This is a genomic window from Paenibacillus sp. J31R120, from assembly GCF_056269225.1.
The window spans coordinates 227,842-285,512 of record NZ_JBWDNN010000003.1 but is presented as its reverse complement, the minus strand read 5'-3'; the positions used below and the strand labels follow the sequence as shown (position 1 = coordinate 285,512).

General features: G+C 49.2%; 56 protein-coding genes (2 of these 56 only partly in view). 52 read left to right on the top strand and 4 right to left on the bottom strand.

Annotated elements, in window-relative coordinates; genetic code table 11:
- The 8 genes from AC0YNW_RS13675 to glnA form a co-directional block, all read left to right on the top strand.
- Window positions 1-1,367: the 3' portion of a transglycosylase domain-containing protein gene (locus AC0YNW_RS13675; protein ID WP_475832466.1), read on the top strand. Its footprint begins 1,120 nt before the window's first position; only the last 1,367 of its 2,487 coding nucleotides appear in the window; its start codon lies beyond the left edge, outside the window; it ends in the stop codon at window positions 1,365-1,367.
- Between the two features lie 27 nt (window positions 1,368-1,394).
- Window positions 1,395-2,048: a peptidylprolyl isomerase gene (locus AC0YNW_RS13670; protein WP_475832465.1), complete on the top strand. Its 654-nt coding sequence runs from the start codon at window positions 1,395-1,397 to the stop codon at window positions 2,046-2,048.
- A gap of 186 nt (window positions 2,049-2,234) precedes the next feature.
- Entirely contained in the window at window positions 2,235-2,792 is a 558-nt protein-coding gene (locus AC0YNW_RS13665) for a ribonuclease FAU-1 family protein (RefSeq protein WP_387473440.1), read from the top strand.
- Window positions 2,789-3,466, top strand: a complete 678-nt coding sequence (locus AC0YNW_RS13660) for a YdcF family protein (RefSeq protein WP_475832464.1) — start codon at window positions 2,789-2,791, stop codon at window positions 3,464-3,466. The genes AC0YNW_RS13665 and AC0YNW_RS13660 overlap by 4 nt, the downstream gene beginning before the upstream one ends.
- A gap of 162 nt (window positions 3,467-3,628) precedes the next feature.
- Complete coding sequence (locus tag AC0YNW_RS13655) at window positions 3,629-4,612, top strand: AAA family ATPase (RefSeq protein WP_387473435.1); 984 nt, start codon at window positions 3,629-3,631, stop codon at window positions 4,610-4,612.
- 81 nt (window positions 4,613-4,693) lie between these two features.
- Window positions 4,694-5,938 (top strand): methionine gamma-lyase family protein, encoded by a 1,245-nt coding sequence (locus AC0YNW_RS13650; RefSeq protein WP_475832697.1) that lies wholly within the window; start codon window positions 4,694-4,696, stop codon window positions 5,936-5,938.
- A 61-nt stretch (window positions 5,939-5,999) separates the two neighbouring features.
- Window positions 6,000-6,410 carry a MerR family transcriptional regulator gene (locus AC0YNW_RS13645; RefSeq protein ID WP_119799669.1) on the top strand — a complete coding sequence of 137 codons (411 nt, stop codon included), beginning with the start codon at window positions 6,000-6,002 and terminating at the stop codon, window positions 6,408-6,410.
- Between the two features lie 26 nt (window positions 6,411-6,436).
- Window positions 6,437-7,765 carry a type I glutamate--ammonia ligase gene (gene glnA / locus AC0YNW_RS13640; protein WP_387473431.1) on the top strand — a complete coding sequence of 443 codons (1,329 nt, stop codon included), beginning with the start codon at window positions 6,437-6,439 and terminating at the stop codon, window positions 7,763-7,765.
- A gap of 123 nt (window positions 7,766-7,888) precedes the next feature.
- Here glnA and AC0YNW_RS13635 read toward each other — a convergent pair whose 3' ends face one another.
- Window positions 7,889-8,689 carry a DUF2935 domain-containing protein gene (locus AC0YNW_RS13635; RefSeq protein WP_475832463.1) on the bottom strand — a complete coding sequence of 267 codons (801 nt, stop codon included), beginning with the start codon at window positions 8,687-8,689 and terminating at the stop codon, window positions 7,889-7,891.
- Between the two features lie 653 nt (window positions 8,690-9,342).
- Between AC0YNW_RS13635 and AC0YNW_RS13630 the strand changes: the two genes are divergently transcribed.
- From AC0YNW_RS13630 to AC0YNW_RS13610, 5 genes are all read left to right on the top strand, one after another.
- The gene (locus tag AC0YNW_RS13630) at window positions 9,343-9,837 is read left to right on the top strand and encodes a TlpA family protein disulfide reductase (RefSeq protein WP_475832462.1); all 495 of its coding nucleotides are present in this window, start codon (window positions 9,343-9,345) and stop codon (window positions 9,835-9,837) included.
- On the top strand, window positions 9,837-10,310 hold the full coding sequence (locus AC0YNW_RS13625) for a hypothetical protein (RefSeq protein WP_475832461.1): 474 nt from the start codon (window positions 9,837-9,839) through the stop codon (window positions 10,308-10,310). Before AC0YNW_RS13630 ends, AC0YNW_RS13625 begins: the two co-directional genes overlap by 1 nt.
- A gap of 47 nt (window positions 10,311-10,357) precedes the next feature.
- On the top strand, window positions 10,358-10,759 hold the full coding sequence (locus AC0YNW_RS13620) for a hypothetical protein (protein WP_387473421.1): 402 nt from the start codon (window positions 10,358-10,360) through the stop codon (window positions 10,757-10,759).
- Window positions 10,756-12,579 (top strand): ABC transporter ATP-binding protein, encoded by a 1,824-nt coding sequence (locus tag AC0YNW_RS13615; RefSeq protein WP_475832460.1) that lies wholly within the window; start codon window positions 10,756-10,758, stop codon window positions 12,577-12,579. The genes AC0YNW_RS13620 and AC0YNW_RS13615 overlap by 4 nt, the downstream gene beginning before the upstream one ends.
- Before the next feature lie 134 nt (window positions 12,580-12,713).
- Window positions 12,714-12,911: a hypothetical protein gene (locus AC0YNW_RS13610; protein ID WP_475832459.1), complete on the top strand. Its 198-nt coding sequence runs from the start codon at window positions 12,714-12,716 to the stop codon at window positions 12,909-12,911.
- Between the two features lie 112 nt (window positions 12,912-13,023).
- On the opposite strand, the gene AC0YNW_RS13605 is transcribed toward AC0YNW_RS13610, so the two are convergent.
- Window positions 13,024-13,200 (bottom strand): YjfB family protein, encoded by a 177-nt coding sequence (locus AC0YNW_RS13605; RefSeq protein ID WP_387473413.1) that lies wholly within the window; start codon window positions 13,198-13,200, stop codon window positions 13,024-13,026.
- A 162-nt stretch (window positions 13,201-13,362) separates the two neighbouring features.
- The gene (gene lexA, locus AC0YNW_RS13600) at window positions 13,363-13,983 is read right to left on the bottom strand and encodes a transcriptional repressor LexA (RefSeq protein ID WP_387474262.1); all 621 of its coding nucleotides are present in this window, start codon (window positions 13,981-13,983) and stop codon (window positions 13,363-13,365) included.
- Window positions 13,984-15,500: 1,517 nt separating this feature from the next.
- Between lexA and AC0YNW_RS13595 the strand changes: the two genes are divergently transcribed.
- From AC0YNW_RS13595 to AC0YNW_RS13495, 21 genes are all read left to right on the top strand, one after another.
- Window positions 15,501-16,109 (top strand): histidine phosphatase family protein, encoded by a 609-nt coding sequence (locus AC0YNW_RS13595; protein ID WP_475832458.1) that lies wholly within the window; start codon window positions 15,501-15,503, stop codon window positions 16,107-16,109.
- 24 nt (window positions 16,110-16,133) lie between these two features.
- The gene (locus tag AC0YNW_RS13590) at window positions 16,134-16,571 is read left to right on the top strand and encodes an NUDIX domain-containing protein (protein ID WP_475832457.1); all 438 of its coding nucleotides are present in this window, start codon (window positions 16,134-16,136) and stop codon (window positions 16,569-16,571) included.
- The gene (locus tag AC0YNW_RS13585) at window positions 16,561-18,063 is read left to right on the top strand and encodes a class I adenylate-forming enzyme family protein (protein ID WP_475832456.1); all 1,503 of its coding nucleotides are present in this window, start codon (window positions 16,561-16,563) and stop codon (window positions 18,061-18,063) included. The genes AC0YNW_RS13590 and AC0YNW_RS13585 overlap by 11 nt, the downstream gene beginning before the upstream one ends.
- 24 nt (window positions 18,064-18,087) lie before the next feature.
- Window positions 18,088-18,738: a nucleoside deaminase gene (locus AC0YNW_RS13580; protein ID WP_475832455.1), complete on the top strand. Its 651-nt coding sequence runs from the start codon at window positions 18,088-18,090 to the stop codon at window positions 18,736-18,738.
- 23 nt (window positions 18,739-18,761) lie between these two features.
- The gene (locus tag AC0YNW_RS13575; RefSeq protein WP_475832454.1) at window positions 18,762-19,016 is read left to right on the top strand and encodes a phosphopantetheine-binding protein; all 255 of its coding nucleotides are present in this window, start codon (window positions 18,762-18,764) and stop codon (window positions 19,014-19,016) included.
- Between the two features lie 36 nt (window positions 19,017-19,052).
- Window positions 19,053-20,375 carry a radical SAM protein gene (locus tag AC0YNW_RS13570; protein WP_475832453.1) on the top strand — a complete coding sequence of 441 codons (1,323 nt, stop codon included), beginning with the start codon at window positions 19,053-19,055 and terminating at the stop codon, window positions 20,373-20,375.
- Complete coding sequence (locus tag AC0YNW_RS13565; RefSeq protein ID WP_475832452.1) at window positions 20,353-21,867, top strand: Gfo/Idh/MocA family oxidoreductase; 1,515 nt, start codon at window positions 20,353-20,355, stop codon at window positions 21,865-21,867. Before AC0YNW_RS13570 ends, AC0YNW_RS13565 begins: the two co-directional genes overlap by 23 nt.
- Before the next feature lie 32 nt (window positions 21,868-21,899).
- Window positions 21,900-23,186: a phenylacetate--CoA ligase family protein gene (locus AC0YNW_RS13560; RefSeq protein ID WP_475832451.1), complete on the top strand. Its 1,287-nt coding sequence runs from the start codon at window positions 21,900-21,902 to the stop codon at window positions 23,184-23,186.
- Between the two features lie 21 nt (window positions 23,187-23,207).
- Entirely contained in the window at window positions 23,208-23,696 is a 489-nt protein-coding gene (locus AC0YNW_RS13555) for a hypothetical protein (protein ID WP_475832450.1), read from the top strand.
- Window positions 23,680-25,437, top strand: a complete 1,758-nt coding sequence (locus AC0YNW_RS13550) for an ABC transporter ATP-binding protein (protein ID WP_475832449.1) — start codon at window positions 23,680-23,682, stop codon at window positions 25,435-25,437. Before AC0YNW_RS13555 ends, AC0YNW_RS13550 begins: the two co-directional genes overlap by 17 nt.
- The gene (locus tag AC0YNW_RS13545) at window positions 25,434-27,194 is read left to right on the top strand and encodes an ABC transporter ATP-binding protein (RefSeq protein WP_475832448.1); all 1,761 of its coding nucleotides are present in this window, start codon (window positions 25,434-25,436) and stop codon (window positions 27,192-27,194) included. The genes AC0YNW_RS13550 and AC0YNW_RS13545 overlap by 4 nt, the downstream gene beginning before the upstream one ends.
- A 3-nt stretch (window positions 27,195-27,197) precedes the next feature.
- Window positions 27,198-28,229 (top strand): Ldh family oxidoreductase, encoded by a 1,032-nt coding sequence (locus tag AC0YNW_RS13540; RefSeq protein ID WP_475832447.1) that lies wholly within the window; start codon window positions 27,198-27,200, stop codon window positions 28,227-28,229.
- A 191-nt stretch (window positions 28,230-28,420) separates the two neighbouring features.
- Entirely contained in the window at window positions 28,421-28,903 is a 483-nt protein-coding gene (locus AC0YNW_RS13535) for a hypothetical protein (RefSeq protein WP_475832446.1), read from the top strand.
- 277 nt (window positions 28,904-29,180) lie between these two features.
- Window positions 29,181-29,315, top strand: coding sequence for a hypothetical protein (locus tag AC0YNW_RS13530; RefSeq protein ID WP_475832696.1), 135 nt, complete (start codon window positions 29,181-29,183; stop codon window positions 29,313-29,315).
- A gap of 12 nt (window positions 29,316-29,327) precedes the next feature.
- Window positions 29,328-29,594, top strand: a complete 267-nt coding sequence (locus AC0YNW_RS13525; RefSeq protein WP_475832445.1) for a glycosyltransferase family 2 protein — start codon at window positions 29,328-29,330, stop codon at window positions 29,592-29,594.
- 16 nt (window positions 29,595-29,610) lie between these two features.
- Window positions 29,611-31,233, top strand: coding sequence for a discoidin domain-containing protein (locus tag AC0YNW_RS13520; RefSeq protein WP_475832444.1), 1,623 nt, complete (start codon window positions 29,611-29,613; stop codon window positions 31,231-31,233).
- 43 nt (window positions 31,234-31,276) lie between these two features.
- The gene (locus AC0YNW_RS13515; protein ID WP_475832443.1) at window positions 31,277-31,999 is read left to right on the top strand and encodes a polysaccharide deacetylase family protein; all 723 of its coding nucleotides are present in this window, start codon (window positions 31,277-31,279) and stop codon (window positions 31,997-31,999) included.
- Window positions 32,000-32,484: 485 nt separating this feature from the next.
- Entirely contained in the window at window positions 32,485-32,859 is a 375-nt protein-coding gene (locus AC0YNW_RS13510) for a LysM peptidoglycan-binding domain-containing protein (protein ID WP_475832442.1), read from the top strand.
- 179 nt (window positions 32,860-33,038) lie between these two features.
- A complete protein-coding gene (locus tag AC0YNW_RS13505; protein WP_119799678.1) occupies window positions 33,039-33,236 on the top strand; it encodes a DUF896 domain-containing protein in 198 nt (65 codons plus the stop codon).
- Window positions 33,237-33,248: 12 nt separating this feature from the next.
- Complete coding sequence (locus AC0YNW_RS13500; protein WP_475832441.1) at window positions 33,249-33,755, top strand: hypothetical protein; 507 nt, start codon at window positions 33,249-33,251, stop codon at window positions 33,753-33,755.
- A 27-nt stretch (window positions 33,756-33,782) separates the two neighbouring features.
- On the top strand, window positions 33,783-34,571 hold the full coding sequence (locus tag AC0YNW_RS13495; RefSeq protein ID WP_475832440.1) for an HAD family hydrolase: 789 nt from the start codon (window positions 33,783-33,785) through the stop codon (window positions 34,569-34,571).
- A 119-nt stretch (window positions 34,572-34,690) separates the two neighbouring features.
- On the opposite strand, the gene AC0YNW_RS13490 is transcribed toward AC0YNW_RS13495, so the two are convergent.
- Window positions 34,691-35,230 carry a 1,2-dihydroxy-3-keto-5-methylthiopentene dioxygenase gene (locus AC0YNW_RS13490; RefSeq protein WP_475832439.1) on the bottom strand — a complete coding sequence of 180 codons (540 nt, stop codon included), beginning with the start codon at window positions 35,228-35,230 and terminating at the stop codon, window positions 34,691-34,693.
- Window positions 35,231-35,431: 201 nt separating this feature from the next.
- Here AC0YNW_RS13490 and metH point away from each other — a divergent pair, with 201 nt between their 5' ends.
- The 18 genes from metH to AC0YNW_RS13400 all read left to right on the top strand — a co-directional run.
- Window positions 35,432-38,812 carry a methionine synthase gene (gene metH, locus AC0YNW_RS13485; RefSeq protein WP_475832695.1) on the top strand — a complete coding sequence of 1,127 codons (3,381 nt, stop codon included), beginning with the start codon at window positions 35,432-35,434 and terminating at the stop codon, window positions 38,810-38,812.
- 109 nt (window positions 38,813-38,921) lie between these two features.
- Complete coding sequence (gene rnz, locus AC0YNW_RS13480) at window positions 38,922-39,860, top strand: ribonuclease Z (RefSeq protein ID WP_475832438.1); 939 nt, start codon at window positions 38,922-38,924, stop codon at window positions 39,858-39,860.
- A 140-nt stretch (window positions 39,861-40,000) separates the two neighbouring features.
- Window positions 40,001-42,283 (top strand): DEAD/DEAH box helicase, encoded by a 2,283-nt coding sequence (locus tag AC0YNW_RS13475; RefSeq protein ID WP_475832437.1) that lies wholly within the window; start codon window positions 40,001-40,003, stop codon window positions 42,281-42,283.
- Window positions 42,280-43,590 (top strand): ribonuclease H-like domain-containing protein, encoded by a 1,311-nt coding sequence (locus AC0YNW_RS13470; protein ID WP_475832436.1) that lies wholly within the window; start codon window positions 42,280-42,282, stop codon window positions 43,588-43,590. Before AC0YNW_RS13475 ends, AC0YNW_RS13470 begins: the two co-directional genes overlap by 4 nt.
- Window positions 43,587-44,429 (top strand): TIGR01457 family HAD-type hydrolase, encoded by an 843-nt coding sequence (locus tag AC0YNW_RS13465; RefSeq protein ID WP_475832435.1) that lies wholly within the window; start codon window positions 43,587-43,589, stop codon window positions 44,427-44,429. The genes AC0YNW_RS13470 and AC0YNW_RS13465 overlap by 4 nt, the downstream gene beginning before the upstream one ends.
- A complete protein-coding gene (locus AC0YNW_RS13460; protein ID WP_475832434.1) occupies window positions 44,430-45,248 on the top strand; it encodes an Fpg/Nei family DNA glycosylase in 819 nt (272 codons plus the stop codon).
- 42 nt (window positions 45,249-45,290) lie between these two features.
- Complete coding sequence (locus AC0YNW_RS13455) at window positions 45,291-45,632, top strand: cyclic-phosphate processing receiver domain-containing protein (protein WP_475832433.1); 342 nt, start codon at window positions 45,291-45,293, stop codon at window positions 45,630-45,632.
- 50 nt (window positions 45,633-45,682) lie between these two features.
- Entirely contained in the window at window positions 45,683-46,702 is a 1,020-nt protein-coding gene (locus AC0YNW_RS13450; protein ID WP_475832432.1) for an SAM-dependent methyltransferase, read from the top strand.
- A 170-nt stretch (window positions 46,703-46,872) separates the two neighbouring features.
- Window positions 46,873-48,219, top strand: coding sequence for a serine/threonine protein kinase (locus AC0YNW_RS13445; protein WP_475832431.1), 1,347 nt, complete (start codon window positions 46,873-46,875; stop codon window positions 48,217-48,219).
- The gene (locus tag AC0YNW_RS13440; RefSeq protein ID WP_475832430.1) at window positions 48,207-48,494 is read left to right on the top strand and encodes a hypothetical protein; all 288 of its coding nucleotides are present in this window, start codon (window positions 48,207-48,209) and stop codon (window positions 48,492-48,494) included. Before AC0YNW_RS13445 ends, AC0YNW_RS13440 begins: the two co-directional genes overlap by 13 nt.
- 77 nt (window positions 48,495-48,571) lie before the next feature.
- On the top strand, window positions 48,572-49,270 hold the full coding sequence (locus AC0YNW_RS13435; RefSeq protein ID WP_387473380.1) for a response regulator transcription factor: 699 nt from the start codon (window positions 48,572-48,574) through the stop codon (window positions 49,268-49,270).
- Window positions 49,267-50,631, top strand: a complete 1,365-nt coding sequence (locus AC0YNW_RS13430; protein WP_387473378.1) for a sensor histidine kinase — start codon at window positions 49,267-49,269, stop codon at window positions 50,629-50,631. Before AC0YNW_RS13435 ends, AC0YNW_RS13430 begins: the two co-directional genes overlap by 4 nt.
- A 22-nt stretch (window positions 50,632-50,653) precedes the next feature.
- A complete protein-coding gene (locus tag AC0YNW_RS13425; protein WP_475832429.1) occupies window positions 50,654-51,514 on the top strand; it encodes a carbon-nitrogen hydrolase family protein in 861 nt (286 codons plus the stop codon).
- A gap of 20 nt (window positions 51,515-51,534) precedes the next feature.
- A complete protein-coding gene (locus AC0YNW_RS13420) occupies window positions 51,535-52,209 on the top strand; it encodes a GNAT family N-acetyltransferase (RefSeq protein ID WP_475832428.1) in 675 nt (224 codons plus the stop codon).
- Between the two features lie 41 nt (window positions 52,210-52,250).
- Window positions 52,251-52,925, top strand: a complete 675-nt coding sequence (locus AC0YNW_RS13415) for a GNAT family N-acetyltransferase (protein WP_475832427.1) — start codon at window positions 52,251-52,253, stop codon at window positions 52,923-52,925.
- Window positions 52,922-53,704 carry an MBL fold metallo-hydrolase gene (locus tag AC0YNW_RS13410; protein ID WP_475832426.1) on the top strand — a complete coding sequence of 261 codons (783 nt, stop codon included), beginning with the start codon at window positions 52,922-52,924 and terminating at the stop codon, window positions 53,702-53,704. Before AC0YNW_RS13415 ends, AC0YNW_RS13410 begins: the two co-directional genes overlap by 4 nt.
- Window positions 53,705-53,796: 92 nt before the next feature.
- Window positions 53,797-55,320 carry a glycine betaine uptake BCCT transporter gene (locus AC0YNW_RS13405; RefSeq protein ID WP_387473367.1) on the top strand — a complete coding sequence of 508 codons (1,524 nt, stop codon included), beginning with the start codon at window positions 53,797-53,799 and terminating at the stop codon, window positions 55,318-55,320.
- A gap of 571 nt (window positions 55,321-55,891) precedes the next feature.
- On the top strand, window positions 55,892-57,671 hold the 5' portion of the coding sequence (locus AC0YNW_RS13400; RefSeq protein WP_475832425.1) for an endonuclease MutS2. 257 nt of this gene lie beyond the right edge of the window; only the first 1,780 of its 2,037 coding nucleotides appear in the window; its start codon is at window positions 55,892-55,894; the stop codon falls past the right edge of the window.

The following is a 57,671-nucleotide window of genomic DNA, read 5'->3' as shown; positions in this document are numbered from 1 at the left end:
CGTCACGCGGCTGGAACCGTGTGGACAAGATGCGCCAGCCGGGTTCGGCGATCAAGCCGATTGTTGCCTACGGCCCTGCGCTGGAGTCGGGCAAGTACTTCCCGTGGTCCACGCTGAAGAATGACCAGAAGTGCTTCTCTAACTATTGCCCGCAAGACAGATGGGGCGCTGCTCCTGTCTCGATGACGCAAGCAATGAAGGATTCGCGCAACTTGGCGGCGGTATGGATGCTGAATGAAGTCGGCGTCAAGCAGGGGGCGGCATTCGCGGAGAAGCTGGGTCTTACGCTGGAGCCGGACGACCGCAACCTGGCGATGGCGCTTGGCGGTCTGACGCGCGGCGCTTCGCCGCTGCAGATGGCAACGGCCTACAGCATTATGGCGAACGGCGGCAAGTCCGTCGATCCGCATGCGATTACGAAGATTACAGGCAAGAAGAACTGGGAATACAAAGCGCCGCCAACCCAGCAGCTGATGTCTCCTGAGACGGCTTGGTACTTGACCGAAATGATGCAAGCGGTCGTCGAGAAGGGCGGCACAGGCGCAAGGGCGGCGATCGATCGTCCAGTAGCGGGCAAAACAGGCACGACACAAGCCGGTATTCCGGGCTACAAAGGCAATGGCATCAAGGATGCCTGGTTCGTCGGCTATACGCCGGAGTGGACAGCCGCTGTCTGGATGGGCTACGATAAGACAGACGTAAATCATTTGCTCACTAAAGGCGGGGGTCAGTCGGCGGCATTGTTCGCCAAGGTGATGCGCCCTGCGCTGAAGGGCGTTGCGAAGGACAGCTTCAAGCGTCCGAACAACGTGAAGGAAGATAAACCGCCGATTACGATCAAGAACTTCAAGGCGGTATTCTCCGAGCCAGATGCCAGAGTAATGCTTAGCTGGGATCCGGTAAGCGAAAAGGATATTACGTATGAAGTGTACCGGAAGGAAAGCGGAGCAAGCGATTATATCCGCTTTGTGGATGCCGTTACGCCGTATACCGAAGATATGAGCGTCTTCCCGGGCGTGACCTACGATTATTATGTTGTGGCTTACGACGCCGCTACCAATCAGCGGAGCGAGCCGTCGAATGTCATCACGATTGCCGTACCGGAGATCGATATTGGCATTCCGGAAATTCCGATGGAGCCTGAGAATCCAACACCTCCTCCGGTGACGCCGCCTGGTGAAGGCGAACAAGGCGGAGAAGATGGCAACGGCGGGGAAAACGGCGGTGAGGGCACCGACCCTGGCACGCCTGAGACGCCTGGCAATACAGGTAATCCTGGCGGAGGAGATGGGGAAGTCGGCATTATCGATCCGACTCCTCCTCCTGCCGGCAATGCCGGAGACGGGGTATCGGTAGGCGGACTCTAAGCATATAGCAGGAATAGGTGGTTGGACATGTCGATTCGAAGCATGGGAACATTCCGTAACGTACTTGTAATCATAGCTTTCATGCTGCTCGTTGCCGGTTGCGGGTCCAAGGGCAACACGGTGCCGGTGTCGGACGGAAAGTCCGTTACCGAGCCGATGAAAGCCGTAAGCTGGGACAGAATGCCGCAAATGTCGATTGACCTGGACAAGCAGTATAAGGCCATAATTGCAACGAGCAAGGGAGAGTTCGTAGTGGAGCTGTACGCGAAAGCGGCACCTGTAACGGTGAACAACTTTGTGTTCCTCTCGAACGAAGGCTTCTACGAAGGTCTGAAGTTTCATTCCATTATTGAATCCTTTATGATCCAGACAGGCGATCCGAAGGGCAACGGCACGGGCAATGCGGGCTACCGGATTCCCGACGAGCTGAATTCGGAATCGGTCTATGAGGAAGGCACGGTAGCGATGTTCAATACCGGTTCGCCGAACTCAGGCAGCAGCCAATTTTTTATTTGCACAGGACCAGAGGCATCCAATCTGAACCGGCAGCCGAACTATACCATCTTCGGCAAGGTTGAAAGCGGTATGGATACCGTCCGTCAGATCGCAGCGAGTCCTGTTCAGAATGGCTCCCCGATCGAGGATATCATCATTGAATCAATCGTGATTGAAGTTGTATAGCATGAAGCGCCCCGCCGCTGGACTGATCAGCCAGCGGGGCGCTTTTTTGTTCATTAGAGGGCATGGCTCACTAACGCCGGTACAAGCTGTGCGTGTTTATTTTCCCCGTCGGGTGGAGATGGACGTTAAGATATGGTAATCTTTCTCTATAGGGGTTACCAATATGAACGGAAAGGTACGTTCCGTATGAAGAGAAAATTTTCTGACCGGGCGAATTGGCGCCGCATCCTGCGGAGAAGCTACTCCTGCCTGGCGCTTGACGGCGACGAGTTCCGAGGTCTGGTTACCTTTTATCGGATTCATGAGTTAAGGGAGCCGCTTTGGAAGGAATATGACGGGCGGAGGCTCTGTCTGGCCGATCGTGGTTATTTGTGGATGCAGCATTTTCCGAAGGGCGAGCATTTTGTCGTTACGACGATGTTCGATGATAAAGGACGCGTCATTCAATGGTATATTGATGTATGCAAGACGCAAGGCTTAACGGATCAGCAGGTGCCGTGGTTTGACGATCTGTATCTGGATGTAGTCGTATTGCCTAGCGGCGAAGTTTATTTGATGGATGAGGATGAGCTGGAGGACGCCTTGCGTGATGGGGATGTAAGCAGCAGGGATGTCGCGCTGGCCCGCAAGACGGCTGGAAGACTGTTGTCCAGCATCCGCAACGGCAGGTTCCGTTATTTTACGCTAAGCCTTAAGCATCGCAAGACGCTGGCGGAGAGAACGGGGGAACTTAGCGAATCATGAAAGCAGCAGTACAAAAGAAGAGCAGACCGCGGAGACGGAAGCGTGTTTTTCGCCCGTGGCTGCTCTTATTTCGTTTCATTATGTGGGGAATTGCGGTAGGTGTATTATGGAGCGGCTATATGCTCTGGCTCATTAATGGTTATAGCCCAAAAGAGGCTTATCCGGCGGCTGACGCCGGAATCGTACTGGGTGCGGCGTTATGGAATGACCGACCCAGCCCGGCACTTCGAGAGAGGCTGGAGTATGCCCGCACGCTGTTGGAGAACGGAACAGTGAAGACGCTGGTCCTCTCCGGCGGACACGGGGGGCGAGCCTCCACGTTGTCGGAGGCCGAGGGGATGAGGAACTATCTGGTGGAGAAAGGCGTGCCGGAAGACAAGCTGTTGCTAGAGACGCACTCCACGAGCACGTATCAAAATCTGGTGTTCAGCAGTATGCTTGCCGAAGAGAGGGGACATGCCACTTATCTGGTCATTACGCATGATTACCATGCGGCCCGCGCCGGAGAGATAGCCGCATATGCAGGGCTTAATCTTGCTGGCGTTGCAGGCGTCAAGTCGGCTGTCCTTAATGAGTTCTATAACGATTCCAGAGAAGTGCTGGCGTTCACCAAGTGGAAGCTGGACTGGCTGCTGCTTACCGCCGGTCTCCGCTCGCCTGAGTCCATGCTTTGAATCTGCTAATATGACGCTGCAAGATAGAATACAATTGTAGTGCGTGTTCAAAAAGTTCGGTTTTCAGCACCGTGAAGATTTCTGCTTCGTGATCAAAAGTGGACTTTTTGAACAACCTTTTGTAGTGCGAGCAGCTTCTGAAAAGGAAAGGTGATGCGCCAGATGAGCGGACACGTCATATCGGGACCAGGCAACGGAACGAGTAGACCTTCCCGCCAGATTAATGTTGTATTGCGCAGCCATGAGACATTCGGCAGCAGCGCCTCGGCCCATGCGCTTGAAGCGGAGCCGCTGCCATCCGTAAAGCCGTTGCCTGCGGTGGACCATTTTGCCGATATCCAGAAGGAACTGGAGCCGATGGTCGGTATGGATAACGTCAAGGCATTGGTCTATGAAATTTATGCGCTGCTCTACATTAGCCGAATGCGGACAGAGGCAGGCTTGTATGGCGGCTCTCAAGTTTATCATATGATCTTCAAGGGCAATCCCGGTACGGGGAAGACAACCATTGCAAGAATTGTAGCGAAGCTGTTCCAGAAGATGGGTGTGTTGACGAAAGGTCATCTCATTGAGGTAGAGCGGGCTGACCTGGTTGGCGAATATATCGGCCATACGGCGCAGAAGACACGTGACCTGGTACGCAAGGCGATGGGCGGCGTATTATTTGTAGATGAGGCGTATAGCCTTGCCAGAGGCGGCGAGAAGGACTTCGGCAAGGAAGCGATTGATACACTGGTGAAGGCGATGGAGGATCATCGCAATGGCTTTGTGCTGATTTTGGCGGGATATCCGCTGGAGATTGAACAATTCCTGATGACGAATCCGGGGCTGCCGTCACGCTTCCCGATCCAAATCGATTTTCCCGACTATTCGGTAGACCAGCTGATTCAAATCGGGGAGCTGATGGTGAAGGAGCGGGATTATGTGATGATGCCGCAGACGGTATTCAAGCTGAGGCAGCATCTGATGCAGGAGAAACAAAGCGATATGTTTTCGTTCAGCAACGCAAGGTTTGTGCGCAATACGATCGAGAAGGCGATTCGCCATCAAGCGGTGCGCCTGATTGGACAGTATTCCAATTCCGTGCCCGGCAAAGGCGAACTGATGTCAATCCGGCCGGAGGACTTGAAATTAGAACGAAGCTAGCTGCAATTTGAATAAGGGAGAAGCAGAAGCATGAGCAAGATTCAACAAGAGAACGGGGAACTATGGGAAAGCCTGCTCCAAATGGCAGAAGAAGAGGAAGAGCGGGTTGTCGAAGCGTTCCGCAGAATCGATCGAACTGCGGAACGCAATCAATGGAAGGTCATTGAGGCGTTCAAGCGCCATCGAGTCAGTGATTATCACTTTGCCGGATCGACAGGCTACGGCTACAACGACCGCGGGCGTGAAGTTCTGGATTTGGTATATGCAGATGTATTCGGCGCGGAAGCGGCGCTGGTGAGGCCGCATTTTGCATCCGGTACACATACGATCAGCTGCGCTCTTTTCGGGCTGCTTCGACCCGGTGACGAGCTGCTCTATATAACGGGCAAGCCCTATGACACGCTTCATAAGGTCATTGGCAAGCCGGGTGACGGCAAGGGCTCTTTGCAGGATTGGGGGGTAGCCTATAACGAGGTTGCGCTGCTTCCTGACGGAGATTTGGATTGGGGCGGAATCGAATCGGCGTTGACGGAAAAAACCAAAGTGATCGGCATTCAACGATCGCGCGGGTATGACTGGCGGTCGAGCTTTACCGTGCAGCAAATCGGTGATATGATCCAGCGTGTCAAAGCGCTGAAGCCGGACGTACTGGTCTTTGTAGACAATTGTTACGGCGAATTCACAGAGCTCACGGAGCCGACACAGGTGGGAGCAGATCTGATTGCCGGTTCACTGATCAAAAATCCGGGCGGCGGACTTGCGGAGACCGGCGGGTATGTGGCAGGGACCCAGAAGGCAGTGGAGGCTGCTTCCTACCGGCTGACCGCCCCGGGCATTGGCGGCGAGGTCGGCGCTATGTTGGGGACGATGCGTTCGATGTACCAGGGGCTTTTCCTGTCCCCTCATCTGGTGGGACAAGCCTTGAAGGGCAGCGTCTTTGCGGCTGCGATGTTCGAGCGCCTCGGCTTCGAGAGCAAGCCGCATTGGCGAGAGCCTAGAACGGATCTGATCCAAGCGGTTCGCTTCGGACAAGCCGATCATCTCATTGCATTCGTGCAGGGCATTCAAGAAGCAGCGGCTGTGGATGCTCATGTCGTCCCAGAGCCGTGGGATATGCCGGGTTATGAGAATCCTGTCATTATGGCAGCCGGCACCTTTATCCAGGGGGGCAGTCTGGAGCTGTCGGCGGATGCGCCGATCCGTGATCCGTACATCGCCTATATGCAAGGCGGTCTGACGTATGCCCATGCCAAATATGGTGTATTGATCGCGTTAGCTAAGCTCGTCCAAAAAGGTTTGGTTGTGATTAAACCTTACACAACTTGACACATTTATAGCTCAACGATACAATGAACCTATAAATGAGCGACTGGAAGGTTGATGCGACATGGCTGATGAAATTCGCAGGAATATGGCCTTATTTCCAATAGGCATCGTTATGAAGCTGACGGATCTAACGGCCAGACAAATCCGTTATTATGAGCAGCATGAGCTGATCGTGCCGGCACGCACGGCCGGTAATCAGCGGTTATTCTCGTTCAACGACGTAGAACGGCTGCTCGAAATCAAGTCTCTAATCGAGAAGGGCGTTAATATCGCGGGCATTAAGCAGGTCATGAATCCGGTATCCAAGGAATCGGATGATGCGACGATCGTCAGCGAGCAGTCCGAGGTGAAGCGCCGCGAGCTGTCGGACCAGCAGTTGCATCGCCTGCTGAAGCAGCAGCTTCTTGAGAAGAGACCGGGGCAAGCGTCCATGATTCAGGGACAGTTAACCCGTTTCTTAAATAAACGGTAGTGAAATCGACTTAAGGAGATGATCTAATGAGCTACACGAAAGAAGACATCAAGCGTATTGCAGAAGAGCAGAACGTACGGTTTATCCGCCTTCAATTTACCGATTTGCTCGGGACGATCAAAAACGTCGAAATACCGGTTAGCCAGCTGGACAAGGCTCTTGATAATAAAATGATGTTCGACGGTTCTTCCATTGAAGGTTACGTTCGTATCGAAGAATCTGACATGTACTTATACCCTGATCTGGATACCTGGGTTGTGTTCCCCTGGGTAGCAGAGGATCGTGTCGCAAGACTGATCTGCGATATCTACATGCCGGACGGCACGCCGTTCGCAGGCGACCCGCGCGGCATTCTGAAGCGCGCTCTGAAGGAAGCCGAGGAGATGGGCTACACGGCGATGAACGTCGGTCCTGAGCCGGAGTTCTTCCTGTTCAAGACGGATGAGCGCGGCGAGCCGACGACAGAGCTGAACGATCAAGGCGGCTACTTCGATCTGGCGCCGATGGATCTGGGCGAGAACTGCCGCCGCGAGATCGTGCTGACGCTGGAGGAGATGGGCTTCGAGATCGAGGCTTCCCACCATGAGGTAGCTCCTGGGCAGCATGAGATCGACTTCAAATATGCCGACGCCATCAAAGCGGCGGACCAAATCCAAACGTTCAAGCTTGTCGTTAAAACGATCGCGCGCGTACACGGCCTGCATGCGACCTTTATGGCGAAGCCGCTATTCGGGGTTAACGGTTCGGGCATGCACTGTCACCAGTCGTTGTTCCAAGGCAGCACGAACGCGTTCTACGACGAGTCGGACAAGCTTGGCCTTAGCGATACCGCTCGTTATTACATGGCAGGCGTGCTGAAGCATGCCCGTGCTATGGCAGCTATTACGAATCCGACGGTCAACTCGTATAAGCGTCTGGTTCCCGGCTATGAGGCGCCTTGCTATGTCGCTTGGTCGGCAAGCAACCGCTCGCCGATGATCCGTATTCCGGCATCGCGCGGTCTCTCGACTCGCGTCGAAGTTCGCAACCCGGACCCGACAGCGAATCCGTATCTAGCGCTTGCCGTTATGCTGAAGGCTGGCCTGGACGGCATCCGCAATCAGACTCCGCTTCCAGCGCCAATCGATCGCAACATCTATATCATGACGGAGGAAGAGCGGATAGACGAAGGAATTCCAAGTCTGCCGGTTGACCTGAGAGAGGCATTGGACGAAATGCTGAAAAGCGATATCGTCTGCGAAGCGCTCGGCGACCATGCGCTGGCTCACTTCTACGAGCTGAAGGAAATCGAATGGGATATGTACCGCACGCAAGTTCACCAATGGGAACGCGATCAGTATTTGACGCATTACTAATAGGGGAATTTCAGTAATAACAAGGGTTTAAAGGGATGTTGTTTCGGGGGCAGTCGAGTAATTCGACTCGATTGCCCCTGAAATGCTCCCTTTTTTGAGCTTAAAGGACTTACATTTCAAAGCTTAAGCAGAATTTCCAGTTAGACTGTTTTCAAACATATCGATGATAATAAGGAAATGTTCTGCTTCTCGAAATACATGATCCGCCAATAACGGATGAATGATGCTTTTAATACGGCAGGCTTCAATTAGTTCTCGAGCTGTTTTTTTGAAATCGCGTAGTGATTTAACAGAAACCCTGTTTTGATCCAGAAATTGATCAAGCAGCGGAACCGTTTGCGATTGAGGACGCATAGATTCCAGGTCCTTTGCTTGAAAGAGCAAGGTGTCAAATTCTTGACTGAAGTTATTGGCTTGTTCCACTAGCTGCCGCTCGGAGGGATCAAGCAAGTGGCTAATGAATTTGGCGTGATCAGCCATAATTCTTAGGAAAAAAACATTTTCATCAATGATCGCATCGGGCAGAGGTTCCAAGCGACCGGTGTTTAATTCCGACAAACGATTTCTGAAATAATTAGCTTCTCTGCTTACATGATCAACTAACAAGGGGAAGTTGTTTGCTCCCGGGAGCTGGCATGTCAATATTAATCCGAGCACTTTTCTTTTAAAAGCCCAAATATAAGAAACTGCAGTGTGCACCTCTTCATTGAATCTTTTAATGACAGTTGGATCAGTTCCAATAGTAAATGCGTTTGATTTATGTTCGATGGCTTCAAAGATGGCATAGAAATGATTAGCTTCATTAATCAATTGGGTATCCTCACAACGGAAACCCAATTTAAGAAAAAGAGAATGCTCTTTCATAATGCGCGACCAAAACCTTACTTCTTCTAAAGAACGTGCTACAAATGACTGATCTAACAATGGCAGCATCTCCCTTGAGACCGTAATCTTTAAGAGTACTGTATGAAGGGACAATTTGTACTATTCACTTACCCCGAACGTTTCAGCCCACGCAAGACTATTTCTCATCATTTGTATGAATGCTTATCCACCCAATACCTCCAAGTAAGTTCGTTTTTGTTCACTTAGCCGCAGTTCATTTCCTGGTCTATAGTAAAATATCCCTAATTTCTTGGATACTGACATCATTCTGCTATCTACGCGTTGAATCTTGTCGAATCCTGTAATGTTTTGTAAACTTTCGTTGAAACCGTTTACATTTGTAGATAATGGTTATATATTGTTAACTATCGAAGGAAGATTTGCTAAATATATCATAAATTAAACTTAAGGTGATAGATTTAATTGCTTGTTCTGGCATTAATGAAAGGAGGTGAACAATAATGGCATGTCCAAATGGATGTAGATCTACGGTATGGGTTACTTATTGCACAAGCTATTGCCCAGGCGCGAATAGCCACACAAGAAGAAGAGTATTAGTATGCCCTTCGGAGAACTGCAGCGTTAACGGGCCTTGTGATTGCTGGTAAAATTAGGTTTCATAGAGAATCTCTCAACTAACTTGAGAGATTCTCTTTCTGCTATTCCGTTACGGAAAAAGGGGGGAAACAGCGATGAATCAGATGGAGAAGGAACGACCATCTTTTTTGAGAGTGGAAGAAGGATTGCAAATTGGCGACTACATGCCTAATATACGGATTCCCAATTATGATTCTTTGCACTTATATGATTTTATAACCGATTATTTGTTGCTGGCTACGATTAGCACGACCTGCGCGCCTTGTCTTCCCGCTATGGAGGCGATCGACGCTTTGATCAAGCGATATCCCGGCATAAATCTAATTATCTTCATGGATACGGAAGAAGAGACATTCGAGCAAGCGAAGCAAATATTTCACTCGTCTGCGCGTTTGTATCATGCCACGGACAATGTCATGTTCGGCGAACTGAAAACTCGCGGTTATCCATGGGCGTTCGGTCTGAATGCGGAGGGGCAAATCATTACGATTGAACATGCTGGCAGCATGGAGTATTTGGAGAAGCTTTTGTTTCCTTTCAAAAGGTTTTTGGAGCCACAGGCGGCGGTTGCGATGAAGGAGGGGCTGTGATGAGCAAACTTAGCTTTCGAGATTTGTTTAAGCGGGAAACCTTGGAGAGGGAGCAGTCCTATACTTCCGGTCCGGAAGAAACCGTGGAGCAACCCTTTATCCCCGGGGCGCCCTTCCCTGACCTGGCATTGGACGCCAGGCTGGCGGATGCCGAGAAGGCGGCTGTTCTTTTCGTATCTTTAACCTGCAGCAGCTGTATCGATTTGCTTCCGGAGCTTGTTGCTTTTTCCGCTAGTTTCGATGGGCTGCTCTTAGTTGTCAGCAGCGGACTGAAGGAAGAGAACGAGGAGCTTGTCCACTATTACGACTATTCCTTCCCCGTCATTACGATGGAGGAGAACATTTATAAAGCGAAATTCGGTCTGGAGGCGACTCCGGCGGCCATTGTGCTGGAAAAGGGCTTGATGATGCAACGTTTTACGATCCAGCACATCGGGCATTTGAACGAGCAGATCGGGATTCAAATAGGTTAGACCAAACAGTTGAGGATGCCATTCCATATTAGAGGGGAAGTTGCCTAATGCACCCAGCCATAAGCGGACAGCTTATTATAGCGGATCAGGTTATTGACAATTATGAAGCCAGAGCCCACTGCATTCAGAATGTGCGCAATGTCGTGCACATCCGTACATATCCATCGGTTACGCTTTTTTATTTGTGGGCAAAGGTATTGTTTTTTGGCATGGATCAAGGGGTCGTATGGATCAAGGTATACGATGATGATCATCAGATCGTATGGGAGAAGAAATGCGAGGGGCTAGTCAATAAACGCGTATCCCCGGCCCCGGCCGGTATCGACATGGCGTTCCAGCCGCGCTTTGTCGTGCATGACGAGGGACTGTTTCACTTTGTTATGACGGATGCCGACGGTGCAACTTTGGCCCATTACCCGCTCTATATCGCCCGCCCGGAGCCGGCATGAACGAATCGAACGGCAAGCTGCGCACCTTCGGCTTATTGATTCCGATACTGTGGAAAATCTCAAGTGTGGCGCTTGTCATTCTCATTGGTCTCACAATAGCCCAAGCGTTTATTCCGATCGTGCAGCTTGCGCTTACAAGCAGACTGGTTGAAGAAGCGGCGCAGCTCTTTCAAGGGAATAGTGAAGATGGCATGCGAGGCGTGCAGATTCTTGTAGGGCTGCAGCTTGCTTTGCTCCTGTCCGGGGCGGTGATGGGGGGCATATTCAAATACACGCAGCAATACTTTAATCAGCGAGCCACGTTATACTTCGATGAGCTATTGTCGACGAAGGTGAACCGGCTGCCGCTTTCTTATTTTGATAACCATATCAATTATGACCGGCTGCAACGCACCTCCTTTAGCATGCAGCTTCAAGGCATCGGCATTATTTTTACAATCCTGACGATGATTCAGAATATGATTACGGTGGTTGGCTTTATCGTTGTGCTTTATCAATTTCATTGGTTGCTGTCGCTTGGCATGCTGCTTCTTGTGGTGCCTATGTTAGGGTCCTACCTCTACGAAAGCAAAGCGATGTTCAAGCTGATCATTCATCAGACGCCTGATGAGCGCATGTCATCCTATATTAGCAATTTACTGAAAAGCAGGGAAGGAGCCAAGGAGATTCGCGTATTTGAATTGGCTTCTTATTTGATAGCCAAGTGGAAGCGGATCGCCTTAAGAAATGTCGGCCGGCTGCTTGCCCTGGAGCGAAAAACGATTGGCATTACCTACGGGGTGCAGCTGTTCACGTTGACGCTGCTAAGCGGGATGCTTCTGTTCGCCTTGCATACCGGATCAACCGGGGGGCTGGTGATCGGTCAATATGTTGCGCTCGCCCAAGCGTTATTCAGCTCCCAGTCGCTTATGCAAGGGCTGGCCCAGGGCTACTCCAACATTCATCAGGGCTTGCTACACGCGAATGAGATGATTTCATTTGTGAATCTTCCTGAAGGGAACGGGAAGGAGGGAGACCAGGAGTTTCCGTCTCCAATCCGGCAAGGCATAACGGTAGAGCAGCTGTCCTTTCACTATGACGGGGCTCCTGGTCCGGCGATCGACAGCATAAGCTTTTCAATAGGAGCGGGCGAAACGATTGCCATTGTCGGGGACAACGGAGCGGGCAAGAGCACGCTGGCCAAATGCTTGCTTGGATTATACGCTCCGGACAAAGGCTCCATTGCAGTTGACGGGATAGCGTATGCGCATCTAACTTCCGACAGCCTTCGAAGCCGCATGAGCGCGATCTTTCAAGACTTTGTCCAGTTTCCCTTTCCCGTATGGGAGAATATTGGTTTAGGAGCAATCAGCGACCTGAGCAACCGGGACAAGCTTCAGACATCCAGCGAAGAAGCGAATACCGCTTCCTTTATCGATAAGCTGCCCCAGGGATGGGATACTGTCCTTGGTGTTCAATTCGACGGCGGCCATGAGCTGTCCTATGGTCAATGGCAGCGTATCGCGCTGAATCGGGCTTTCTACCGGGAGTTTGAGCTCATTGTATTGGACGAGCCTACTGCTTCGCTTGATCCCATGACCGAAGCGGCTATCTTTGAGAACCTGATGAAGTTAACGAGTGGCAAAACATCGGTTTTTATTACTCATCGGCTTGGCAGCTGCCGGTTTGCAGATCGTATTCTGGTGCTAAAGGATGGCCGTCTTGTGGAAGAGGGCCATCATGATGCATTAATGAGCCGGAATGGCGAGTACGCTGCGATGTTCCGCAAGCAAGCGGGCTGGTATACGAAGGAATGGGAGGAGCAGGCGCTTGGCGTGTAACCGCCGGTGCTGCTCCTTTTTCAGCTGGCCTCACGTCTTGCGATTAACGGCTGAAAATAGTTAAAAACTTCATGTGACACGAACGTATGTTTTGGATATAATGAGAACATACATTCGTTCAGGCGGTGATTGGCATGGAGAGATTTCTCGGAAAAGTTGTACAGCTCATCTACATCGACAGGAAGAGAAATGTATCGATTCGTGATGTGCGGATTATTTCGGTAAAGGGCAAGCAATTCAAAGCTTATTGCTACTCGGCTGGGGCTATGCGTATCTTTAATGAGGATCATGTGGTGGATGTGGAAGTCTCCAAACAAGCCGGTAAAGCGTAGCAGGAAGAGATACGGGTTAGTTTTGGCAAGACGGAGTCAGACATTGGTCTAGGGTACTTCAACTGAAAAAGGAAACCAAAAGAAAAACCCGCAAACATCGCGGGTTGATTCATTACGCTCGAAGATCCAAGTTTTGACCGAGATTAGGGTCGAGGCTCTTGCCGATCATGTCTGCCAGCTGTTGTCCTTGCTGTTCAGCTTGTCCTTTGGCGATGCTAAGCATCTTGATGCCTACGGATTGGGCCAGCTTTGATTGGCCTAATGCTATCGATAATGCGCCAATATCCAAGTTATACACCTCCTACTAGCTATATCGGCAACTGACCTGTAAGGATGAAGGTACGATTCGGCAGTGTGGTGAACGAAGGGTGGAGGATTTAAGATAATATCTTTTATAATAAAAGGCTGCTGGAATGAATCATTCATTCCAGCAGCCTTCTTCTTGTGTAAATTAGTGAATATCGCGGAACAATCCGATGACCTTGCCGAGAATCGTGACGTTCTTCAGGCGGATTGGCTCCATCGTAGCGTTCTCTGGCTGGAGACGGATATGATCCTTCTCCTTATAGAACGTCTTGACGGTTGCCTCATCATCCTCCGTCATTGCAACAACGATCTCGCCGTTGTTCGCCGTCTGCTGCTGGCGAACGATGACGTAGTCGCCATTATGTATGCCCGCTTCAATCATACTTTCGCCGATAACGTTAAGAATAAAGACCTTGCTGTCCCCCACATAATGGGAAGGAAGGGGGAAATAATCCTCTATGTTCTCCGTAGCCGTAATCGGAATGCCGGCGGTAACCTTGCCCACGATCGGCACTTGCGCGACTGGAAACGGAATGACGTTGTCATTGTCGTCTTGGTTCAGGATCTCGATAGCGCGAGGCTTGGTAGGGTCGCGGCGGATGAAGCCTTTCTTCTCCAGCCTGTCCAGATGGCCGTGAACGGTGGAACTGGACAGCAGACCAACGGCTTCTGCGATTTCCCGAACGGAGGGCGGGTAACCCTTCTCCCGAACTTCCTGCTTGATAAATTCAAGGATCGAATGTTGCCGTTTGGACAGCTTCGACACGTACATCATCTCCATTCTTCTTATTGTGTCAAATTATAACACAGAACCGAAGTTCGTACAAACATAAGTTCTTAAGCACAAAGGTTCGTATTTTAGTATCGAACTTTAGTGTATTCTAGCCAAATTAAAGTAGTTGAGTATATGTAATCAACTGTACCCGCAAAAAGCTAAATTGACGTCTTGTTTGAATAATCGGAAACTTTAACCAAGACTATGCAGCGTTAACAATGGTAGCACTCCGAGAGCGCTGAATTGTAAAAGATCGATGTACCTGATCGCAACATTTCAGCTTGAAACGCTCAAATAGATTGTTAGCCAGCAGTTTGAGCAACATTGATTGAAGAAACGCTATATGTCATGGCTCTCACGCCCTAATGGTGACTACCCCTTCATACTGCCAGAACAGGTCAAATTCGAACTGAGGATGATCGTCGTCGTATGTTGTATCTTGCTGATAACAACGACCTGCCTTGTATTGTCCCAACTTGTTGCTTAGTAGCACAAGAAGACGATACCTTCAATGACCCAATCTTATTCGACGAGGTGTGTCCAATGTTAGCAGGCATATGCTAGGCAAGAAGTTTGGTCCACTTCAGTTTGCCGACATATCCAATAGATTGCAACTCCCAATAGTCGTAGAAATCTTCGTCGCCAAAACCTACATAGCTGACTTTTCGTTCATCTAGATGCTTTAACGTCTGCATGGTAAATGGAAGGATATCACTAGAACTGCCTGTATTGCCTGATCGAAGCATGGCATTGATATGATGATTGACGCCAACAGAGGAGTCGTGCAGATTACCAAAAACGTTTCAACAGACGAATCCAAATCGAGAATAGCATGTTCGGGCAGTGTGGGAACGATGATGTCGAGAATCAGTTCCCTCAGCTTTGGTAGGAATGAATCCTGTGTCATGCCAAAACGGAGCAACTCCTATTGTGATAAGGAAGACGACCGCCTTGCCCATAACGGATTAAGGGATCCTGTCTAGCGATTTATAATGAAAGCTACGCTCACTGCAAAGCAGCCCCAAGACACTATTTCTATTTTTTTACAACCTCACTTTCATAATTTAAGGTAGACATATATAAACCATGGATTCTAGTTAAATATTGAATTATTTAGTAGAATACTATATAATGAAAAAGATTTTAATAATTTGTAAAAATCCATATTAAAGGTATTGCTGAGTAATAGTTCCGTTTGCTTTTTCTTCCCCATGATCTGCACCGTTTGCTATAAGAGCCAATTTACTTCAGGCGGTATCATTATATGATAAACTCCCCATTGCATAAGCCTGAGCTACTCATCAATTAGATATTACACTGCTTTTAAAAGCTTATTTTTCTCTAACCAGTCATCTAGAATCGTTTTTTTTTTAGTTATCGTATGAACTGTATGATAAACACTTTTGTGTTTCTATTTCATTTATTTAAATTCTGTAAAGAGCGATTTAGATTCATGAAATAGGGATGAATTTTAGTATGCACAGAAAATATTAAAGGAGAGTTTCTGTATGGAACTAATTGTATTGAGGCACGGTCAATCGGTTGCGGATATTGAAGAACGGATGGAAGGGAGAGCGGACTACCCACTTACCGATCTGGGGAGGGTACAAGCTGAAAAGGCGGCTCGAATCATTTCCGAAAAGTGGCAGCCGGATGTTATTTTCTCAAGTCCATTAAGCCGCACAGTTGAGTGTGCGGAAATTGTGGCGCGTGGTACCCGCTGCGAAGTTGTTCTTGATGATGATTTGCTGGATTGGAATCATGGGATTTTGGCCGGAATGCTAAGATCCGAAGCGTTTACGAAATACCCTGAAGTTCCCGGTGGAAGAAAACCGCATGAGGCGATAGAAGGCGGCGAATCGGATATTTCACTTCGTATGCGGGCGGAGACATTTATGTCCAAATTACTTAATTCCGGAGTTTATAAGGATAAAACGGTGCTGATTGTCAGCCATACGATGATGATAAATAAACTGTTTGAAGCTTTTATTGGCGTGCCGATGAACAGCGATATTCGTTTTGACGGAGTGGACACTGGTATCCACCACTGGAGGTATCGTGACGCCAGAAAATACATTTTATTGACGAATATGATCGACCACTTGCAAGTGCAATAGTTGCATGAATACGGAGGAGTATTTATGAAAAGCCATCCAAATTACAGGATTGCAGTCGAAATTATCATTATTCACGAGGGACGAGCCTTGTTAACCAAAAGGGCTGATAATTGCCAGGTAGGACCGGGCGTATGGTGCGTGCCTTCGGGCAAGGTCAAATACGAAGAGATTCCAATCCAAGCGTTGTATAGAGAGGCGAAAGAGGAAACGAAATTGGAAATTGAGTTTCTGCGCGAGCTTGATCAAAGAACATTCAAATCCCAAAGCACCGTAGAGGACATATATCGGCTCGTCTATACGTATTTGGCCAAGCCCAAAGGCGACGACATTAGCGGGCTTGCTATAAATGAAGAACACTCGGAATATGCATGGGTAAGCAAGCAGGAATTAAGCAATTTGAAATATAAGACGTTGCATGAAAAGCTAAAGAGAATTTTGGAGTATGTGCTTGATGAAGCATAAAATAAAAGATTTGTTGCTGGAAAAAAGCGAAAGCGATCGTTTGGCTGTCGTATTCAAGGATAAAAGAGTTACCTATAGACAACTGCACGAGTCGGTTATGGAAAAAACGAAGTTTGTAGAAAGGCTTGCGGTTTCCGGCATGTGCGCAGGCATTTTTTTACCGAACGGTTTGGATTACGTCACTGCATATTTTACGATTGCGTACATGGATAAAATTATTGTTCCGATCGGTACGAAGGCAAAAGCCCCCGAATTGATAAGCACAATCCGGTACTGCGGATTGCAATGTCTGTTTACGGATCGTGAGCATGCCGCTCTACTTAACCAGATGCTGCGCGAAGTATCTATTTCTGTCATTGTCATCGAAATAGATAGCCTGCGTATAAGCAGGATCGGGGATAAGGAATGCGGCATAAGCGGCCGGGCCATATCCGAGTTGGACGAACAGGAGCTTAAAGATGTGGCGATCATGCTGGGGACTTCTGGAACGACAAGCTTACCCAAAAGAGTCATGCTTACTCATCAAAATTTGCTGTCCAACATTAGATCAAACATTCAGTCGCTTGCCTTAACAGAAAAAGATAAAGTGTTGATTGCACTGCCCATGATTTTCGGGTACTGCAATTCAGCTCAATTTCTAACGCATATTTATCTGGGAGCCAGTGTAGTCATATTGGATGGGCTTTTTTCGCCGAATAAATGGATAAAAATAATATCTAATGAAAAAGTGACTAATTTCACAGCAGTACCGTCTATGCTGTTTATGCTGCTAACCCATAGGAACAGACAGCCTTACGATTTGTCTTCCTTAAAATACATTTGCTTTGGCGGAAGCTTTATGCCGCTCAATAAGCTAAAAGAATTAATGAAGTGCTTCCCTGCAGTCGGTTTTGTACATACCTATGGCCAAACAGAAGCAGCGCCCCGCGTAACGGCTCTTTTGTCTGAAGACTCCGTGCGGAAAATAGGTTCGGTGGGGAAAGCGATTCCTGGTGTAACAGTTCGCATTGCGCGTAAAGACGGTACTGACGCGGATATACGTGAAATCGGCGAAATTCTTGTCCATGGCGAAAATGTGATGAAGGGATATTATAAGGCGCCTGATGAAACGGCCAAAGCTCTGGCAAATGGATGGTTGCATACGGGGGATCTCGCTTATATAGATGAAGAAGGCTATCTCTATTTGACGGGAAGAGAAAAAAATATGATTATTAGCGGCGGCATCAATATTTATCCAGAAGAAATTGAAGAGATTTTATTGCAGCATCCGGCAGTCAAAGAAACAGTAGTAATGGGGCAAGCGGATGCCATGCTGGGCGAAAAGGTTATTGCAAAAGTTGTTCTAAATGAGCATCAATGGGAGACCCAGGAAGGGCGAATTATAAATTATTGCATGGACAAGCTTGCAGATTATAAAGTTCCAAGCCAGATCCTCTTTGTGGATGAACTTCCTAAAACATTAACCGGAAAAACGAAACGAACAGCCATTTAATCGTCATAGAAGGAGGAGAAAGGGTTGTGGAGGGAGTTGGACTATCCTTGGCAGCAAGTTTTTACGTTGGCTTGGGAGTCATTTAAAAACCATACCTTGCCCATAGGTGCGGCGGTGGTGGATGCCAACTTAAATTATGTTTCCACCGGACGAAATATGATATTCGATAGCACTTCTCAGCATCCGCTCGCCGGCACTTATATGGCTCATGCCGAGATGACGGCGCTTACTCATCTGAAACATAGTGAGCACCCCGAAATAAAATCGTATACATTGTACTCCACCCTGGAGCCATGTCCAATGTGCTTCGGAACAATGGCCATGATGCATGTGTATCATCTCAAATATGCCGCGCGAGACGGCTTTGCCGGCGCCGTCATATTAAAAGAAGCGATGGACTATTTGAAGCAAAAACCTATTGACATTTCGCGTGGAACGGATGAAATGGAAATTGTCCAAATTGTTTTGTTAACAGCTTATGAAAGAGAAAGAAAACATCCGCGCATGGAAGATATTCTTTCCAGTTGGCGCTCCTATGGCGAGCAGGCTGTGCAATTGGGCATTCGCTTGCATCACAACAATTGGCTGCGGGCGGCGGCGCAAGGCGGAGCGGAATTTTCCAAGGTTTACGATCAAATACTAGCAAGCTACAATGCAATGCACCATGCAAATTGATTTTATTTTGGGAGGACATTTAAATGTGTGACGTCGATGTTAAGTTGAAAGAAATTATTGGAAATCATTCCAAAAAGAGAATTGAAGATGGTTTGGAGATTACTCCAACCACGAGTCTCACGGATGATTTGGGATTCGATTCGATTTTGATGATCGAAATGATCATCAATGTCGAGATGGAGTTTGATCTTGAATTCGATGATGAGGAAATGAACTTTGATGAGATGAAGCGGTACGGTTCTCTGCTCGAGCTTGTGAAGAAAAAAGCGGCGGCCTAATTTGTTGCACGTGATTATACAAAAGGAGAGTTGTTTATGAATCATCTGTCCAAAAGATTAAAAAAAATGATTCAGGCAGGTTACTGGCCCGGCTTTATTATCGGGATGTATCCTAGCCATTTCGCCTATAAGCCTATTCGTATCGATTTTCAAAAAGCATGGGAAAACACAAAAGAAGTTAATTTGTACTTCCATATTCCTTTTTGCAAGTGGAGCTGCTCGTTCTGCACCTTTTTTAAGCTGGTAAAGGACGATGAGGACTATTACCGCAAATATATGAATCGGCTGAATGAAGAAATTTTGTTCTATAACCAATTTTTCAAAGAGAAAGTGAAGATCAAGTCCATTTGTTTTGGCGGAGGCACGCCGAACACGGTTTCGGTATCGGACTATGAGAAGGTATTCGACACGCTTGCCAAATGTAATGTGACGTTTGATGCCGATTTGGAGCCGTCCATGGAAATTTCGCCTGAAATTATTTCGAAGGAGTACATTGCCGATCTTGCAAAAGTTGGGATCAAACGGTTGAGCCTCGGCGTGCAAAGCTTGAAAGGTGACTTGCGCAAGGGCGTTAATCGGGACGAGTCGCTGGATATTCTCGGGGTGATTCATACGATTCGCAATAACGGACTAAATATTAACATTGATTTGATTAATGGCATAGTCGGCCAAAGCAATGACGACTTTATGGAGACGCTGGAGGACGTTGTGCAATTTGGTCCGGAGACGATATCTATCTACCCTCTTTCGGGCAAAAAGAGCAGCTTGTTTAAATCATCCTCCAACATTATGACGACTAAAGAAAAATATAAACTTTATGATTTGTATTATGAATATTTGCTGAATAACGGCTACGATTGCGAATCCCATGTGAAATTTATTAAAAAGAACCAGAACTCGACTCATCAGCAAAAAATTTATGAATATATGGGGACGGAAACCCTCGGTATCGGCAGCGGCTCCAGATCTTATAACAACCTTATCCATTACGGAACGTCAAGCTGGGAGGATGCCAAGCTGGTCAAGAAGGCTATCGAGGACTATTTGCACCAAGACTTTCATGATCTGGCGTGGTACGGATTCGAGATGAATGAGGAAGAAAATAAAAGAAGAACCGTTGTTTATGCCTGGTTTTTGGGAGTGCTGGACACAACGGCCTATTATGCGCGGTATCAATCTTCGCCTTGCGACGATTTTCCCGAGGAGTTTGAGGCGTTGAGCGATAATGAGCTTATATATTTCGAGGATGACAAGATCTATTTGACTGTAAAAGGAAGAAAGTATACGGATTTATGCGGAACCTTGTTCTGGAGCAAAAATATTACGGGAGTGTTCAATGAGGTACATTATGGTTCTTGAGCATGCAAATCAAATGAAGCATACAGAATTTTGCGATGAAACCGCCGAGTTGGAGGAAAGGGACAAAGAGCTTGTCCAATCGCTTGTTCTTGTCGGATTAGGTCCTCATGCCAAACGGATTTATATGCATTACTTCAAAAAATACGGGTTTATGCCCAAGTTAATCGTAGAACTGCAATCCAAACAGAATGAAGTGAACGAATATTTGACTTCCAACGGTTTGGATATCGCTACTTTATACGTATCGGACCAGTATCGGGACGCGGAGGAACTGCCGGAGCTATATGAAAAAAAGCTCCAAAAGCTGATTAAGGAACAGCAAATTACACATGCCATTATTTCAACTGAACCCAAGTCCCATTTCGCGTACTTGAAGTTTTTTATAGCTAACCGAATCCACACGCTGACGGATAAGCCCGTTACATCGCCCAAACATGTCAGCACACAAACCAGCATGGCTAAAAAGATTGTCGAGGACTATGAAGCGCTCGTAGATTTATATAAAGAGGCGCGCGCCGACGGAATGTATTGCGAGGTGCAATGCCAGCGCAGATGGCATCAGGGATACCAGTATATTCATTCCTTGTGCAAAGAAAGCATTGAGCAGTTTGGAGTCCCGATTACTCATTTCGACATCTATCATTGCGACGGCATGTGGAATATGCCGGATGAGTTTATTACTCGCGAGAACCATCCCTATAAATATGGATATGGGAAGCTGTTTCACAGCGGATACCACTTTATCGATTTGATGTGCTGGTTTATTAAATTGAACGATCTGTTGGATGCGAAAAAAACGGATAATGCCGAGCTATATACTGCGGCTGTAAGGCCGGATGACTTTATGGAAGTATTGAATGAGCGGGATTATGAGAAGTTGCTCGGCACCAATAAATTTAACCCTATTTTTTTGAATAAAGAGCAATATGGCTTTCAGCAATTTGGTGAATTGGATTTTTACAGCCTGATTCAATTCAATCGAGGGGAAAAGTCGATTACAACATGCAGCTTGAACTTGTTGCAGAGTGGGTACTCGCGGAGAAGCTGGACGGAGCTTCCCACAGACACCTATAAATCTAATGGCAGAGTCCGCCATGAGAGGGTGAACATACAATTAGGCCCGCTTATGAATATCCAGGTACACAGCTACCAATCAAAAGAAATCAAAGACCGCAATCAGGATACGGAAAACGGCACTGGTTCGGTCGAGCATTTTGAGATCTACATATTTCGCAACTCGGATCTGATAGGTGGAAAGCCATTTGAAAAGATTACAATAGACGATTTGTCGGAGGCGAAGGAAGGCGAGTCCTTTATCGGCTTTAATGAACAGGCGCGGGAGATGTGTATGCTGGACTTTTTGCGGGGAAATGCGCGCAACTCCGACCTGCTGGATCATAGTCTATCCACAAAAATTTTGTCGAATGCTTATCTATCCATGTGCAATCGTATAAGCGGACAATCACCCATAATCAGATTTAATCTGGTATAAAGGCGCGTCTATGGAAAGCAGGTGGAACAAATATGAATAATACTGCCTTGCATGCGGAGGTTAATCCGTTATTTTTTGCAACCAAACAGAAGCAACTGTATGAAATGTATAAGCATTGTCTGGAAAGAGTGCCTTTTTATCGAGAAAGATGGGGCGACCCCGTTACGGAGGCGCAATTCGATTATGAGTATTTTTCAACTCACATCCCTATTCTGGAAAAAAACGATGTAAAAACGTATACCGATCTTTTGCTTTCAGATTCGTGTAATAAAGAAGAGCTTACGACAGATGTAACCAGCGGTACGGAAGGAAAACCTCTAATTTGTTATAAATCCAAGGATGAACGGATTCGCTGTTCTAATTCGCTATGGTTTAAGAGGCGGTCATGGGTACGCGATTTGTCGCCGAGAGACAGATTTGTTCGCTTCTACGCGTTCAGAACGGCCGAGGACCAATCGCTGGTGACCGACTCCGTCATATACAAAGGCAATGATTTGCATATTCCTCTGAATAATATGAGCAAGGAAAAATTGACGGAATATTGGTCGCATATTTTGTCGTTTCAACCCCGTTGGATGCATGGCCCGTCTACGGCTATTAGCAATATAGCCAGGCATGTGGCGGAAAATCGTCTGCCTTTTTGGCAGATGGAGCTGATCGAATTGAACGGGGAGTTTGTGACAGAGGAGCAAATGGCACTCATTCAGAAAGTTTTCAAGTGCAAGGTAGCCAACCATTACGGCTCAAGAGAATTCTGGGCGTTGGCGTTTAGCTGCAACGAAGGGCATAACCATATTATGGATCAGTCTGTGTTTATTGAGAATGTATATAATACGGAGTTGGCGGCCAATGAAATACTCGTTACCTCCTTAACGAATAAGGCATGGCCGCTTGTACGCTACAGGCTGGGAGACAGCGCCGAACTACGTTATGCCGAGAACTGCGCATGCGGATCAAAAGGCCGTTTTTTATTGGAGTTGCGCGGCGGAAGAAGGGCGGATTATTTTACTTTAAGCGGCGGACTTGTTATTAATGCCATATTGTTCTCAGGCATCTCCCGCGGGATCAGCAATCGAGAAGGAAACGCGTCCGTTTATCAATACCAGGTAATTAAAAAGAACGACTCTCTAATCAAAGTAAAATTATGCCTTTCACAAGCGGCTTTGAATCATTCCAATGAAGTGATAGTTCAATATAACCAAGAGCTTAGAAAAATAATCGGCGGCCATATTGATATCGAATACGAAGTGGTCGATATGATTTTGCCGGATTCGCAAACCGGAAAGTGCAAAGATTTTGTGGATTTGTCCATGAAATAAATTCAAGACGGGGGACAGAGTATGTTCAAGATCTCTATGCAGAAGTTATTTTCATTTTCTGTTAAGCTTCCCGGACTAACACTGCTCGTTGTCGCATTAATGACGGCTGTTGTATTTATAACGGTTAACGTTTCCTATACCGCTATCGTCTATTCCGGCCTCACGGGACAAGCTGTATACAACGAGGGAACAGAAGATGTGGCTATTGTCTTTGATGTGAAGCCCGCTATTGCCGGACAAATGCAGGTCGGTCAGGAAATATCCTGGCTGTACGAGGACGGGATTTGGGAAAATGCAGTCATAACCGCGATTGACATGGATACGTCAGTCATGGGGGCATTAGCTAAAGTTAGCGCTTTGCAGGAGAATCATAAAATAGACAACCGCTATCGGGATGCTTTCGCAAGCGTTCGTTCCGTTTCTGTCAAAATTGCGGCTGGCAAGGAAAAAGCGATTCATAAACTACTTGCTGGAACACAGGAGGAACGAATAAGTGGAAAATCGGTCTAAATGGTTTTTAACCAAACAAATATGGACGTTTGTCAAACCTTACAAGTGGACGTTCGTTAATTTGCTGATTTGCATTATTTTTACATCCTTTATTGGCATGCTGTACCCGTATATTTTCAAAATGCTAATAGACGAAGTGTTCTATAATCAGGATGCCTCTTTTTTTATCACGATCGTACTTGTTTACGGTGTAATCTTTGTTGGCGAACAATCCCTTCATTTTATTTTAAATATTACATGGTCTTACTTGTCTACTCGTTTTTTGTTTGATATACGGCGAAAAATGTTTCAAAAAATATTCCGTATGAAAGCTTCATTTTTAAATCGCGCCCAAGCGGGAGATTTGGCGGTGAACATTAATTACGATACCGAGCTTATTTTAAAGTATATTCACAGCAATATATTTGGCTCGTTCGCAGACATTATTCGTATTATTGCGGCGCTTTCTCTCGTTTGGATAATCAATTACAAGCTTGCATTATTAATGCTGGCCGTAGTACCGGCTTCCGTATTTCTCTCCAAATATTTTGCAGGCCGGTTAAAGAAATATGCGCAAAACGAAAGGGAAACTTACGGCAAGCATATTAGCTGGCTTTCCGAGATGATCGAGGGCATTCACGAAATTAAGCTGATGGCAGCAGAAAGGCCCGTCATCAAACGATTTATTAAAGGCTGGTCCAAGCTGACGAGAATCCGCATTGCGTCAAACCTGATTGAGGTTAGCGCGGAGCGAACGAATGCTTTTGTTTTGCTGGTCACTCATCTTGTGTTGTATGCAGTCTCCGGCATTCTGCTCATTAACGGGGAGCTCACCGTCGGCGGTTTTGTAGCCGTCATAGATTATTTTTATATATGCTCAAGCAGGCTGAAGGGCCTTAATGAAACGATTGTAAAAGTGCAGCGGAATATGGTTTCCATCAACAGAGTATTTAACCTGCTGCTGCATGATGCTGTAGAAAAAGAAGCCGATTCCGCCGATCGTATCGAGCTTGACGTTCCTCACGGCTTTATTGCAATTGATAACGTGACATTCGGTTATGACAGTCATCCCGTGTTAAAGGAGCTTTCACTTGCCATCAGGCCCGGGGAAAAGCTTGCGCTGGTCGGCAAAAGCGGCGCAGGGAAAAGCACCTTAGCCAACTTGCTGCTGCGCTTCTACGACCCTCAGGAGGGTTCTATTCAAATTGACGGCGTTCCGATCTGTGAAGCCTCGCTGCGCTCCCTGCGCAGAAATATCGGCATGGTCCAGCAGGATACGGTTCTGTTTGACGGGACGATCAGAAACAATTTGATGCTTGGCGGATCAAGCGGTACGGATCTAGAGCTGTGGGCAGCCTGCGACAAAGCCCATATAGGAGATTTTATACGCAAGCTTCCGAGTGGCCTTGATACGGTCGTAGGTACAGAAGGCGTCGACTTATCCGGGGGGCAGCGGCAGCGGCTTTCGATTGCACGCATTTTTCTTAAAAACCCGCAAATTATCATTTTTGATGAAGGAACATCCGCTTTGGACTATGAAACCGAGCAAATTATTCGACAATCCTTACATGAATTATGCAGCGGCAGAACAGCGATCATTATTGCGCATCGGCTCTCTACTATTATTCATTCCGACCGGGTGGCAGTTTTGCATGAAGGCCGGATAGCGGCTTGCGATCATCACTCCATTCTAATGAAAACCTCGGAGCATTATCAATCATTGTTCCATGAACAATTCAAGCGAGAGGGGGAAGCGGTATGAAGAAAACGATACAGGCAAGAAAATACGTCTTTATCAAACTGAAGGTACTGGTTCGTCGGCATACCGCCTCCCTTGTTTCGTTAGGCTTATGGAAAATCGTGCTGCTGCTGCTCGGGCTCGCTTCGCCGTTCCTGTTTAAAGTGTTGATTGATGATGTGATGATTGGCAAAAACGCAAGCCTTCTGGTGTGGGTATGTGCGGGATATATCGCTTTGTTTATGCTTGAAACCGGTGTGACGTTTATTCGGGCAAGGGCTAGCAATAAAACATTTGGAAAATTGCTATTCGACATCCGCAGACGGGTATTTTCTAATTATTTGGCGATGCCGCTTGATGTCTATCAGCAATATAATCAGGGCGATTTGAAAAACAGGGTAGATAAAGATGTCGAAGTGTTTGAAAAGTTTTTTAATCAGCAGATTATAGACTATATTTTTAACTGGCTAATGGTTCTTGTGGTGGGCAGCATTCTATTTGTATTAAACTGGAAGCTCGCTTTATTCGGATTTTTAATGGTCCCGCTGTCCTTTTGGATTACCAAATGGCTCGGCAAGGGGGTTTGGAAAAAATCAGATGCTTACCGCACCCTCTGGGGACGGTATGAAAGCTGGCTAAGAAAAAGCATACAAGGATGGAAAGAAATCAAAGCCTTAACAATTGAAAAAAAAGAAGCGCTTACGTTCACCAGTCATTGGCATCAACTGAGCAAGCTGTTTTTTTCCAGGCAGCTCTATATATGCGGGAATATGACCTTTGTATCTTTTAACAACTTTTTTGTTACACGAATGAACTTATATTTTATTGGCGGCCTGCTCATTTTCAACGGCGAGCTTTCGATTGGCGCGCTGCTTATTTTTATGAAGTTTTACGAGCAGTTTTTTGGCGCTATCGGCGGGATCAACCAGCTCGACCTTCAGTTAGGCGACGAGCTGCCGGCCATTGAACGTGTACTGGAGGTTGCGGAAATACAGAACAAAGAAGGCATGCCGCTGCGCAAGCAAGCGAACGTAACAGGCCGACTTGAATTTAATAACGTGTCTTTTAAATACGACAAGTCCGATCATTACGCCCTGCAGGAGGTGACCTTTCAGATTAATCCGGGAGAGCGCGTTGCCATTGTAGGAAGAAGCGGGGCCGGGAAAAGCTCGTTGATCAAGATGCTTTCGGGTCTTTATATTCCTCAGCAAGGTGTGGTCAAGCTGGATGGTATAGATCTGCAAGAATGGGCTCCTTCCTTACTGCATAAAGGAATTGGATTTGTGATGCAGGATTATAACCTGTTTAATTTAACGATTAAAGAAAACCTGTTGCTTGCCAAACCGTCAGCCACGGATGAAGAAATGAAAGAGGCCTGCCAATTGGCGTACATTCATGAATTTATCGAGGGGCTTCCGGAGGGATATGACACCTTAATCGGGGAGAAGGGCGTAGCGCTGTCCGGAGGACAAAAGCAGAGGCTGGCGATTGCCAGAGTGTTCCTGATGGACCCGCAAACGATCGTATTCGACGAGGCGACCTCCGCGCTTGACCAGGAATCCGAAGCGATGATTCATCGGGCTATAGAACAAATATCGCAGGACAAGACCGTCATTATTTTATCGCATCGACTGTCTTCTGTACTGATATCGGATAGGGTTATCGTCATTGACGAGGGGCAAATTGCAGGTGACGACCATCACCAAAGCCTGTTGGATGCCAATGCTGTCTTCGATGCCTTGTTTAAGGATCAATATCTTAAAACATATGTAAAGGGATAGATCATGAACAATCTAACTGATACGGACCCGCTTATCGCTATAGAAGTCGGCCGAATGCAACAATTATTGCTGGACATTATGTTGGAGCATGGGCTGGATCGGGAGGTTGCAGCCTGCGTAGCGGATATTTTGATCGATACCGAGTTGAGAGGCCATGGGTCCCATGGCGTCAATCAGCTTCCTATCCTTATCGAAAAAATAAAAAAAGGAGTCTTGTCCGGAGCCAGCGGTTTCGACATTGTAGCCGATCAAGGCGCTGTCAGTGTAATAGATGGCTTGTCCCGCATAGGTTATTATGTTGCCAGGAAGGCGATGGAGCATGGGATTGACAAGGCCAAAACGTATGGAATCAGCATGGTAACCGTAAAAAATTCATCCCATTTCGGATCGGCCGGCTATTATTCGGCTATGGCAATAAACGAAGGGCTTGTAGGCATGAGTATGTCCAACACGCGAGCGCTGGTGGCGTCGGCAGAGGGCGGGAAACCAATAGTCGGCACGAATCCCATCTGTGTGGGTTTTCCAAAAGGCGCTGACGCGCATGACCGATTTTTGATGGATATGTCAACCAGCGTCGTTTCCTACAATACCATTAGGCAGTATGCAAGCAGAAATGAGCCGATCCCGGCTGGCTGGGGAGTCGACAGATACGGCGAACATACGACCGATCCGCATGAAATTTTAAATGGGGGGGCGCTGCTGCCGCTGGGCGGCAGCCCCCAAAACGGAGGATACAAAGGTTTTTATATGTCGGTTATGGTGGAGTTGTTCAGCGCTCTCTTGTCAGGAGGACTTACAAGCGTGGAAATGGGCCGAGAAGGCAGCGGAAGCTGCCATGCCTTTATTGTCATTAATCCTGAATTTTTTACCGGCCGAACGGAATTTGTAAACCACAGCTCCAAAATGTTCAGCTTATTTCAGGAAGAGTGTGACGCTCTTTATATACCGGGCAGCAAAAAACATGAGGCCTGCAGGGAGATACGGATTTCAGGGAAATTATGGGATAGCTTATTGTCCCACCACACTGGAAATTAAAAGTTCAATTAATTGGCGGGGAAACAATGAAATATTCCAGAGAGCTAATACCGTATAACGAGTTTTGGATGAATTGCATATTGAATTCGGCCTATTCCATCGCTACGAATGTTGATCCCAGCTATGCCTGCGCGGCCTTAGTCAATTTATTATATTGGCTGCCTTAAAATATCGCATGGAATAGATTTCATATGAGCCATTATGCAATCGTTAACGGATTTGATCCTCAAACCAACCTGTATTCTGTCCTGGATGACGATACGGACGGCTCTGGAGTTCATTGGATACCGGAGGAAAGAGTGATCAAGGCTCTTACCCATTCGTGGGCGATGACCAATGGTTCTGCGCGGCGGCCGCATGCCTATATTGTGGAAATTCAGGACAATCCTGATGCTTATGTATTGGATATGTTGGAAGTGATTCATCATGCCAAGCGTTTGGAAGAAGAGTTGGCTGGGTTTTCTTTTGAGGACCTATGGAACTTTAAGTGCGAACATAAAACGGCGATGGATGACTATATAAGAATCTCCTTAATCGGCATTCATATCATCGAGAGCAGACATATCGGCAATGAACTGCTCTTTAACAAGCTTTTTGAGATGAAGTTAATGGATGAAGCCGTCTTTTTAACGTTCAAAAAAATCTCAAGAAAATCAGATTGGGCTGGAAGATGATAAAGTAACTATTTATAAGCAAACTGGTGTCGGATGAGAAGGATATGGATGTTCAGCCAGTGCGGGATAAATCAGAGGAATTGCTGAAGCTCGAAAGAGATATGTGGTCGACCGTGGGATGCAGCGCGTAAAAGATTCGCAAATTTATGGGGAAGGGACTATGACTATGGAAGAGCCGGTATTACAAAGAGTAAACGATATATTTTTGAAGTATGGAGTGTCTGTTGCCGAAGCCGAAAAGGATCAAAGCATGGATGAGGTATAAGGCGTCGATTCTATCTCTTACGTTCAAATATTGAATGCTATTGCAAAAGAGCTCAGTTTTATAATAACAGATTCGGACTTGCTTGCCGGGAAGCTTGCTACATTTAACGATATTGTAAAATACATTGACGAAAAGCAAAGAGAGTAGGGTGAATAGGAAATGAATCCCATTATATCCGTAATTATTCCCACATACAACCGTCTTGTCGGCTTGAAATATACTCTTAATTCCTTGGTTGAACAGGATATGCACAAGGTTGAATATGAAGTACTGGTTTGCAATGACGGCTCAAGCGAAGATATAAAGCTGTACCTGCTTCATAAATATCAAACGAGAGCCGTGGAATTATGGACGCAAGTGGATGACGATGTGAAACTGAATCAAATACTTCTGGAAGAACAGAAAAACATACCTTTCAGTTCGTAGGAAGGGGTCGATCGCGATGGAAATGGTTTTCAAAAATTTATCGCTTAATTATTTGGACTGCCGAACGATACAAGTCATTAACCACTTGAAAAGCATTGACATGCCGATTGATTATTATGGCTACAAAGCGCTTGAAAGCAGCGATAACGTTTTTCACGAAGTCATGCATCTTAGAAAACGAAAGTGGTTCTATCCGGCGAATGTTTTAATGGAAGCAGACATGACGGATCTTGGTTTAAAGCCGATTAAAGTCCCATTTCATCAATTCGCGGATGTAAAAGACAAGATGCTGGAGCTGTTGCGCAATAATAAAGCCGTTTTTATTTGGGTGAATGCCGGCTATGTATTGCATAATCCGAACATGGAGGCATCGTCTAAGCATTCTATGGCCATCACCGGCTTTATTCCTGAGAGCCCTGCTTATCGAATACAGGACATGCCTCATTATGCAGAAGTGTTTTACGAATACGATGATTTGGCGAAGATGTGCGACCGTTTGGTATCGCCTCAAAAATATTTGGTTTATTTTGAAACGTCAACTGACTTGGATGTAAAAAAATTAACCGGAAAATTAAAGGCGTTTATCGAGCATTACAAGGATGACTTCAGCTTATTTGATTATATGGCAGGACTTCTCCGCAGCGACGGAAAAGTCGGCAGCGAAATGAGCGAAGCATCCTCTTATTTAGACGATGCATGGAGTATTATGGCGGGTTCCAGGTTTTTATTTGCCAATAGCTTGTTGAAATATGGATGTAATAAGAAGTATCACGATCTGTTTTTGGCAATTTCTAAACAAATCGAAATATTAAAGTTGACTTCTATGAAGGCTGCGGTTAAAAAAACGTATGACTATAAAAAAATGACGGATTTGATCCTGAAAATAAAAAGGATGGAACAGGATGCGCTTTACTTGCTGAAAACAGGCATGATCCATAACGAGCCAATAATATTGTCGGTCGAAGCCAGTTCAAGGTTCAAGCTGGGACGTCCTGGGAAGCCGATGCTGCTGGGTTCAAACCGGACGAATATGAAAATTGCATGGGACGAATCGGAAGACAGCACATGGGTCGCTTCCTATGAAATTCTGAAAAACGGGGAGCATGCAGGCGACTCCAAGCTGCCGCAATGCACAATAAGCCAGGTAGAGCAGGACCAAACATATGCTATAGCCGTTAGAGCCAGAGATGTGTTTGGAAATGTAAGCGAGCCTAGCCTGGTAAGCCATATGGCCATTCAACAAAATCAAAATCGGAATCTGGCGTTGTATAAGCCGGTTTTTACTTCCTCCGAGGAAAGTGCCATATTTTGTAAAGAACATATTGCCGATGGTCTGGAGGATACGAGATGGAGCAGCGTGTTTGACGAAGCCATATCCTGGATCTATATTGACCTTGGCTATGAAGCGGTCTTCTCCGCTGTCAATCTAAGCTGGGAAGCCGCCTATGCCAGAACCTATACCATCCAAAGCTCGAATGACGCAAAGCAGTGGGCAACTGTTTATAGAAGCGCCGATGGTCAAGGGGGAGTGGAGAAAGTGGCTGATCTCCAAGGAAAAGGCCGGTATATCCGAATCGTTTGCGAGGAAAAGGCCACACCTTTTGGCTATTCTCTCTGGAACGTGGCTGTTTTTGAATAAATGATGTTTGTCGCAGAGAAGCGTTCAGGATGGTGAGAAGAGGATGCATTCTATCGTTTACGATTATATTGAATTATGCAAAGAACCTGGATTTAACGGCATTAACGATCGCCGAATCATTCAAGATCTCGAATTGCCCGAAAGTGAGGCCCCTTGCGTTTGCCTTACTTTTGACGATGGCCCGACAAGCGATTACACTCCGCAAATCCTCGATATATTGAAGGAGCATGAAGCCAGGGCCACTTTTTTTATTTTCGGAAAATTTGCCGTGGAGCACCCGGAAATGATACGCCGGATAGTCAGCGAAAAACATGAACTTGGCAATCATACGTTTTCTCATCCATACCTGACTTCACTCGATGCTGCAGCTATTCAGCAAGAAATTGTGGAGGCGGAGAAGGCGATTCAAGCTGCAGCGAACTACAGATGCAAATCGTTTAGACCGCCTTATGGAGTATTCAGCCCTGAGACGATAGATTTGGTAGAAAAGTTGAACTATACCTTTGCATTATGGTCGAGGCATGTGCAAGCTTTTGATTGGGAATTGCCTGGAGTGGATAAAATGACGGATGAAATTTTAACAAATGTAAAAAACGGCTCTATCATTTTATTGCATGATGCGGGAGGAAATAGAGAGCAGACGGTAAAAACGGTAGAGCAGATTGTTCCTATTTTAAAAAGCCGGAGCTACCGTTTTATTACTTTAAACGAATTGCTTGAGCGAAACGTATGTGATCATGAATCGGATCATAACATTGGAGCTTGAAGCGCCCGAACAGATTGCAGGTCAGCAACTTTGGATGAAGAGCAATCTCATTGGCGGTAAAGGATTGTGTCGGGATACGGTGAATTGTGATTCCCAAAAGTGAACCGAACATAGCGAACTTCTTGTGTATTCAACAGTTCCTGCGTTCACTCGGCGATCGGGAGCACACTGTAGAGTTGCTTGTATTGCTTGCCTGAGTGAAGCATGGCGTAGACCAGCAATCGCGATTGTCTTCATATACAAGAAAGGGGTGATAGCTCTAGCACCCTCGCTTATGGCTCTTGACACCAACAGCCGCGCCTTGTTGATGACCATAAACGGTTAGTTTTTTATTTGGCAGATGTGAATGGACTAATCCAATAATATGTAGGTTCCTATTTCATTTTCATTGAATAAAATCAGAAGCGGATGTTCGCATTTTTATGTTGACTGGAACGTTTGTTCGTGTTAATCTAAAAACAGAACAAATGTTTGGGGTGCTGATTATGATGATAATGAATCCTTCTTCATACCGTTCCATCCACTTGGAACCTGACACATCCAAGAATACGACATACATGAGCGTAATTAGCGGCTGGATGAAGTCTTATGGCTTGCGGATCGTTGTGAGCTTACTGATCGCTCTGCTGCTCTTTACAAGCTTTTTGCTAATGGGAACGAAGGCATCTGGCACGATGGAGCCATCGGGTCAGGAACTGGTGGTGACAGTGGGAAGCGGCGACTCCTTGTGGTCGATTGCCAGCCGATATGCAGAGAGGCATGACGATGTAGGTTATCTTGTCTATACCATTAAGAATCGCAACAATTTGACTGACACATTGATTATTCCGGGACAACAGCTGATCATTCCGGATCTATAATAGAAGATAGTGCAAGAAGCGCTGCAACCTTTGGGTTATAGCGCTCTTTTTTTGTCTCATTTTCTGGTATACTAGTAGAGTTGAGTTCAAATGGAGTCATTCCTGTAACCTTGATTCATGCAATGCGTAATGTCATGGTAGGGAATGAGATGTTTACAGCTAGAGGGGAGTTGAGACACATGGATATCGATAAATTGATCGCACGTATTAACGAGCTTTCCCGTAAAAACAAAACGGTAGGCTTAACGGACGAGGAAACGAAGGAACGCGACGAATTGAGGCAGCGTTATTTGAACAACTTCAAAAGCAACTTCAAGCAGCAGCTCGATTCGATTAAATACGTCGAAGACGAAGAGGACAACAACATTAAGCATTAGGGGGTACCAGCCTTGTCAAGGTCATGGGAACGCAAAGTACGTAAAAACATGAGCAAGGTTAATCAGGTCCGCAAGAAAAGTGGCGGAGCACCGGTCGTATTCAACGCCGAGAAAAAGGATCGTTACTCGGGACGCAACTATGTATTTCCGATCTTGCTGTTGATTTTTGTCGGTTTGTACAGCTTTGTGATGCAAGGCGACCCCAAGTTTGAGGCGACCACCATGTATTGGGTTACCGTAGCCTGCTATATTATTTTGGCGGCGTTGTTTTTCCTGCGGAAGCCTTATTTAACGATCGGCAAGGATTATGTCCAGTCGCGCCGCTTCACAGGTGACAAGCGCCTGAATGTTGCTGACATTAAAGGCATTCGCGTGCAAGACGGATACGTCACGATTATGCCTCAGAAGGGCGCCAGCTGGACGTATTCTCGTTTGCTGAACCGCTTCAAAACCGAAGAAATGGCCGAGAAGCTTAAGGCGTTTGCAGCTGCGCACAATATAGCGTTCGACGAAAAATAATTGATTCATGGGGGAGTAGAGACCATCATGTCCAAACAGGCGGTATTATTTGATCTGGATGACACGTTACTGTGGGATGACCGCAGCGTAAAGGAAGCGTTCGAGGCCACTTGCAGAGCGGGAGCGGAGGCTGCGGGCGTTGATATCGTCGAGCTTGAAGCGGCTGTCCGCAAGGAAGCAAGAGAGCTGTACGAATCGTACGAGACTTTTCCGTTTACGAAAATGATTGGAATTAACCCGTTTGAAGGGTTGTGGGCGAACTTCGCGGAAGGCGAGCAGGAGGAATTCCGCAAGCTTCAGCAGCTTGCGCCGAATTACCGCAGAGAAGCTTGGACACGCGGACTTAAGGCGCTGGGTGTCGACGACCCCGAGCTTGGGGCTAAGCTGGCGGAGCAATTCCCGGCAGAGAGACGCAAGCGTCCAATCGTCTACGACGAAACGTTCGCTGTCCTCGACAAGCTGAAGGGCAAATATAAGCTGCTGCTGCTTACCAATGGTTCTCCTGATCTTCAGAAGGAGAAACTGGACGGTGTGCCGGCACTTATTCCTTACTTCGATCATATTATCATCTCAGGGCAGTTCGGCGAGGGCAAGCCGGCTGCGTCCATCTTCAAGCATGCGCTGGAGAAGCTCGGCATCGAACCCGATCATGGCATCATGGTGGGAGACAAGCTGACGACGGATATCCTGGGCGCGAACACAATTGGCATGACGTCTGTCTGGATCAATCGCCATGGCATGGTGCGTAACGATGAGATCGTACCTACGTATGAAATCGCCAACCTGGAAGAACTGCTCCAGATTCTGGAGCAATAAGAGCAATAATCCGAATACGTTATAACTTGATACGCAATCATTCCTTCTAGAAATAAAAACAAGCCCCTTGCTCGGCCTGTTCAGCCGGGAGGGGCTTGCTTCTTTATTCCAATACAGTCTTACTTCGTGAACGCTGGGTCCGCGAATGGGTGGGCAATCCAGCCCTCCGTCTCGATAAAGAGGCGAACGGCTACGATTTGGCGATTTTCCATAAGCGTGAAGAAATGCGCTTTATGCTCCGGTACGGAGATAACGTCGCCTGCTTCCAGCTCAACGTCGAAGTAGCCGACATCGTCTGTTCCTTTAATAATGAAGATTCCGCGTCCTGCTGTAATGGCACGAACTTCATCTTCTGTGTGCGTGTGGACATTCTCGAATTTCTTCAGCAGCTCGTCAAGATTAGGAGTTGCGTCGGACAGGGAGATGATGTCCCAAGTTCTGTAACCGCGACGTGCGGCAAGGTCGTTAATTTCGGCTTCATACGTTTTTAGAATTGCAGCTTTCTCTTCATCGGACAGCACAAATTTATCTTGTAGCTCCTCGGTTAGCTTGCTTGGATCCCAATGCTCGTACAGCACCTCTTGGCTGTCCAGAAAAGCGCGAACGTTTTCTTCTCCTTTAATCCGTTCCTCTGTATTGCGAATGCGAATTTCAGCCATACCATTCCCTCTTTTCCAATAGAAATTAAATGATATAATGATTATAATTCAAATCAAAGCGATTGTCGATGGAAGTTCCTTTTCAGTATAAGGTGATTCTGTTAAACTATTTGGTAATGATTTTGGGAAGGGTGTAGCACATTGTCGAGACAGAAATTAGAACAATTGCTCAAGGAGCGTATCCTCATTCTGGATGGCGCAATGGGCACCATGATTCAGCAAGCGAATTTGACAGAAGACGATTTCGGTGGCGCAGAGCTGGATGGCTGTAACGAAATGCTCGTGCTGACGAGACCTGATGTCATTTCATTAATACATGAGCAATACCTGGAAGCAGGGGCCGATATTCTGGAGACCAATACGTTTGGCGCTACCAGTGTGGTTCTGGCCGATTACGACATCCCGGAGAAGGCGCGCGAGATTAATCTGGCGGCTGCCAAGCTGGCGCGCGAAGCGGCTGACAAATACAGCACGCCCGAGAAGCCCAGATTTGTAGCGGGCGCGCTTGGCCCGACGACCAAGACATTGTCTGTAACGGGCGGCGTAACGTTCGACGAGCTGGTCGACAGCTACTATGAACAAGCGGTGGCGCTCATCGAAGCGGATGTAGACGCGCTTTTGCTTGAGACATCCCAAGACACCCTGAACGTGAAAGCCGGCAGCATAGGCATTCGCAATGCCTTCGAGACGCTCGGTCGTGAATTGCCGATCATGATTTCCGGCACGATTGAGCCGATGGGGACGACGCTTGCCGGCCAGTCGATTGAATCCTTCTATATTTCACTCGAGCACTTGAAACCGATCTCTATTGGTCTGAACTGTGCGACGGGTCCCGAATTTATGCGCGATCATATTCGGACGCTTAGCGACATTGCGAGCGCAGCAGTAAGCTGCTATCCGAATGCAGGCTTGCCGGATGAGAACGGCAACTATCATGAATCGCCGGAATCTCTTGCGATGAAGATGGCTGCATTTGCAGAGCAAGGCTGGCTGAACATTGCGGGCGGCTGCTGCGGCACAACGCCTGAGCATATCCGTGCAATGTCAGAAACGATGGCGAAGTTTGCCCCTAGAACGAAGCTTGGTGAGCATTCCGACGCAGTCTCCGGCATCGATACTGTATTTATCGAAGCGGATAATCGTCCTATTATGATTGGTGAGCGAACCAATATCTCCGGATCACGCAAGTTCAAGCGGCTTATTAAGGAAGAGAAGTTCGACGAAGCATCCGAGATCGCCAGATCACAGGTAAAAGGCGGGGCGCATGTCATTGACATCAACCTGCAGGATACCGATATTGACGAGGCGTATGCGGTGCATAACTTCCTGCCGCAAGTCGCGAAGAAGATCAAAGCACCGCTCATGCTCGATTCCACCTATGATCATATTATTGAGCTGGGCCTAAAATATTCGCAAGGCAAGGCGATTATTAACTCCATCAACCTGGAGGATGGCGAATCGAAGTTTGAAAAAATCATTCCGTTGATCCACCGCTATGGCGCTGCAGTCGTCATGATCCTGATCGATGAGCGGGGCCAGGCTGTATCTCGCGAAGCGAAGCTGGAAGTGGCGGACCGCTCCTACAACTTGCTGGTGGAGAAATACGGTCTTAATCCGGCGGATATTATTTTCGACCCGAACATGTTCCCGGTCGGCTCCGGCGATCCGCAATATATCGGTTCGGCGGTCGAGACGCTGGAAGGCATTCGCATGATCAAGGAGAAGTATCCGAAGACGAAGACAATTCTGGGTCTCAGCAACATCTCCTTCGGCTTGCCGGATGCGGGACGCGAGGTGCTTAACTCGGTCTACCTGTATCATGCGACCAAAGCGGGATTGGATTATGCGATCGTCAATACGGAGAAGCTGGAGAGGTACGCTTCCATTCCAGAGGAAGAGCGCAAGCTGGCTGAAGAGTTAATCTACAACACGAATGACGATACGCTTGCCGCGTTTGTCGCCGCCTTCCGCCATAAAAAGGTTGAGAAGAAAGAGAAGATTTCAAACCTGACACTGGAGGAGCGTTTGGGCTCGTACGTCGTGGAAGGAACGAAGGAAGGCTTGATCCCGGATCTGGACGAAGCGCTTAAGAAATACGCGCCGCTTGAAGTTATTAACGGACCGCTCATGAGAGGGATGGAAGAGGTCGGCCGGCTGTTCAACAATAACGAGCTGATCGTAGCAGAGGTTCTGCAGAGTGCAGAAGTGATGAAGGCATCCGTGACCCATCTGGAGCAGTTCATGGAGAAGTCGGAATCGTCGGTCAAGGGCAAGATCATTCTGGCGACGGTCAAAGGCGACGTGCATGATATCGGCAAAAACCTGGTCGAGATCATCCTCTCCAACAACGGTTATAAAATCATTAATCTCGGCATTAAGGTACCGCCTGAGCAATTGATCGAAGCGTATCGCAACGAAAAGGCGGATGCGATCGGATTATCCGGGCTGCTCGTGAAATCAGCACAGCAAATGGTCATTACAGCGCAAGACTTGCGGACTGCTGGCATTGATGCTCCGATTCTCGTCGGCGGCGCTGCACTTACGCGGAAATTCACCAAGACAAGAATTGGCCCGGAGTATGACGGTCTTGTACTGTATGCGAAGGATGCGATGGACGGACTGGATATTGCCAATAAGCTAATGGACCCTGCGCATCGGGAGAAGCTGGAGGAAGAGCTTGCAGCGTTCAAGGCCGCAGGGGCAGCATTGGAAGAAGAAGTGAAGCCTATGCCACAGCTGACGCGCGCCGTCCGCTCCAAGATTGATCCCAATGCCCCCGTATTCGCGCCGCCGGATTTGGAACGTCACATTATGAGAGATGTGCCTATTCCTCATATTGTGCCTTACGTCAATATGCAGATGCTGCTGGGCCATCACCTTGGGCTGAAGGGCACAGTTGAGAAGCTGCTTGCCGAGGGCAATGAGAAGGCGCTGCATTTGAAGGAAACCGTGGATGACATCTTGAAGGAAGGCAGTGCAGAGGGGTATTTGAAAGCCAACGCTATGTATCGCTTCTTCCCGGCTCAATCTTCAGGCAATGATGTTATCATCTATGACCCTGAGCAGCCTGGCAAGGAGATCAAGCGATTCACCTTCCCTCGTCAGCATGTGGAGCCTTATCTCTGCTTGGCGGACTTCTTGAAGTCGGTCGACAGTGGTGTGATGGATTATGTGGGCTTCCTCGTCGTAACAGCGGGACAGGGCATTCGCGATCTGGCCAACGATTGGAAGGACAAAGGCGACTATTTACGCTCCCATGCCCTTCAATCCGTTGCGCTGGAGGTGGCGGAAGGCTTGGCTGAGCGTATCCATCACCGGATGCGTGATCTATGCGGCTATCCTGATCCGCCGGAGATGACGATGAAGCAGCGCCACGGAGCGCGATATAAGGGCATTCGAGTATCCTTCGGCTATCCGGCCTGTCCGAATCTGGAGGATCAAGGCCCGCTCTTCGAGCTGATGAAGCCGGAAGATATTGGCGTAGAGCTGACTGAAGGTTTTATGATGGAACCGGAAGCATCCGTATCTGCGATGGTATTCGCCCATCCGGAAGCGCAATACTTCAACGTCGAGAAGGTATAACCTGATCAAGTACGAGCCTTTCGTATTCGGATTCCGCAATCCGAGGGCGAAGGGCTCCTTTCTCATTAAAGATCGGTCTATAAAATGCGAATAAAGCGAGGGCTGAACGATGAAAATGTGGTTTCTGGGTACAGGGGCCGGAAGGCCGAACAAGCATCGCAATGTAACTGCCATCGCGCTTCAGCTGCCTGAGCCGGAGACGGGGTGGTGGCTGTTCGATTGCGGAGAAGCGACGCAGCATCAGCTGATGCGTGTGCCGCTTAAGCTGAGCAAGCTGGAGAAGATCTTTATAACTCATCTTCATGGGGACCATCTGTACGGACTGCCGGGGTTGCTTAGCAGCAGATCGTTCGACGGCGGCGTGACGCCGCTGACCATGTTTGGACCAATCGGGCTAAAGTCTTATATAGACACCGTCTTTTCGCTAACGGCGACTGTACTGGATTACGAGCTCATCATACATGAGCTGGAGGAGCAGCAGGCGTTCATCTATGAGGATGGCCGTTTCCGGGTGGAGACAGGTCCACTTGTCCATCGCGTGCCTTGTCTTGGTTACCGGGTGGAGGAGCGCGATACGCCGGGACCGCTCATGGCCGATAAATTGCGCGCGCTGGGTGTTAAATCCGGGCCGCTGTTCGGTAAGCTTAAGGCCGGACACCCGATTACGCTGGAGGATGGCACGATCATTACGCCCGATGCCGTTACCGACGGTGTTCTGAGAGGCAGAATCGTAACGGTGCTTGGAGATACAAGCCCTTGCGAGATGGCAGAAAGACTCAGCCTTCATGCCGATCTCATTGTGCACGAGGCGACCTTCGCCGCAGGACTGGAAGAGAAGGCGCATGAATTCGGCCATTGCACAACGGTAGAGGCAGCACAGACAGCGCTTAAAGCCGGGGCCAAAAAGGTCGCCATGACGCATTTCAGCGGCAGATATAGCAATGAAGAGCTGTCTAAGCTCGTAGAGGAAGCTGTAGCTGTATTCCCGCATGTGATTGCCGCTACCGACCTTAGCATGGTGGAGATTCCACGTGTGCATGAGCGGTGAGGCCAGCGGAAAGGCCAACGTCCTGAAAATGACATTGCCGAGCGAACATGTATTCTGTACAATAAAGATCGAATCTACAAATAAACGATCTTGATCATCTACATAGAAGACAAGCTAGGCTGGGCAGAGGAGTGAAGGCAATGAATCGATGGACGGGGAGAGCGGCGAATCTGGAGGAATGGCTCGGGCAGCTTAAGGCAAACGAGTCAGTCATGGAAAACGTGACGCATTGGCGCACCTTGCCTCCGCGTGAGGCGAAGTTCGCGCCGCTGCCGGATGATCTGCATCCCGCATGGCGGGAAGCGCTCAGGAAGCGCGGAATCGAGAAGCTCTATTCTCATCAAGCGGCTGCGTACGAGGCAGTAGGAAGAGGCAGTCATGTCGTCGCCGTGACACCGACAGCTTCAGGCAAGACGTTATGCTACAACTTGCCGGTCGTGCAGAGCCTGCTCCAGCAGGAGGAAGGCCGAGCGCTCTACTTATTCCCTACGAAGGCGCTTGCTCAGGATCAGGTGGCGGAGCTGCAAGTGCTGGCTGACCTGATGGACAGCGGGATCAAAACCCATACCTATGACGGAGATACGCCTCCGACGGTACGATCGGCAATCCGCAACAGCGGCCATATTGTCGTCACGAACCCTGATATGCTGCACTCCGCGATTCTGCCCCATCATACCAAGTGGGTCAAGCTGTTTGAGAATATCAAATATATTGTGATTGACGAGGTGCATGCCTACCGCGGCATATTTGGCAGCCACGTTGCCAACGTGATTCGGCGTCTGAAGCGGATCTGCCGATTCTATGGCTCGAATCCGCAGTTCATATGCGCATCCGCAACCATTGATAATCCGAAAGAGCATGCGGAGCGATTGATCGGCGAGCGAGTCGAGCTTGTGGACAATAATGGCGCGCCAATGGGCGAAAAGCATTTTGTGCTTTACAATCCGCCCGTTGTCAACAAACAGCTTGGCATTCGCCGCAGCAGCGTGCTGGAGACGCAGAAGCTTGCGGCTATGCTGCTGAAGCAAGGCGTACAGACGATTGTATTCGCCAGAAGCCGCGTGCGAGTCGAGCTGCTGCTTACTTACTTGCAAGAGCTCATCCGCGATAAGCTGGACGGCAAGACGATTAGAGGATATCGTGGCGGTTACTTGCCTAAGCTGCGGCGCGAGATTGAGAAGGGGCTTCGGACGGGAGAAATCCGCGGCGTAGTCAGCACGAACGCGCTGGAGCTGGGGATTGATATCGGTCAGCTGCAAGCCTGCGTTCTGAATGGCTATCCAGGCACCATCGCAAGCACCTGGCAGCAATCTGGCCGAGCTGGACGGAGGATGGAAAGCTCAGTAACATTCCTGGTGGCGAGCAGCAACCCCTTGGATCAATACATGATCCAGAATCCGGATTTTTTCTTCGCTCATCCGCCCGAGCGGGCGCTGATCCATCCGGACAATTTGCTCGTGCTGATCGATCATGTCAAGTGTGCGGCCTATGAGCTGCCGTTCCGCGAGGGAGAGGCGTTCGGGTCGGAATCGCTTGCGGATATGATGGAATTTCTGGTGGAGGAGAAGGTGCTCCACAAGGCGGGCGACCGCTGGTTCTGGATGGAGCAATCATTCCCCGCGCACAATATTTCACTTCGTTCCGCTGCGCAGGAGAACTTTGTTATCGTCGACATGACCAATGACAACCGGGTGCTTGGTGAAGTGGATCGCTTCAGTGCGCCTACGCTTATTCATGAGGAAGCCATCTACATACATGAAGGCGTTCAGTTCCAGGTCGAGAAGCTCGATTACCCGGAGAAAAAAGCATTCGTGCGCCAGGTAGATGTTGACTATTATACGGATGCCAATCTGGCGGTCGAGCTGAAAGTTCTTCATGTAGACAAGGAGAAGCAAACCGGCGACCTGCTCCGGCAATACGGTGAAGTAACGGTTAATGCCAAAGCGACGATCTTCAAAAAAATTCGTCTGCGCACCCATGAGAATATCGGATCGGGTCCGATCCATCTCCCGGAGGAGGAGCTGCATACGAGCGGCTATTGGTTCTCGTTCAGCGAAGAAGCGGCGGCGCGCAAGAGCAAAAACGAAATGCAATTCGCTCTGCTCGGCATTGCGAATGTGCTGGTCCATATCGCGCCGCTCTATCTGATGTGTGATCCGTTCGACATACGCGTCGTACCACAGGTGAAGGCGGTGCATACGCAGCGTCCGACAATCTACTTCTACGATCGTTACCCCGGCGGCGTCGGCCTAAGCGAGCGTTTGTACGAGGTGCATGATGAATTGCTCAACCATGCCAAGTCGATGATCATATCCTGCGGCTGTCTCAGCGGCTGTCCCGCTTGCGTCGGCCCGATCGAAGAGGTAGGGCTGCTAGGCAAGCAGCAAGCGCTGGAGCTGCTCCAGGAAGCAGGAGCGCTATGAGCGGCCTGCGTGACCGGATGAACCGGTTAAGGGCCACGTCAGGGGAAACAAGGACTATGGATGACGATGCGACAGTTCCCGTCCAAACATCGCCTGTTCCGATTGAGGTAGATGACGGGGAGCAGCTGCATCCGGGCTGGTCTGCTTTCGGGGTGGGCCTTCGCCACAATGAAGCTGGCTCTTATTTGATTAGAAGAACGGTCTATCCGCTTGATCATCGCCATGGTACACATGCCGTCGGCGAACTGAGGGAGGCGGCCTCCGGCTTGTCATCCTTCCACCCCAATGCTGGCGAACCAGCGCCCGATTCCATCCTTTATCTGGATTTGGAGACGACGGGGCTAGGCGTCGGAACGGGGAATGTTCCGTTTATGGTCGGGATCGGCTATATGAGCGGCGACTCTTTCATCATTGAACAGACACTGATCCGACATCCCGCCGAGGAGTTTGCCATGCTGTCGGATTTGCAGAAAAAGCTTCGCAATTATACGTATCTCGCCACATATAATGGTAAAACTTTCGATTGGCCGCTGGTGCAGAATCGCATGATCATGAATGCGATCAGGTTTGCGGATTATGCTCCGCTTCATCTTGATTTCTTACATCCTTCGCGCTCGATATGGCGGAATACGCTCGCTTCGTGCAAGCTTAGTCATATTGAAGAGGAGCGGCTTGGCATTACCCGAACGAATGACGTACCTGGCTCCCTGGCCCCGCAGCTTTATTTTCAATATTTGGCAGATGGGGACCCGGCTCCGCTGGAGGGTGTATTCCGTCATAATGAAAGCGATCTCTTGTCGCTCGCTTGCTTGTCGATCCGTTTCGGCTGGCTGCTTCAGGAACAGATCTTCAGACGAATTCCGTACCCGACGGAAGCAGAAGAATTAGTCCGTACCGGGTTATGGCTGAATCGCATGGGATTGGGCGGATTGCCGGAGATCTTGTTCGAGCGGGCCATGCAGCATGAGGGGGCTGCTCCGTCATCGCTTCTCATGCTGGCAGCAAGCGATAAGAAGGCTGGAAATTGGGGGCGGGCTGTGTTATTGTGGCAGAAAGCCATTGTGCAAGCTGGAGCCCAGTCGCATGAGGATGTGATTGATGCCTGTATTGAGCTTGCGATGTATTATGAACACCGTACGAAGGATCTGGAATCGGCGCTGGCTTTTGCCCTGCGAGCTCTGGAGAGGCATGAGCGGCTTACGCTCTTCGGACAGCGCAATCGCAAGCATCAGTCGGAGCAGGACAGCCTTCGCAATCGGGCAGCCAGGCTGCGGCGCAAGCAAGGCAGAAGAGGGATGGAATCATGAGTAAATCGAACGACCGCTTGCGCGGACTGTTAATCGATCTGGACGGGACGCTGTATCAGGGTTCCAGTCGAATCGATGGGGCGGATCGCCTTATCGCATATATTAATGAGGTTAAATTACCTTATCAATACGTAACGAACAATTCATCAGTATCGGCGGAAGAGGTAGCCGAACGATTGTCGGCGATGGGCATACCCGCGCAGGCTTCGGATGTATGCACCTCCGCTCAAGCTGCTGCGGGCTATATTGCCGATCAGGCACCAGGAGCTTCCGTCTTCGTGATTGGGGAGAGCGGCTTGCGAAGCTCGCTTCAGGAAGCCGGCTGCCGCTTGACGGAAGACGAACAGCCTGACTATGTCGTACAAGGAATTGACCGGACCATGAGCTATGAGCGAATGGCCAGAGCGGTTCGATACATACGGGCTGGCGCGATATATGTGATGACCAATCCCGATCTGCTGCTTCCCTCCGCTGACGGGCTTATTCCGGGAGCTGGTTCCATTGGGGCTATGCTGCAGGCGGCGAGCGGGGAGAGACCCGTAGTCATCGGCAAGCCTTCGTCCATTCTGATGGACTATTCATTAAGGCGGCTTGGTGTTCCACATTCGGAAACCTGGGTCATTGGGGACAATATAGCGACGGATATAGCAGCTGGTCATGCCGCAGGATGCAAGGCAGTACTAGTCCTTACGGGCTTGACTCATAGCGATAATTTGGAACAATACGCGGCAGCTGCCGGTTGCAGGCCAGACCGAATATGCAATACTTTGGATGATTTGAGATACGAAATTGCAAGCAATCTAAGTGCAAACAGCATGTGCAGGGAGGATAAAGCCTAGATGCAGGAACTGCCGGAGTTGGAGATCTACCGGGCTATACTTGCTGAACGTTATGCAGGCGCCCAAATAACAGCAATGACCATCCATCAGCATGGTATGGATGAGGCCGCTCAGACAGAGCTCAGCGGTCATGTAGTGGGGACGACCATCTGGTTCGTCGAACGGAGAGCGCAGCATCTTGTTTTCCATCTGGACAATGGCAAGCGGCTTCTTATGAAAATCTCTAGTGATGCTTATGTTTATTGCGGAACCGGCGACAGGGAGCAGGATGCGAAAGCTTCCTTGACCATTTCCCTTGGGGAGCGTTATGTAACCTTCTACGGCCTGCAAGCGGAGGACATCAAGCTGATGTCTGTAAAAGGGCTGGAGGAGTATATGAAAGGGCGCGGCATCGACCCGCTAGACAAACGGCTGACGCTATCTCGCTTCGTGGAGCGCTTCGCCAAGAAGAGAAGCACGCTCAGGACAGCGCTGTTGGATGAAGGGCTGATCTCCGGGATCGGTCCGGTCTATGCGGATGAAATCGCCTTCGCGGCAAGGATTCGTCCCGATGCGAAGCTTCAATCGCTGGATGCCGAAGCATGGGAGAGACTGTATCAAGCGATGGGCAGCGTGCTCCGCGATGCAATCTCCCATGGCGGCGCCGGAGAGAAGCCGTTATTTGAAGGTGATTTGCTGACGGGCGGATTCGCCGAGCGCTTCCAGGTCTACAAGCGTGAAGGCCAGGCCTGTGCAAGATGCGGAGGAACGGTTCAGAAGCTGACAGCAGGCAACCGGAAAGCGTTCGCTTGTACGGGATGTCAGGAAATAACTGAATAATGCTGTATTTATTATCGTGAGCAAATCGGATGGAGGGTCTGAATGATCCACGTATATCTGGATGACTTCCGCAAATGTCCTCAAGGATTCGTGCTTGCCAAGACAGCAGAAGAATGCAATCTGCTCATCGACGGAGAGTCAATCGATATCCTGTCATTGGACTACGACTTAGGCTGGGGCCAACCTACAGGGTATGAAGTCGTGCATCACCTGATTCAATCCGGCAAATATCCACGTCGCATTTATTTGCATACGTCCAGCGCTCCTGGAAAGCAGCAGATGTATCATGCGCTTACAGAGCATGTGCCTGAGGATGTTCAGTTATTTGGCGGCCCCATGCCACAGTGGCTGCTGGACGAAATATCAGAGGCATCGCGTCGTTAGCGCTTAAGATACTGCTACTATTACATCATAATGAAAGAGGCTTAGCTATCGTGAGTCAATGGATCGGAACAGCGAATCAAACCTATGCTCCTTATGCAATGGAGGAGCTTCGAAGACTAATTCCGGGGGCAAGCTTCACTCAGCTTGCCGCAGGAGAGGTGTTCCTTATGAATTGCGCCATGGAGCAAGCTGAAGCTCTCGCGGCTATTCATCGGGACGAGCCTATCTTCCTCCGTCATATCCAACCGGTCGACCGGATCATGGATATTGATGGGAGCGCGTCTGATTTGCAGGGCTTAGCGGACATGATCCGCAACGCCCGTCTTGCCTTTGAAGAGAAGCGGACCGCTGTACATATTCGTAGAAATGCAAATACATCCTTCCATTATACGGCTTCCGATACAAAGGCGCTGCTTGATGCAGTTCTGGAGGAGTTGGATGCGGAGCCTGTTGTACAGCAGCCGGAGATGATTATTTCCGTATATGCGGCAGGGGACAAGCTGTATGTCGGCTTCGCCACACCGGAAGACATGCTGTCGGATTGGCCGGGGGGAGCCGTACGGTTCCAGCGCGAAGAGGGACAGGTATCCAGAGCCAAGTTCAAGCTGCTTGAAGCGGAGAGAGCATTCGGGTTGCAGTACATGGATTACCGGCAAGCGCTGGATGTCGGAGCGGCGCCGGGCGGCTGGACTTCCCTGCTGCTGGAACGCGGACTGCGTGTTACGGCCATTGATCCCGCTGATATGCATCCGTCCCTGCTGGCAAGCCCGGCGCTCACGCATATCAAGCGCAATGCGTCCGAAGCCAAGCTTCCCAAGCGCGCATTTGATCTGCTCGTCTGCGATATGAGCTGGAGTCCAATGCTGATGAGCAAGCTTGTACTGGATTTAAAGGGCGCGCTGGCTCCCGAAGCAACAGCGATCGTAACCGTGAAGCTGATGCACCGTAAGCCGCTGCAGACCATAAGGGAAGTGAAAGAGCGGCTAGGCACGGCGTTTACCGTACTGAAGGCCAAGCAGCTCTTCCACAATAGAGAAGAGATTACCTTGCATCTTCGCATCAAGGAGTAGCTAGGGCGGCGATCGCGTCACCGTGGTACTATTCGCAAGGATCGCAACTATGTTATAATGATGGCATTATCAACCATATAAGAAATGGGAAAGCATCCCGAAAAACACCTGCCGTGCGCAGGTGATTTCGTGATGCTTTTTTTCGTTTGGGAGAAGAAGGAGACTGACAGATGATGAACAATCAAGCAGGAAGCGAACTTTTGAGGAATGGAACAATTGTCGGAGACCGTTACCGTGTCATTCGCGTCATTGGACAAGGAGGCATGGGAGTCGTCTACGCGGTAGAGGATCTGAAGCTTGAAGGCACTGTGCGCGCGATGAAAATAACATCAGGCAGCACCGGGTCAGGCATCTACTCGGAAGAAGCCCATACGCTAATGAAACTGAGTCATCCCTACTTGCCGCTCATAACCGACTATTTCCCGCCGCTGGATGGGACGGGTAGGGAAGTGCTGATCATGGATTATGTGGATGGCAATACGATTGCCAGTATGCTGAATCAATCCATGAGCGGCTTTACGTTTCCTGAGCTGATTCATATCGGTCTGCAGTTATGCTCGGCGCTGGTCTACCTGCATACACGTCCATCTGCTATTATACATCGCGACTTGAAGCCGTCTAATGTGATGATTGACCGTAAAGGCAACATTAAGCTGATCGATTTCGGCATATCGAGAAGATATAAGGAAGGACAGTACGGCGATACGGTGAAGCTCGGCACGCTTGGTTTTGCAGCACCGGAGCAGCGGGACGGGAGGCAAAGTGACGCTCGGACGGACATCTATGGTCTTGGTGCGTTACTGTATTACATCGTATCAAACGGCGTCCGGATGTACGACGGTGAATCCAGTGGTTACCGGTCGATCATCCCCCAATTGCCAAAGGATTACCCTGCATCGTTCGGTACGGTGCTGGAGAGAATGCTGCAGCTCAATCCGGTGCATCGCTACCAGACTATGCAGGAAGTGGAACAAGCATTAAAAGCCTTTACTTCTCAGGCTGTGCTGAAGGATGACGGTCCCAAACGCTGGGATACGCATATGAACAGCCTGAAGCCGGCGCTTGTCAGCGTCATCTCCATGTCGCCTGGGGCGGGGGCTACCATGCTGTCCATCACCTTATCCATGATGCTCGGACGGCGAGGCTGCTCCGTGACGGCTGCGGAATATTACGGCGTGCAGCCGGAGTGGATCGAATTGCTGCCCGCAAGATCCAAGAAGGACCCCAACGAGGAAGATGGGATGATCAGCTATACGGAGTTTTATAATCGAAGAAAGAGGGATAGCAATGCGATCCACTGGTGCGTGGTCCCGTCGCATCATTTGTCGCAGAACGGACATGACTCCAGATTGTTTGAGCAAAAGCTGAGACAGTTTGGCAGCGAGATCAACATCATTGATTTCTCCAGCAAATGGCATGAGCCCGATGCGCTATATTGGCTGATGGAATCGATGCACGTCATTGCCGTCGCGATCCCTTTATCGCGAAGTGGCAAGTTGATCATGTGCAGCGGCTGATTGAGCTTGGAGAGAAGCTGAAGGACAGCGGCGGCACGCTGCATTGGGTTGCCAACAAAGATGTGCGGTTCCGTGCCAGGACGGAATGGCTGTCGCTCTTCCCGGGACGTCCGGTATGCGCGATTCCGCTGTTGCCGCAGGATGCGGTATTAAATGCATTGTGGAGCAATAAGTGGATGACGGAAAATACGGTGCTGGACTATCGGTTAGGCAAGGCCATGACTCCGCTATGCGACAAGCTGACCCAGCATCTGGACCAAAACGGGAATAGCTAGTTCTCTTGCAATTGGACATATCCTTCTTTATGATGATAATATTGTTGGGATTCTAACAAGAAGGAAGGTCCAAACTCATGAATGAACGCATACTTGTCGTTGAAGATGAAGCGGGGATCGCCCGCATATTGCAGTTAGAGCTTGAACACGAAGGCTATACGGTAGGTGTAGCCGATGACGGGCGCAAAGGCTACGAGATGGCGTCCTCTGGTGAATGGCAGCTAGTGCTGCTGGATGTAATGCTACCGGAGATGAGCGGTATTGAAGTGCTTCGCCTGATCCGGCAAGCCGGCAATCCTGTTCCTATTATATTGCTTACAGCAAGAGATACGGTTCCTGATAAGGTAAGCGGCTTCGAGCATGGAGCAAATGATTACATTACGAAGCCATTTGCGGTCGAGGAGCTGCTGGCGCGCGTGAGAAACATTCTGCGCATCTTCCAGCAGTATCCGAAGGAAGCGGAAGGCTCCGATCTGATTAAGCTCGGCGATCTGACGATTGAGCTGCGCACGCGCAAAGTATTCCGGAAGGATCTGCTGATCGAGCTGACGCCTCGTGAATTCGAGCTGCTTGTCTATCTGGTGGAGAACCGCAATGAAGAGAAGTCTCGCGAGGATATCTTATCCGAAGTATGGGGTTACGACTTTATCGGGGAGACCAACCTCGTCGACGTCTATATCCGTTATTTGCGCCAAAAGCTGGACAAGGGCTATCGCCATAAGCTGATTCATACCGTACGCGGCGTAGGCTATATGATAAAGGAGCCGGATGCATGACACTGCGTAAACGGTTTACGCTTTTTACGATTTTTTGGCTTATATTAATTCTGATCTTCTTTAATATATTCGTCTACTTCTATGTCATCAAAATTACGACAGAGAGCGAAGAAGAGGTCATCTCGACCAAAGTCAACCTGATGCTGGAAAATCCGCGAATCCAGAGCGGCCGGGGGCTAAGCTCCCCGGAACTGCTGGAGGAGTACAGCAGTATGAACGAGATGGTCCGTATCATTGCGCCCAATAACCGGGTGCTGAGTATTACGGGTATGGCCACGCATACGGCACTCTTGGAAATCCCGGCGGAGTTCAAGCCCTATCATGATTCCGGCATGATTACGAGAGGCGGAGAGAGAATCATCTTCATGCAGGTGCCGCTCTTCGAGAATGGCAAAGTAATCGCCATGCTGGAAGTGATGCGCATTCTGGATGAACTGGATGATTATTTGCAGGTGCTGGTCGCAGCGCTCAGCGTAACGAGCGGCGGCGCTATTCTATTCGCCATCTTCGGTACGTATTGGTTCACCTCGAGGCTAACCGCACCGATTCAGCAGATGGTCAATACGATGCGCGAGATCGACCGGAGCGGCAAGCTTCGCCAGATCGATATGGGCAACCGTGAAGAGTCCGCTGAGCTTCAGCAGTTGATCCGGGCCTTCAATCAAATGATCGAGCGGCTTGACCGCACTTTTGCGAGGCAGAAGCAATTCGTTGCGGACGCTTCGCATGAGTTGAAGACGCCGCTTACGGTCATCAGCAGCTATGCGGGCATGCTGAAGCGATGGGGAAGGGATGACGAGAGCGTGCGCGACGAGGCGATTGAGGCAATCGCCAAAGAGGCGACACGGCTGCAAAACCTGACCAAGTCGATGCTTACGCTCGCCGAAGCGGAGCAGGAAGACTGGCTGAGGCTGGAGATGTTCGATGTAGTGCAGGTGGTCGATGAGCTTGCAACGATGATGCAAACGACATTCCAGCGGCCGATTCGCGTGAAGGCGCTGTCTAGAGTTGTCCGCATGATGGGCGACAAGGACAAAATTCGTCAGTTGCTTGTCATTCTACTGGACAATGCGATCAAGTATTCCAAGGAACCGATTGATATCTCGATCACGCTCATGAAGAACATTGTGAAGATCGAAGTGAAGGATAAAGGCATGGGCATACCGGAGAAGGAGATTCCGCACTTATTCGAACGCTTCTACCGTGTAGACGGAGCCAGAAGCCGCACGACGGGCGGTGTTGGTCTTGGCCTCTCGATTGCCAAGCGGATTGTCGATCTGCATGAAGGCAAAATCGACGTCTTCAGCTTGCCAGAGCTGGGCACAACCATTACGCTTCAGTTCAAGCAGCGCAAATTATGATTAGATCAGGGGGAGTCCTTCCATGAAGTATCGTGTAGCGGCGGTGCAATACAAACTTGCCGACATCCAGAGTTTCCAGCAATTCGAAGAGCAAGTTACCCACTATGTCAGGAATGCGTCAGAATACGGCGTACAGTTCCTGCTCTTCCCTGAGTTTATGACGACGCAGCTTCTATCTATTGGCGATGATCAGGGCGAAGCGCTTCCGATCGGCAGACTGCCTGATTTTACGGAAGACTACAAACGGTTATTTGCCGATCTGGCCAAGTCCTACGGCATGTATATCATCGGGGGTACCCATGTAGTCGAAGTGGAGGACGGAAAAAGACGCAATGCTGCGCATCTGTTCCATCCCGATGGCCGAATCGATGTTCAACACAAGATTCATCTGACACCTACTGAGGTAGAGGAATGGGATATGTCCCCGGGTGATGGAGTCGAGGTATTCCAGACGCCGTTCGGGACGATTGCGATGCTCACTTGCTATGATATCGAATTTCCGGAGATCGTTCGGATGGCAAGAGCGAAGGGCGCGGATGTCATCTTCTGCCCTTCCTGTACGGATGACCGTCACGGCTTCCACCGCGTTCGCTATTGCTGCCATGCGAGAACGATCGAGAATCAAATATATGTCGTGACGACGGGGACGGTGGGCGCTCTTCGCAAGGTGGACTTCATGCGTGCCAACTACGGTCAAGCCGCTATTCTCGCACCGAACGATATTCCGTTCCCTCCTGCAGGGATTATAGCGGAAGGCGTCATCAACGATGATATGCTCGTTGTAGGCGATCTTGATCTATCGCTGTTAGAGGAAGTTAGAAAGAACGGCTCTGTCATGACCTGGAGAGACAGAAGATCCGATCTGTATCCGGACTGGAGCTAAGGCGGGAAGGGGCTTCGCGAATGAACAAACAGCTGTATGTCTGGCACAACGGTAAGCCAGTTAAAGCCATCATCCGCAATTATTCGGAACGGGACTTTGATGGACTTATGGATGCACAGAAATTAAGCTTCCCGCCGCCATTCCCCGAGGAGCTGCTATGGAATAAGGAACAGCTTGACGAGCATGTCAGCCGCTTCCGCGAGGGAGCGCTATGCGCAGAGGTTGACGGCCGTATCGTCGGCTCTATGACCGGTCTAATTGTTGATATGGGCGAATACGGGCATGAACATAGCTGGGAATCGGTCACGGATAACGGCTATATCCGCAATCATCGTCCAGACGGCGATACGTTGTACGTCGTCGATATATGTGTTATCCCGGAGTACCGCAAGACGGGCCTTGGCAAATGGCTGATGCAGTCCATGTACGAAACGGTCGTACAGCTTCGGCTGGAGCGTCTGCTTGGCGGAGGCCGCATGCCGGGTTATCGGGCCAAGTCGCTGGAGGCGACTCCGCAGCAATATGTCGAGAAGGTGCTGGCGGGAGAATGGACGGACCCGGTCATCTCATTCCTGCTGCGCTGCGGCCGCGTCCCGGTCGGAATTGCTCAGAATTATCTGGAAGATGAGGAATCTCTTCATCATGCGGTTATTATGGAATGGCGCAATCCGTTTCGAAACCAATCGGTCAACTAACCAAACAATCAATCAACAAGCAGAATCGGAGTGACGAACTTATGTTAACTTACCATCGCATTACCTCGATCGACGATCCTTATTTCATGCCGTTGCATGAGCTGCTCGGCTCGATCTTCCCGCCAGAGGAAGTGCTGGCTTACGAGCTATGGAGAGAGCCGCTGCTGGATGAAAGCATTCATGTCTACGTAGCGTTGCATGGAGAAGAAGTTGTCGGCTCTACGGAATACCGTTATTATCCATCGCTTCGTGTCGCGATGACCGACTTTACGATTATCGGCAAGCCGTCTCTGGGCGTGGGCCGATTCCTGATGCGGAGCCGTCAGCGTGATCTGGAACGGTTGGCTAAGGAGTCCGGCACGGAGCCGATCGGCATGTTTGCGGAGATCTATGATCCTTACCGCGCAGCATCCCATGAATTCGGCGGCGTATCACCAATGAATCCGTATGTCCGCAGAGAAGTGCTTTCTCATATGGGCTACAAACGTCTTGATCTGTCGTATGTTCACCCTTCATGGGATCATGAAGGCCAAGCGGTCACGGAGCTAGACCTTGGATTCCTGCCGCAAGACGAGACGGTAGACGAGATTGACGCGTCGCTTGTCGTCACTTTCCTGACTGGCTATTATTCGGCGCTGCCGAACAAGCCTGAGGCTTGGCTGGCGATGATCGACAATCTGAAAGGCATGAGCAAGGTCCGTCTGCTGCCTCTATGACGACCATTACATTCCGCGGAACGGGGGACTCGCAAGGGGTTCCCCGTTCTTATTGCGATTGCGGCGTATGTTCGGAAGCGCGAGCAACAGGCAGCAATCGCAGGCTTAGACCATCCTTGCAAATCTCGGATCTTGAAACCGGAACGACATGGATAGACTGCGGACCCGATTGGGGAAGCCAGATGGAGAATGCCGGGCTTCGCGCATTGGATCGGATGCTGATTACCCATGCACATTATGATCATATCGGCGGATTGCCGGAATGGTATGACGCATGCAGGTGGACAGATAAGGTTGGACAAGCGTATTGTCCGCCGGAAGTGGTCCCAGAGATTATTTCAAGATTTCCGTGGATCGTGTCGCGAATTCGCTTTATTCCGATGGAGCAGCCACTAGTGCTCGGACAATGGAACGTCCGATGCTTTCGCGTTCATCACGGCCGCAATGGCTATTCCTATTCCTTCGAGTTTGTCCATACCGGGAACAGCTACCGCTGGATCTATTGTCCGGATGCCATTGATATGACCGAACAACAACAAGTCCCTTTTTATGGAGCGGACCTCGTTCTATTGGGCGCCAGCTTCGTCAAGGAGCCATACCCGCTGGAGACGCGCTCGATCTATGATGTGGAAGAAGCAGTAGAGCTATTTGAGCGATGGCAGCCAGGCCAGATGGTTCTGACTCATATGTCCCATGACATTGATGTAAATGTGAGGAATATGCTGCCGGAGGGTGTACAGTTCGCGAGAGACGGCATGACGATAAAATTATGCGATTGATCAGGGTTGCCAGGGATGTGAAAAACATGCCAGGCAACCCTATATTTTTGCGTTCAGCGGGATATGCTATGGCATAAAAGGGGGCACATGTCATGGTTTTCCGGCTATCCATCATCATTGTTTCTTTGTTTGTGCTTTGGGGGGCTTTGCAGCCGGATCAGCTATCGTCCGTCGCCAATGTCGTATTTGATTTCACCATTGCGAAATTCGGCTGGTTTTATTTGCTGTCGATGTTCGGCTTTTTGATCTTCTCGTTTGTGCTGGCCTTCGGCAAATATGGCAGCTTCAAGCTGGGAAGCGATGATGACGACCCCGAGTATTCGCTGCTGTCCTGGTTCTCCATGCTGTTCAGCACGGGAATGGGCATCGGGCTCGTATTCTGGGGTGTGGCGGAGCCGCTGTCGCATTATTTGGTGCCGCCTGAGGGACTGGCTGGAGGAACGCCTGAAGCGGCCAGAATCGCGATGCGGTATTCATTCTTTCATTGGGGACTCCATCCATGGGCGATCTATACGATCGTGGGGCTAATACTTGCTTATCATCAATTCCGCAAGGGTCGCAAGGGCCTCATCAGCATCACGTTTCTGCCTATCCTGGGCGACCGGGTATACGGTCCGATCGGGAAGAGCATTGATCTGCTGGCCATCATTGCCACCGTATTCGGCGTAGCGACCTCGCTTGGCCTGGGCGCTCTGCAGATTAACGGCGGGCTGAACGCGTTGTTCGGCATGTCCACGACGACGGGTACGCAGATATGGATCATCATCGTGATGACCTTTTTATTTATGGCGTCAGCGATGTCGGGGCTAGACCGGGGCATCAAGATTTTAAGCACGGCCAATTTGATTGTGGCATTCTGCTTGCTGCTTTTTGTTTTTTGCGTAGGTCCAACCGCGTTTATTCTAGATACGCTAACGAATACGCTTGGCTCGTATGTGCAAAATTTAATCGGCATGAGCTTGCGGCTGTCTCCATTCTCGGAGAGCAAGTGGATTGGCAACTGGACGCTTTTTTATTGGGCATGGTGGATTTCCTGGACGCCATTCGTGGGAACATTCATCGCCAGAGTATCGAAGGGCAGAACAATCAAAGAGTATGTTCTTGGCGTATTAATTGTACCTAGCTTGCTTGGTTTCTTGTGGTTTTCCGTATTCGGGGGCACGGGTCTTCATATGGAGCTGCTCAAGCATATACCGCTTGCTGCCGCAGCGGAGAATGATGTTACCTCCGTCTTGTTTCTGCTGCTGAATCAATTGCCGCTTGGCCAGATTGCTTCGGGAGTCGCAACTCTGCTTATCGTAGTCTTCTTTGTCACCTCGGCGGATTCGGCGACATTCGTATTAGGCATCTTGTCACAGGATGGCGATCCTAATCCGAAAGCAAAGGTGAAGCTGGTGTGGGGTGTAATGCAATCGACGATTGCAATCGTGCTGCTCCTGAGCGGCGGATTAAACGGCTTGCAGACGGCTTCTATTGTGACTTCGCTGCCTTTTGCTGCGATCATAGTCGGCATGTGCTTCGCTTTAATCCGCTGTCTGCGCGATGAGGAGAAGGTGCGCCGTATCCGGGAGCGCAAGCGCCAACGGAAGCTGGATGAGCTGATTGATGATATGTAAATATGCGCATGTACGTTCGGCAGAAGGATAGAGACTGCGCTCGCCGGCATGAGGCATGATTAGCATGCTAGTGTGGACATTATGAAAGAGGACTAGTGATATTATAGGCTTGCGCAGATAGTTGATCGATGACTTGACACGAGGCAGCCTTTTTTATACGATAAGAGAGAATAAGCATGACAAAGGGGAAATTTTAATGATTACCGGTGTTCTTAACTCGTAATTGGATATGATCAGGACGAAAGCGGCTCCTTGGTGCCATAACGCACAAGGGCTGATTTAAGTTTAGCCACGGCTTATCGCGATTTTTAATTGCAATATGCAGGGCTTATTTCGTTGTCTGATCCCATGAGTTGAGAACATGAGGATTTCCGCCCACCATGCTATAAGGATGAGGCCAAATCACCGTGCTCCTATGCACGGTTTTTTTATACCCATTTTTTGAGCTGCGCCGCATTGGCGCGGGTTATTCGGGTATGATTGGCTTCATTTGTTATAAGGCAGGAACGGAACGCGCTCGCGTTTTCGTTGCTGTCTTTTTTTATGCTCATTTTGAAGGAGGAATCAAGGAATGAATGAATCAACGCTGAGAAAATTGGAGTATGACAAGATTAAAAAAATGACGGTAGAGTTGACCGTCTCGGACGCAGGCAAGCGACTGGCGGAGGGGATGAAGCCAAGCTTGTCCAAAGCGCAAATCGAGGCATGGCAGACCGAGACGTTCGAAGCTTCCGAGCTGCTCGGAAGCGGCGCAAGCATTCCGTTGTCCGCGATGGAAGGAATTGAAGCGTTCCTGGTACTTCTGGGAAAAGGCAGAAGCTATAATGAGGGGGAGCTAGAAGCGCTAGCCGTATGGCTTGCCTCGGTCGCTCAGATGAAGAGGTATATGCGCGGGAAGATGCATATTGCTCCGACAATTGCGTCATATGCCGAATCGTTGGATGACTGCAAGACTCTTCGGGAAGAGCTGGGAAGATGCATTCGGTATGGCAGGCTTACGGATGAAGCAAGCCCCGATCTCGGGTATGTTCGCAGGCATATCTATTCAACCGAGGATAAGATTAGCCGGAAAATGGACCATTCCCTAAGCAAGTACCGCAGCTCGCTGCAGGAGAGCATCGTCAGTAAACGAAGAGACCGATTCGTGCTGGCAGTGAAGCGTGAGTTTCGCAAGCAAGTGCCGGGAACCGTGCTGGATGAATCGTCCAGCGGCCAGACGCTCTTTATCGAGCCTGCCGATGTATCGGAGCTTCAACAGGAGCTGGCTGAATGGCGGGCTGCGGAGGAGCGGGAACGCATGGTTGTGCTGGCTCAGCTCTCCCAATTGGCGGAGGGTTACGCCCACGCATTGGAGACGGACGCTCAGGCGATGGCGACCTTCGATTTTATTATGGCCCGCGGCAAGCTGGCTCGCAGTTATGAAGGACAGCGTGTGACGCTGAGCGAACAGCCTGTCGTATGGTTGAAGAGTGCTAGACATCCGCTGCTGGGAGCGGGCAGCATGCCGCTTGATGCGGAGCTCGGCATGCGTTGGAAGCAGCTGATTATAACAGGACCAAATACGGGAGGGAAGACGGTATCCCTCAAAACAATGGGCCTTCTCGTGCTCATGGCGCAATCCGGTCTGCTTATACCGGCCGAGGAAGGCAGCGTGCTGGGTATCTTCCGTCATGTCATAGCGGATGTGGGTGACGGGCAAAGCTTGGAGCAATCGCTTAGTACCTTCTCCTCGCATATTGCCGTGCTAAAAGAAATGTTCGATGTCGCCGACGCCAGATCGCTGCTATTGCTGGACGAAATGGCGGCTGGCACCGATCCGTCGGAAGGAATCGCGTTATCTATTGCTGTGCTGGAAATGCTGCTGGAGAGAGGCTCTCTTGTTGGTGCAACTACACACTTCAATGAAATTAAATCGTTTGCCGCACGCACGCCAGGATGCCAGAATGGCCGTATGGCTTTTGATCCGGCTACGCTTAAGCCGCTTTATCGGCTTGAGATTGGCGAAGCGGGTGACAGCCATGCATTCGCCATTGCCAGACGATTCGGATTGCCGGAGACGGTCATGCTCCGTGCGGAACGGCTGTTAACAGGCAAGAAGGAGCAGGCGGCGAGCGCCAAGGATATGGAAGAAGGGATCGATCAAAGGAGTGCCGACAATGGAGCGGATATGAATGAGCAGAAGACCGAAGCATGGATCAGACCGCATGATGCTACGGGGCCATCCGAAGCAGCTAGACCAGTTACTATTCCGTCGCTTGCTAGGCAGCCTCTACCGCTAGGGGCAGATGCGCAGAGTGAAGCCTCGGCATCCAAGCCAAAGCGGCGTCTGTTCCAAAAAGGGGATTCCGTGT

What these genes read in the sequence shown, in the direction of transcription:
- AC0YNW_RS13655 (WP_387473435.1), top strand. Translation starts at nt 3,629, where the DNA reads ATGAGCGGACACGTCATATCGGGACCAGGCAACGGAACGAGTAGACCT.
- AC0YNW_RS13545 (WP_475832448.1), top strand. Translation starts at nt 25,434, where the DNA reads ATGAAGAAAACGATACAGGCAAGAAAATACGTCTTTATCAAACTGAAG.
- AC0YNW_RS13420 (WP_475832428.1), top strand. Translation starts at nt 51,535, where the DNA reads ATGAACAAACAGCTGTATGTCTGGCACAACGGTAAGCCAGTTAAAGCC.
- AC0YNW_RS13540 (WP_475832447.1), top strand. Translation starts at nt 27,198, where the DNA reads ATGAACAATCTAACTGATACGGACCCGCTTATCGCTATAGAAGTCGGC.
- AC0YNW_RS13405 (WP_387473367.1), top strand. Translation starts at nt 53,797, where the DNA reads ATGGTTTTCCGGCTATCCATCATCATTGTTTCTTTGTTTGTGCTTTGG.
- AC0YNW_RS13470 (WP_475832436.1), top strand. Translation starts at nt 42,280, where the DNA reads ATGAGCGGCCTGCGTGACCGGATGAACCGGTTAAGGGCCACGTCAGGG.
- AC0YNW_RS13430 (WP_387473378.1), top strand. Translation starts at nt 49,267, where the DNA reads ATGACACTGCGTAAACGGTTTACGCTTTTTACGATTTTTTGGCTTATA.
- AC0YNW_RS13410 (WP_475832426.1), top strand. Translation starts at nt 52,922, where the DNA reads ATGACGACCATTACATTCCGCGGAACGGGGGACTCGCAAGGGGTTCCC.
- glnA (WP_387473431.1), top strand. Translation starts at nt 6,437, where the DNA reads ATGAGCTACACGAAAGAAGACATCAAGCGTATTGCAGAAGAGCAGAAC.
- AC0YNW_RS13510 (WP_475832442.1), top strand. Translation starts at nt 32,485, where the DNA reads ATGATGATAATGAATCCTTCTTCATACCGTTCCATCCACTTGGAACCT.
- AC0YNW_RS13475 (WP_475832437.1), top strand. Translation starts at nt 40,001, where the DNA reads ATGAATCGATGGACGGGGAGAGCGGCGAATCTGGAGGAATGGCTCGGG.
- AC0YNW_RS13620 (WP_387473421.1), top strand. Translation starts at nt 10,358, where the DNA reads ATGCACCCAGCCATAAGCGGACAGCTTATTATAGCGGATCAGGTTATT.
- AC0YNW_RS13670 (WP_475832465.1), top strand. Translation starts at nt 1,395, where the DNA reads ATGTCGATTCGAAGCATGGGAACATTCCGTAACGTACTTGTAATCATA.
- AC0YNW_RS13665 (WP_387473440.1), top strand. Translation starts at nt 2,235, where the DNA reads ATGAAGAGAAAATTTTCTGACCGGGCGAATTGGCGCCGCATCCTGCGG.
- AC0YNW_RS13625 (WP_475832461.1), top strand. Translation starts at nt 9,837, where the DNA reads ATGAGCAAACTTAGCTTTCGAGATTTGTTTAAGCGGGAAACCTTGGAG.
- AC0YNW_RS13660 (WP_475832464.1), top strand. Translation starts at nt 2,789, where the DNA reads ATGAAAGCAGCAGTACAAAAGAAGAGCAGACCGCGGAGACGGAAGCGT.
- AC0YNW_RS13445 (WP_475832431.1), top strand. Translation starts at nt 46,873, where the DNA reads ATGATGAACAATCAAGCAGGAAGCGAACTTTTGAGGAATGGAACAATT.
- AC0YNW_RS13495 (WP_475832440.1), top strand. Translation starts at nt 33,783, where the DNA reads ATGTCCAAACAGGCGGTATTATTTGATCTGGATGACACGTTACTGTGG.
- AC0YNW_RS13645 (WP_119799669.1), top strand. Translation starts at nt 6,000, where the DNA reads ATGGCTGATGAAATTCGCAGGAATATGGCCTTATTTCCAATAGGCATC.
- AC0YNW_RS13425 (WP_475832429.1), top strand. Translation starts at nt 50,654, where the DNA reads ATGAAGTATCGTGTAGCGGCGGTGCAATACAAACTTGCCGACATCCAG.
- AC0YNW_RS13555 (WP_475832450.1), top strand. Translation starts at nt 23,208, where the DNA reads ATGTTCAAGATCTCTATGCAGAAGTTATTTTCATTTTCTGTTAAGCTT.
- AC0YNW_RS13490 (WP_475832439.1), bottom strand. Translation starts at nt 35,230, where the DNA reads ATGGCTGAAATTCGCATTCGCAATACAGAGGAACGGATTAAAGGAGAA.
- AC0YNW_RS13610 (WP_475832459.1), top strand. Translation starts at nt 12,714, where the DNA reads ATGGAGAGATTTCTCGGAAAAGTTGTACAGCTCATCTACATCGACAGG.
- AC0YNW_RS13465 (WP_475832435.1), top strand. Translation starts at nt 43,587, where the DNA reads ATGAGTAAATCGAACGACCGCTTGCGCGGACTGTTAATCGATCTGGAC.
- AC0YNW_RS13460 (WP_475832434.1), top strand. Translation starts at nt 44,430, where the DNA reads ATGCAGGAACTGCCGGAGTTGGAGATCTACCGGGCTATACTTGCTGAA.
- AC0YNW_RS13570 (WP_475832453.1), top strand. Translation starts at nt 19,053, where the DNA reads ATGAATCATCTGTCCAAAAGATTAAAAAAAATGATTCAGGCAGGTTAC.
- AC0YNW_RS13415 (WP_475832427.1), top strand. Translation starts at nt 52,251, where the DNA reads ATGTTAACTTACCATCGCATTACCTCGATCGACGATCCTTATTTCATG.
- AC0YNW_RS13435 (WP_387473380.1), top strand. Translation starts at nt 48,572, where the DNA reads ATGAATGAACGCATACTTGTCGTTGAAGATGAAGCGGGGATCGCCCGC.
- AC0YNW_RS13585 (WP_475832456.1), top strand. Translation starts at nt 16,561, where the DNA reads ATGAAGCATAAAATAAAAGATTTGTTGCTGGAAAAAAGCGAAAGCGAT.
- AC0YNW_RS13455 (WP_475832433.1), top strand. Translation starts at nt 45,291, where the DNA reads ATGATCCACGTATATCTGGATGACTTCCGCAAATGTCCTCAAGGATTC.
- metH (WP_475832695.1), top strand. Translation starts at nt 35,432, where the DNA reads ATGGGCACCATGATTCAGCAAGCGAATTTGACAGAAGACGATTTCGGT.
- AC0YNW_RS13525 (WP_475832445.1), top strand. Translation starts at nt 29,328, where the DNA reads ATGAATCCCATTATATCCGTAATTATTCCCACATACAACCGTCTTGTC.
- AC0YNW_RS13505 (WP_119799678.1), top strand. Translation starts at nt 33,039, where the DNA reads ATGGATATCGATAAATTGATCGCACGTATTAACGAGCTTTCCCGTAAA.
- AC0YNW_RS13595 (WP_475832458.1), top strand. Translation starts at nt 15,501, where the DNA reads ATGGAACTAATTGTATTGAGGCACGGTCAATCGGTTGCGGATATTGAA.
- AC0YNW_RS13615 (WP_475832460.1), top strand. Translation starts at nt 10,756, where the DNA reads ATGAACGAATCGAACGGCAAGCTGCGCACCTTCGGCTTATTGATTCCG.
- AC0YNW_RS13650 (WP_475832697.1), top strand. Translation starts at nt 4,694, where the DNA reads ATGGCAGAAGAAGAGGAAGAGCGGGTTGTCGAAGCGTTCCGCAGAATC.
- AC0YNW_RS13520 (WP_475832444.1), top strand. Translation starts at nt 29,611, where the DNA reads ATGGAAATGGTTTTCAAAAATTTATCGCTTAATTATTTGGACTGCCGA.
- AC0YNW_RS13535 (WP_475832446.1), top strand. Translation starts at nt 28,421, where the DNA reads ATGAGCCATTATGCAATCGTTAACGGATTTGATCCTCAAACCAACCTG.
- AC0YNW_RS13565 (WP_475832452.1), top strand. Translation starts at nt 20,353, where the DNA reads ATGAGGTACATTATGGTTCTTGAGCATGCAAATCAAATGAAGCATACA.
- AC0YNW_RS13590 (WP_475832457.1), top strand. Translation starts at nt 16,134, where the DNA reads ATGAAAAGCCATCCAAATTACAGGATTGCAGTCGAAATTATCATTATT.
- rnz (WP_475832438.1), top strand. Translation starts at nt 38,922, where the DNA reads ATGAAAATGTGGTTTCTGGGTACAGGGGCCGGAAGGCCGAACAAGCAT.
- AC0YNW_RS13515 (WP_475832443.1), top strand. Translation starts at nt 31,277, where the DNA reads ATGCATTCTATCGTTTACGATTATATTGAATTATGCAAAGAACCTGGA.
- AC0YNW_RS13575 (WP_475832454.1), top strand. Translation starts at nt 18,762, where the DNA reads ATGTGTGACGTCGATGTTAAGTTGAAAGAAATTATTGGAAATCATTCC.
- AC0YNW_RS13560 (WP_475832451.1), top strand. Translation starts at nt 21,900, where the DNA reads ATGAATAATACTGCCTTGCATGCGGAGGTTAATCCGTTATTTTTTGCA.
- AC0YNW_RS13630 (WP_475832462.1), top strand. Translation starts at nt 9,343, where the DNA reads ATGAATCAGATGGAGAAGGAACGACCATCTTTTTTGAGAGTGGAAGAA.